The organism is Plantactinospora soyae, from assembly GCF_014874095.1.
Lineage (GTDB): Bacteria > Actinomycetota > Actinomycetes > Mycobacteriales > Micromonosporaceae > Plantactinospora > Plantactinospora soyae.
On record NZ_JADBEB010000001.1, the window covers coordinates 5857083 to 5914368 of the forward strand.

The following is a 57286-nucleotide window of genomic DNA, read 5'->3' on the forward strand; positions in this document are numbered from 1 at the left end:
TTAGTCGGCGGTTATGCGTGGAACCGGGCCAGCCCGCGGCGACGGGCTGGCCGGCCCCGGTGGCCGGCTCTATCGGGTACGGCGGTGGCTCAGGTCAACACGGCCGGTGGCGGGTGTCGGGACGGCTGGTCGTCATCGTCGATCGCCGGCAGGAGACGGGCGGCGGCGGCCTTGCGGATCGCGTCGATGCGGGAGACCGCGCCGAGCTTCGCGTAGATGTTCGTGAGGTGCCGCTTGACTGTTCCCTCCGCGATGAACAACCGATGGGCGATCTCCGTGTTGCTCAACGCCTCCGCGGCCAGGCAGAGGACTTCGTGCTCTCGGGCCGAGAGCGGGTTGGTTTCCGGCCGTGCCTGGTCGAGACCCTCGAAGGTCCCACGGGAGATTCGCAGCAGCACGCTCGACTGGTCCCGGCAGACCGAGCGGAGCGCGGCGACCAGCTCGTCGCAGGCGATCGTCTTCACCAGGTACGCCGCCGCGCCCCGCTTGAGCAGCTCGTGCACGAGGACCGACTCCTCGTGCATGGTGAGGATGACGATCCGGGTATGCGGATTGATCTGGGCGACCCTACGCAGTACGGCCCGTGGGCCGGGACCGGGCATCTCCACGTCGAGCAGGAGCAGGTCGGGGCGGAACTGCGCGGTCAGTGCGATCGCCTCGTCGCCAGTCGCCCCCTCGGCGAGTACGTCGAGTCCCGGTACGCCGCCGAGCAGTTCCCGGATTCCCTGTCGGAACAGTGTGTGGTCGTCTGCGATGACCAGCCGGATCGACCGCTCGTCGGGTTGGCTCACATCCATGCCTGTGCGGTCGGAACGGTGATGGTCACCGACGTGCCGAGATGGCCGTCGCTGCTGACGTCGACGACACCGCCGAGCAGCCCGGCCCGTTCGCTCATCGACAGGAGACCGCCACTGGCCGGGTCGGTCAGCGTCCGCTGTGGATCGAATCCGCGACCGTTGTCGACCACGGTGATCGTCACCGCGCCCGCGTCGACCGCGACATGGGCGCGAAGCTCGGTCATGTCGGCGTGCAGTACCGCGTTGCGGATCGCCTCCCGCGCGATGAGGTAGAGCTCCTCGCCGATTTCGGCCGGCAGCGTGGTGATGTCACCGGCCGAGGTCACCTCGTGCCGGACCGAACCGGGGACGGTACTGGTCAGATAACTGCGGACAGCCTCGGCGAGGGTGGCGTCACCGACCGTCTGGCGTAGCTGGGCCGAGAGGGAGCGGATGATGCCGACCGCTTCCCGCAGTGCCTCCTCGGCGTTGGCGAACCGGCTCGCCGAGCGCTCCGGATCGTCGGCGTAGCGTCGGGACAGTTCCAGGCTCTGTAGCGCGATTCCGATGCCGTGGGCAGCCCGGTCGTGCAACTCGCGGGCGACCCGCTGCCGCTCGTGCTGATGGGAGCTGCGCAGGTTCTTGAGAAGGAAGCTGACGTACGGGACGGCGGCCACGGCGACCCGGCGCATGATGGCCTGGTTCAGGGCGACGCCGATCGCGGCTCCGGTCGTACTGGGGGCATCGGCCGGGCAGAGCTCGTCCAGGATCACCGGAAGGGCCGCTTCGAACAGCAGGGTGGCGGCCTGCAACGAGGCGCTGGGGTGGATGCCCTGGGTCGGCCGGGCCGAATCGACCTCGACCGTCTCCTGCCAGTCCACCGGTGTCTGTTTCAGGAAGGCGTTCGAGGAATTGGCCACCTCGACCACGTCGTCGAGAACGTGCGATGCCTGGGTCAACAGCGTGACCCGCGCTCGCGCGTCGACGACGATCGGATTCCGGGTCCGCTCGAGTGCGGTCAGCAGGCTCTCGAGAATTCTGGTACGAGCCGCATCGGCTAGGTGGACCTGATCCGGTGGCTGTGTCGCCGCTTGATCCAGCATGGTTTATCTTCCCCCGTTGGTCAGCACAGAAGTTAGATATATCCACGATCGCCAATAAGATCATCGTAACGGCATCGCCATGGCAGTCAACTGGATCTTGAGCTGGATCGCCTTAGATAGCCGGCATACCCGGGTGTAACCGTGCGTGGAGCCCGGATGCTCAGGCGGTGACGGGATGCCCGTGTGTACGGTCCCGATCATCCCGAGCAGGAGTTGATCTCAACGACCGACCCGCCCGCGGTTATCCGAAAGACATGCCCTGAACGGCACATCCGCCACTACGACCTTCGGGGTAATGGGCGTCCCCGCTCGGTTGTGCTCCTTCCACGCCGACGAGGGTCCACCTTGTCGCGCATAAATGGTCGACATAGCGTCCACAGTCATCAAGCCAACCGAGTGGAGGGTGGATGTCTACCACCACGGCGATGATCTCCGTCCGTTGTCTCGGTCCGTTCACGGCGACCCTCGGGAAGAGGGAGATCGGGCCCTGGCGTGCCGGCAAGGCACGCGGGCTGTTCCAGTTCCTGTTGGTCAACCGGGGCCGGCCGGTGCCGCGGGACAAGCTGCACGATGTCCTCTGGCCTCAGGCGCCGTGGTCACCCGGCTCGAGCTCGCTCAAGGTCGCGGTCCACGGCGTCCGGCAGATCCTGGCCGGTACGGGCGCCGACTCGGCATCGACCGCCGAGATTCGTTTCGACGACCGTGGCTATCGGTTCCAGGCGGACGACATCTGGGTCGACGTCGAGGAGTTCGAGTCTGCGATGGACCTGGCCGCGGTCCGGGCCGCGGGCGGTGACCGCGACGGCGCACTACGGCTCTACCGGCGCGCAGCCGAACTGCACCAGGGCGACTTCCTGGAGGGTGAGGCCGCGGACTGGGTGGTCGAGCATCGCGGCTGGATCCAGGCGAAGGCGTTGCGGGGGCTGACCAGTCTCCGCGACGACGCGCACGCTCGGTCTGACCTGGCCGAGGTCATCCTCTGGTGCCGGCGGATCCTGCGCATCGATCCCTACCACGAGGCCACCTACCGGATGCTCATGCTGACCCATGGCCAACTCGGCGAGCTGGGTCAGGTCCGCAGTTGGCATGCCATCTGCGTGCGGCGGTTGCGCGAGGACCTGGCGGTCGAGCCACAACCCGAGACCGACCTCGTGCTCCGGCGGTTCCTGGGAGCCCGCCGTCGCGGCGCCCCAGCCGAAATCCAGCCGCTGGGGAACTGGAGGCACCGTGTCCGGGTCCCAGCTTGTTGACATCACCACGACCTCGGTCGGCCGCGCCACCCTGATCGACACGTACGAGAGCTTTTTCGCCCGGGTACGGTTCAGCGGGCGGTTTCGGGTGGTGGTGACGATCGACCCCGCGTACGGCGTGCAGGCCGACGAGCTGGCCCGGGTGATGGACTACCTGGCGGACCTGCCGGGCCGGCACCCGATCGTCGAGTCCGTCGACACGGAGCGCTTCACGCACCAGGTCGGCCTCTCCGCCGCGCTGCGGGTGCTGTTCGCGATGTCCACGACGGAGTTCGGCGTCCACCTCGAGGACGACTGGCGGTTCACCGACGACATCGACCTGGACGCGCTGATCGACGACCTGGACCGGTTCGACAGCACGGAGATCGTGCTGACCAACTCACACGTGGCCCGAGGTGGGACGTTCACCCGTACCGGTGAGGTCGAGCGGGTCGTCGGGTCGAAATCGGCCCTGCTCCGGCTGACCTCGGCGAGCTGGGCGGCCAACTACCTGCCGCTGTGTCCGCACCTGCACCGCGGGCGTCGTTGGATGCCAGCCGTCGCCCGGGCCCTCGCCCTCAGCGATGACGACGCCTGCCCGGACGAACGTGTCCGAGAACTCGTCGCGGCGGAACGCGCCGCTTCCGTCCACAACGTCTTGTGGACCGAGGCAGTGGTCGCACACGACATCGGCCGGGCCTGGCTGGCCGCCCGAGGCCGGTACCGGGCGATAACCCCGGAAAGTACTGCCACCGCCGCGACCTCGCTACCCCGGCTGGGCAGTGGTGAGGCGCTCGAGCTGACCCGGTCGGACCAGTGGCGACAGCGGGCCGAGGCGTTGATCCCGGGGATGACCCAGACCTACCTGAAACGCCCGCTGAACTTCTGTGAGGGTGAGTACCCGGTCTACCTGGAGCGGGGTTCCGGCGCCATCGTCCACGACGTCGACGGCAACGCGTACGTGGACTTCGTCTGCGCCCTCGGCGCGGCCACGCTCGGTCACAGCCACCCGGTCGTCACCAACACCATCCGGGAGCGGGTCGGCCGCGGGGTGCTGCCGTCACTTCCGTCTCCGTCCGAGGTGACCGCGGCCGAGCGAATGGTCGCCGCGATCCCCGGCGTGGAGATGGTCCGGTTTCTCAAGACCGGCGCGGACGCGTGCTCGGCGGCGATCCGACTGGCCCGGTATGTGACCGGACGGGACGACATCATCGGCGCCGGCTACCACGGTTGGCACGACCAGCTCATGTGTGTCGGGCCCGGGATACCGGAGGGCATCGCGCGGATGTGCACGCGGGTCGCCCTGGCCACCGAGGATGACGACGAACGACTCGTTTCCACAGTGGAGCGGTCCGGTAACCGGCTTGCGGCGGTCCTCCTCTCCACCCCCTACCATCGGCGGCTGACCCGGGAGTTCCTGCTGCGCCTGCGGGCCGCCTGCGACGCGACGGGGGCACTACTCGTACTCGACGAGGTCGTCACCGGGTTCCGACTCGCACCGGGCGGTCTGGGCCAGTTCCTCGACGTACCGGCCGATCTGCTCTGCTTCTCCAAGGGCATCGCGGCCGGCCTGCCGATCTCCGCCCTGGCCGGGCCGGCCCACCGGATGCGCCCCTTGGCCGACCTCGTCGTGTCGACCACGTTCGGCGGCGAGACCCTCTCCCTCGAGGTGTTGAAAGCCGTGCTCGGGGAGTACGCGGCCGGCGACTACTACCAGCGGATCGCGCGACTCGGACGTCGGCTCCGGGACGGATTCAACGGCTGTGCCGCCGAGCGCGGCCTGGATCCCGTGGTCGTCGGTTACGACCCGATGCCGTGCCTGCGATTCAGCCCCGATCCACCGACACATCAACGGGTTGCCGCCAGATTCGTCGGCGCGATGGCGCGCCGGGGCGTACTCCTGCGCCGCGACGTCAACTTCATCAACGCCGCGCACACCGAGGCCCAGGTGGACCATGCCGTCGAGGCGGCCGGGAAGGTCCTCGGGCAGATTGCGGTGACGTCGCGATGACGGGACCGACGCGTCCGGTCGTGGCGGCCCGACTCGGCTGGGAGGACGAGTACCGTCGAGGGCGCTGGGGCTACCTGGCCGACGCGGTCGAATCGGCCCGGTACGCGGCGATCGCGGCCCACATCGGGCCGACCGCCCTGGTGCTCGACGTCGGCTGCGGCGCCTCCGTTCTCTATGACGTGCTCGGCGGGCCGCGGCGTCCCGGCGCCTACCTGGGCGTCGACTGGTCGCTGGCCGCGCTGCGGTCGGGCGGCTGGGGCCCCGGTCACGGGGTCGTCTGCGGTGACGTCAACGACCCGCCGGTCCGCGGTCGCTCCGACGTGATCGTGCTGAGCGAGGTCCTCTACTACCTCGACCGGCCGATGGACGTGGTCGACCGGCTGCACGCATCCCTGACCGACCACGGCGTCCTGCTGATCACGCTGTACCGACCGACGGTCGACCGGCATCCCGAGTGGGCGCGGTACATCGACGCGTTGGCTGCGGGGCTGCTCGTCCGGTTCCCGGACATGCCTCCGGCCGAGGTTGTCCGGACCGGCCGGCGGACGTGGACTCTCCATGCGCTACCCGCCCCAGGCTCCGGCTGAGCAGCAGCTACTGGAGGAGCGAGATCATGGGACCGTTGCTCGAATCCACGTTGGACGACCACCTGCGGGAAAGACTCCGCCGGGATGGTTACGTGTACCTGCCCGGCCTGCGTACGGACGAGGAGACGGGTCCGCTCCTGGCCGACCTCCGGCGCGTACTGGCCGACGCCGGTTGGCTGGCCGATCCCGTCGAATGGCGGGTCGCTGCCGAGGCCGGGCTGACCGCCAACTCGTTCTGGACCGTCTACCCGGCCGTGCAGGCGCTGGAGAGCCTGCACCGGTTCGCCCACGGGACCCGGGTACGGCAGGTGGCCCGGGCGATTCTGGGCGGTGAGGTGTTCTGCCATCCGGCGAAGGTCGCCCGGCTGACCCCGCCGACCACCGTCGACCGGGCGTACAGTACCGATGCTCATCAGGACTTCGTGAAGCTGCATGTCGAGCCGGACGTGCTGACGGTCTGGACGGCCCTGACCCCGTGCTCGCCGGACCGTCAGGGCCTGCGGGTGCTGGCCGGCTCACACCGGCGCGGCTTCCTCGCGGTGGAACCGGAGCTGGGCCGGTCCCTGCCGGTCTACCTTCCGGTGGCGGCCGACGATCCACGGTGGTTGACCGCCGACTTCGCGGTCGGTGACGTGGTGGTGTTCCACAGCCTGACCGTCCACGGTGGCGGACCCAACCGGACGAGTGAACTCCGGTTGTCGACCGACGTCCGTTACCAGCGCCGGGACGCGCCGATGCGCCCCGAGCACGCTCAGCCGCACGGCTGGCCCGAGACACCCGGGTGGGAGAGCCTGACCGCAGGGTGGCGGGACCGGTCGTGGGTGACCGCGCCGCCAGACGTCGTACTGCGTCCGATGCCGGTCGGGGTGTCGTACGCGGAGTACCTGGCTGAGCTGTCCGTTCCGCGTTCTCGATTGCTCGGTCGATGACCGACAGCCGCGGGCTACCGCCAGCCCGTCCGGTGCCGGATCCAGTCGCGGCAGGTACGCGCCTGCGCCCGCTGCCAGGGCCGGGGGTCCCACAGGCCCGGTGGCGGTGGCAGATGTTCCTGTTCGGTGTAGAAGCCAGCGGCCGCGACCGCCGCCGCGGTCACGCCCTCCGAAGGTGCGTCGCGCATGCTGGGGGAGTGCGCGAGAACCCACTCGGGTTCGGGGCCGCCCATCGTCGTCACGGTCGGGGCGAAGTTGACCACGTCGAGCCAGCCGGGGCCGAGACTCGCCCACGGCCAGTCCACCAACATGACCTCCGCCCCGGCCAGCACGATGTTGTCAGCGCGGAGGTCGCCGTGCAGCAGGCCGTCCCCGTGGGTGAGGCTGGGCCAGGTCGCCTCGACCGCGGCCAACCGTTCGAGATTCCGGCGCGACCAGTCGTCGAGATCGGCCGGCGGTGCTTCGGCGAGTCGCTGCCAGGCCCGCAGCGCCGTCGCGTTGGCCACGGCAGCCTGCTCGAGGCCGTCGACCCGCGCCGGCGTGTTGCGCCGCTGGAATTCGGCCAGCGCGGTCAGCACCCGCAGTACGTCATCGTTCCGCCACGGCAGGCGCGGGGTCGTACCGCCGACATCGTCGGACATGAGCGCGACCCAGACCCCGTCGTCGTAGCCGCCCCACAGGGTCGGTACCGCCGGATCCGTGTGCAGACCGGCCGCCACCCGCAGTTCGCGCCGGTGCAGCTCGGCTGAGCGCTCGTTCACCCGTGAGGAGACCGCTTTGACGAACGCACGGCGACCACCGGACGTGCGAAGCCGGCAGACCGCACCCGGCGAGAAACCACCGGCCGTGGTCACCGCCTCGACGACCGGCCCACCAAGAAGTCCCTCAGCCCAGTGCCGGACCTCGTCCGGCAGATCCGCCCAGGCCGTCCGATGGCTCCCGTTCGACAGGAGCGAACTCAGGCCGGGCGCTCCGGTCACCTCACAGCTCGATCCTCGGGAAGATCGGACCCGCCTTGACCACCTTACGGCCGGCCAGTTCGGTCAGCGAGTCGAGGCTCGCGGCCGGGTCCTCGCCGACCGCGCCGAGCAGCCGACCGCTGCCGGCCGGAATGAACGGCCGCAGCAGGATCGCGATGCGTCGTACGACGTCGATGCCGCAGTACAGCACGGCGTCCAGCGTACGGGCCGCGTCCTCGTCACCGGCGTCGGCCGCCTTGGCCAGGTGCCAGGGTGCCCGCTCGCCGACGTAGGCGTTGCTGCGCCGGACCAACTCGCCGATCCGGGCCAGCGCCTCCCGATGGTCGAACCGGTCCATCGCGGCCACACTGTCGCGGACGGCGTCGGCTGTCCGGGACTCCAGTTCAACCTCGAGGTCGCCGGCCTCGCCTCGCGCCGGCACTGTCCCGCCCCGGTACCGTTCCACCATCGAGGTCAGCCGGCTGGCGAGATTGCCGATGCCGTTGGCGAGATCGTTGTTGTACCGGGCGACCAGGCGCTCCTCGGCAAAGTCGCCATCACCGAACGGGGAGAGCTCGGCCAGCAGGTAGTACCGGACGGCATCCTGCCCGAAGGCGGCGACCAGTTCCTCCGGGTCGACCGCGTTACCGAGAGACTTGCTCAGTTTCTGGCCGGCGTTGGTGATGTATCCGTGCACCATGACGTCGGTCGGCAGCGGCAGCTTGGCCGCGAGCAGCATGGCCGGCCAGTAGACGGCGTGGAATCGCAGCACACCCTTGCCCAGGACATGGATGCGCCGCTCGGCGTCGGCCCAGTAGCGGTGATAGCCCGGGTCGTCCTGGATCCAGTCGAACGTGTTGATGTAGTTGGTGAGCGCGTCGATCCAGACGTACATGACCTGGCTCGGATCCCCGGGAACCGGGATGCCCCAGCCGCGCGCCCGGGTCGCCGACCGGGAGATGCTGATGTCGGCCAGGCCGCTGCGGATGAAGCTGAGCGTTTCGTTGAGCCGGGTGTGCGGGTGGACCTGGAGTCGGCCCGACTCGATGGCCTCGGCGAGTTGGTCGCCGTAGCGGGACAGTCGGAAGAAGTAGTTGCGCTCGCTCACCAGCTCCGGCTCGACGAGGTGCTCCGGGCACTTCCCGTCGACGAGGTCGGACGGCTCGTAGAACTGCTCGCAGCCGACGCAGTACAGGCCAGCGTAATCCTTGGCGTAGATGTCGTCGTTGGCATCGAGCCGACGCCAGACCTCCGCCGCCCCGGCCAGGTGGTGCGGGTCGATGCTGGTGCGGATGAACGCGGTCGTTACGACGCCGAGCGAGGCCAACAGCTCCTCGAAGTAGCTCACGTTGCGGTCGACCAGGGCCTGCGTGGTCATGCCGGCCTTCTCGGCGGCCAGCACGTTCTTCAGGCTGTTCTCGTCCGAGCCGGTGAGGAAGTAGACCTCACGGCCCGTCATGGTCAGATGCCGGGAGATCGAGTCCGCCTGGACGTACTCGAACGCGTGCCCGAGATGCGGACGCGCGTTCACATAGGGGATCGTGGTGGAAACGTAAGCGGTGGCTGGCATGACCCCTCTTCGCGGCCGTTATCGGCATCGCACCTCGCGGCTAGCTGGCTGAGGGCGCGGTGTGCGGACTGCAGTCTACTCAATTCCGGCTCCTCGGTCGGACCCGGATCACACGCCACCATACCGTCACGAATCGTAGTGATCGATCGATGACTCGAGCCATGATACTTCCACCCGGACTCCGCCCCGGTGACGCGGTAGGGCTGATCAGCCCGTCCGGCCCGGTCCGTACGCCGGCTCGGCTCGCCCGGGCGGCCGACGCGCTGGCCGACCTCGGACTACGCCCCGTTATCGGGGAGATCGGCGCGACCGGCCGGACCGGGGCCGGCCCGGCCGAGCGAGCCGGTGAACTCAACGCGTTTCTCGGCGACGCCGATATCAGGGCGGTGATCGCCACCATCGGTGGCCACACAAGCAGCGAACTGCTACCCCTGCTCGACTATGACGCGCTGCTGGCCGATCCGAAGGTCATCATCGGCTACAGCGACATCACCGCCATCCTGCTCGGCGTCTATGCCCGGACCGGTCTGGTGACATTTCACGGCCCGACCGCACTGGCCGAGCTGGGCGAGTATCCACGGCCGTTGTCGGGCACCTCGGCGGGACTCGTCGCGGCGGTGCGGTGCGGCGATCCGGTCGGCGAGCTCCGGCCCGCGCGGGAGTGGACCGAGGAGTTCCTGGCCTGGGACCGCGACGACCACCGACCCCGGGTCACGAGGACATCGGACGGTTGGGCGTACCGGGGGAGCAGGGTCGTGACAGGTCGCCTGATCGGGGGCAACCTCGACACGATGGCCGCCCTGCTCGGCACGCCGTACTTCCCGGACCTCGCCGGAGCGGTCCTGTTCTGGGAGACGCTGACGACCGATCTAGGCGAGATCGACCGGCTCCTGCACCAGTTGGTCCGCAGTGGTGTCCTCGACGACGTGGTCGGCCTGCTCGTCGGTCGTACCTTCCGTGGCAACCCGGGCCTGGAGGCTGACGTTCGGCGCCTGGTGGCCGAGCGGTTCGCCGACCCGGACATTCCCGTTGTCACCGGCATGGACATCGGACACACCGACCCGATGCTCACGCTGCCGATCGGGGTACGGGCCCGGATCGACCCGGGCGCCCAGCAGGTGGAGATCCTCGATGCAGCCATCCGGTGACCTGCAGTCCGTGCTGTGTAGACACGGATTCGAGGAGATCCTGGCCGTGCCGGCCGTACCGGACGTACCCGGATCACCGGTCCGCTACGACCGGGCAGTCACGGTCGAGCCCGGCGGCCAGACCTGGTACGTCCGTGCCTTCGGCACCGGGTTCAGCATTCTGCCGCCGCAGTGGCTCCGCGGCGGATTGACCCGGGTCTACTCACTCGACGGCCCGCTGCTGCTCGCCCAGGCGGTCCTCGACACCGAGGCCGAGGCAGCGGGGCTCGGTCGGGCGATCGTCGCGGACCTGGCATCGATCGCGCCGCGGCTGGCTCACGAGGTGCGGCCCGATCGGCGGCGCTGGAGCCTCGTCGTCGCGGCCGAACTGGCCGTCGGGCCGGCCGTGGTCACCGGGTCGACGGGGACGGTGCCGGGGTGAGCGCGCCGTACCACAGGGCCCTCGTCGAGGCCGAACTGATCGCGGCCACCGCCTACCCGGGTGGCATCACGGTGTGGCGCTCACGTGGGCTCCGGCTGGTAGCGGCCCTGGTCGAACAGTTCCGGGCCGAGGTCGCCAGCGTCACCCCGGCGGTTCCGGTCCACCACGGGTTCCTGCAGAGCCTGGCCGACTACCGGCGGGTGTTCCCCACCTACACCAACGTGTTCACCGCCGGCGAGCACGTCCTGCGGGCGGACAACATGCACACCAACGTGGCGCACATCCGGGCGTCCGGCCAGGGACCGGTCGTCTCGGCGAACGGATTGATCCGTAGCCTGCGTGGCGGCCCGGCGCCGCTGTTCCGTGAACGGCACATCTGGCCGGCGATCCAGCTCAACGATGTCGTGCCCCGCTCGGTCGCGGTGAGCCGGCTCGCGCACTACGCGGGCGCGCTGGAACGGACCCTCGCCCGTGCCGGCCTGCCGGCGATCACCATCGAGACCGGGCCGATCGGCGGCTACGGACGGCTGACGTACCTGACGGTCGCCTCGTTGCCGGACGGCCGCCCCACCATCGTCGCGACCGCCTACGTCATGGCTGACCGGTACCGCGAGGCGCTCGCCGTACCGGGCGACGTCATCGATGTCGGCTTCACCGGCAAGGTCATCGCGCTCCTCGCCATGCACCATCGGGATCGGATCGGCCTGCAACTGCCGTCACGGTTGGCCCCGGTGCAGGTCGGGGTGGTGAGCAGTGGTCCGCTGGCGGCGCGATGGCTGGACTCGCTGGGTCGGGCCGGACTACGGGTCGAGGTCGTCAGCCTGCCCGTCGCCTCCGACACGGCGGGACGGCGGGCGCGTGCCGAGCGACGTCTGCTCCGGCTGGGCGTCCCGGTCGTGGTCGGTCTGCGAGAGAACCGGCCCGACGTACGGGTGACGACGCGACGCCCCTTGACCAGGGAGTGCGTGGATGACCTCCCCACCGCCGAGCGGCTCGCGCAGTTGCTGGAGGCGCACGATCGACGTCAGGCGGAACTGGCCGGGGAACGGTTCCGCCGGGGTCTGCGGGCGACCGGGCTGATCCGGGGAATCTGTCCGGCCTGCGCCGGCGAGCAGGGCGCCCGGGTGTACGGCTGGATCCGGCCCAGCCGACCGGTGGCCTGCACGACCTGCCAACGACCGGGCACGGAGGCGCTGGTCACTGACTCGGGCCGCTTCTACTGATTTGGAAAGGTGGATGCCCTGTGTCGATCCAACTCATCGTGCAGGCCGACGACTACGGCATGTGCGCATCGGTCACCGACGGCATCCTGGCCGCCCACCTGTCGGGGAGTGTGACCCAGGCTTCGATCATGGTGCCGGCCCCGGACGCCCGCCGGGCGATGTGGTTGGCCGGCCGGCAGGGCCTGCCGCTCGGCGTCCACCTCGTACTGGCCTGCGAGTGGGAGTACTGGCGCTACTACCCGTTGACGGCGGCGAGCAGCCTGCGGGTGGACGATGGCGCGTTTCCGCCCGGGATCGCGGAGCTGCGGCAGCAGGCCGACCCGGCGGAGGTCGTGGCCGAGTTGGAGGCACAGGTCGCCGCGGTCCGGCTCGCCGGAATCGAACCGACGCATGTCGAGTCCCATGTGCGCGTCTACGACCCGACGGTGCTGGCCCGGCTGGCCGCGCGGTGGGGCGTGTGGTGCCGTGACGAGCTGTCCCCACCGGTCGATCCGCCGCTGACCACCCTCTGGCACCTGTCCACCCGTCCGCCGTCGTCCAAGCTGGCCGACCTGCTGGCCCATGTCCGGTCCCTGCCGGACGGGCTGCACATGATCGTGGCGCATCCGGCGGTGGACGGTCCCGAGCTGCAGACCTTGTGCCGGCCGGATTCACGCCGATGGCGCTGGGCCCGCGAGGTCCGGGTGACCGATCTGATGGCTCTGACCGATCGGGCTTTCGCGACCACCTGCGCCGAGCAGGGCGTCGAGCTGGTCAGCCTGGCCACGCTGCGGGTTCCGTAACGCTCGGCCCGCCGCACCCGCTGGTGGATTTGACAGCGCTATAGCTACCGGTTATCTAATAGCGGTCTGTCGGTCCGAAGGGGTGTGCCCGGGTGCAGGATGTGGTGCTGGCCATGCTGGCGAAGGAGCCGGCGTACGGGTACGAGCTGCGCAGCCGGATGCGGGACGCCCTCGGTCCGGTCGGTGATGCGATGAACGCCGGGCAGATCTACGTGGTGCTGGCCCGGCTGGCGAAGGCCGGGCTGGTGACCTCGGAGCGGGTCGAGGGCCTGCCGGATCGGCCTGATCGGCGGGTCCACGCGCTGACGCCGGCCGGACAGCAGCGGGTCGCCGGCTGGCTGACCGAGGTGAGCTGGCCGAAGCCGGACCTCACGGAGTTCCACCTGAAGCTCGTGGCCGCCGCGGCCGGCCGGCTCGCCGATCCCGTGGCGCTGGTCGACGCGCAGCGGCGCGAGGTGCTGCGCCGGTTGCGCGACACCCAGCGCGCGGCGCTGGACCGGTCGGTGGATCCGGTGGCCGGGGTGCTGCTGGAGGGCGTGGTGCTGCGGCTGCGGGCCGACCTGGAGTGGCTGGAGGTGTGCGAGCGCATGTGGACCGAGCGTGATCGGACTGAACGGAAGGCGGAGGCGTGACCGGCTCGATGGCGTTGCAGGCGCGTGGGCTGACCAAGCGGTACGGCTGGAGCAACGCGCTGGTGCGCGCGGTCGACGAGGTCGATCTGGACGTGCCCGACGGGCAGGCGTTGGCGATCATGGGGCCCAGCGGCTGCGGCAAGTCCACCCTGCTGCAGCTGCTCGGCGGGCTGCAACGCCCCACCGACGGGGAGGTGTGGCTGGCCGGGCGCCGGATCGACGCGATGAGCGAACGGGCCCTGGCCCGGCTGCGGCGCGACAGCGTCGGGTTCGTCTTCCAGTCGTTCCACCTGATGGAGGAGCTCACCGCGGTGGAGAACGTCGAACTGGCCGCGCTGCTGGCCGGGCAGCCTCCCCGCAGGGCCCGCAGGCGGGCCCTGCACCTGCTCGACCGGATCGGGCTCGCCGACCGCGCCGCGCACCTACCGTCGGCGTTGTCCGGCGGCCAGCGTCAACGGGTCGCCATCGCCCGCGCGCTGAGCAACGAGCCGCTGGTCGTGCTGGCCGACGAACCCACCGGCAACCTGGACAGCGCCGCCACCCTGGACGTGCTGCGGCTGTTCGAAGAGCTGCGCACCACGGGACAGACGCTGGTGGTGGTCACCCACGACGCCCGCATCGCGGCGGTCGCCGACCGGGTGATCGCCATGCGCGACGGGGCCTTCGCCGACGACAGCATGCTCGCCGGCGCCGCCAGCGGTACCGTCTACGACGGGCGGCGCTGACGTGAACGGCCGCCTACTGCTCGTCTGCCGACTGCTGGTCCGGGACCTGCGCCGGCGCCGGACCGAGACCGTACTGCTGCTGGTCGCGATCACCGCCGCGACCGCGACGCTTACCCTCGGCCTCGCCCTCAACGAGCTTCTCAGCCGTCCGTACGAGCAGACCAGAGCCGCCACCGCGGGCCCGGACCTGGTGGTGGAGCCGGCACGCACCGGCCCGGAGGCGCTGGCCGCCCTCGCACCGCTGACGACGGCGCCCGGCGTCACCGGCCACAGCGGACCGTACCCCCTGCTGTTCAAGGCGCTGACCGCCCGCGACCTGAACGTCCGGGTCGTCGTCGAGGGCCGGGACGCCGCCCCGGCCGCGCTCGACCGTCCGGCGGTGACCGACGGCACCTGGGTACGCCCCGGCGGCGTGGTCGTCGAGCGTGCCTTCGCCGACGCCCTCGGCGTGCACAGGGGCGACACGGTCAGCATCGACGGCCATCCGCTGCGGGTGGCCGGGACCGCGGTCACCGCGGCCAGGCCCGCCTACCCGTACGCCGGGTGGCACCTACCGGGCAGCATCCTGAGCGAGGCCGGCGGCCTGGTCTGGGTCGACCGCAGCGACATCGCCACGCTCGCCGGCACCGCGCCACTGACGTTCACCCTGAACCTGAAACTGGCCGACCCGCAGGCCGGCATCTCGGTCGTCGACCCGTCGCACGGCGATCCCAGGTTCCGCGGCTGGCACTTCAACACCTGGCAGCAGATCGCGGAGGTCAACGGCCGGCTGAACCACAAGGCGCAGGAGGCCCTGCTGGTCGGCAGTTGGCTGCTGACCGTTCTCGCGCTGGCCGGCGTCGCCGGCATCGTCGCGGGTCGGGTCATCGGCCAGCGCCGCCGGGTGGGGCTACTCAAGGCCGCCGGCGCCGGGCCCGTCATGATCGCCGCCGTCCACCTCGCCGAGTACCTCGTGATCGGGCTCGCCGCCGCCGGCACCGGCCTGGCCGCCGGTTGGCTCGCCGCGCCACCGCTGTTCCGCCCGACCGCCGGACTCATCGGCTCCGTCGGCGTCCAACCACCGCTGCGCGTGGTGGCCGCCGCCACCACTCTCGCCCTCGGGATCGCCATCGCGGCGACCCTGGTACCGGTGGTACGCGCCGCCGCCACCGACACCATCCACATGCTGGCCGACGCCGCCGCGCCGCCGCGCCGCCGACGGTGGATCATCTGGCTGTCCCGCCGGCTGCCCACCGCCCTGCTGATCGGGGTACGCATCAACGCACGCCGGCCCCGTCGCGCCCGGCTCGTCACGGTGAACACCCTGGTCACCACAGCCATACTCGCCGCCGTACTGATGGCCAAGGCGCAGGATCACACCCCGGTACCACTCGGCTACTCGACGCTTCCCGACCGCCGCGACGAGCGAATCATCCAGGCGATCCTCCTCGTCGCCCTCGTGGCGTGCGTCCTCGCGCTGATCAACGCCATCGTGAGCACCTGGACCGCGGTCCTCGACGCCCGGCAACCGCTGGTCATCGCCCGCGCGCTCGGCGCGACGCCCGGACAGGCCGGTACGGGCCTGGCGGTGGCACAACTGCTACCCGCCGTACCCGGGATCGCCGCCGGAATCCCCATTGGCATCGGACTGTATCTGTTCTTCACCAACGGTGATCTTCGATACGCGCCCGTCTCCTGGATACTCGCCCTGGCCCTCGGAGTCCTGCTCGCCATCGCCGCGCTCACCGCCATCCCCGCCCTGGCCGCCGCACGCCACCCGGTCGGGGACACGCTCCAGTCGGTACCGACCTGACAGTCGTCGACGGCATGCGTCGGCCGTACCTCGGCACATGCTCCCGTCGATGCGGCGTGGGTCAGGCGGGGAAGCCGACGGAGTGGGTGTCCATGAATTCGCGGACGCCCTCGATGCCCATCTCGCGGCCCATTCCACTGTGGTTGAAGCCGCCGAACGGGGCGCGCTCGTCGAGGTGGGCGGCGCCGTGGGCGTTGACGAAGGTGTAGCCGGTCCGCAGCCGGGACGCGAGTGCCGCGGCGCGGTCGAGGTCCGCGGTCCAGACGGAGGAGCAGAGCCCTGACCACGTGTGGTTGGCGCGGGCCACGGCGTCGTCCTCGTCGTCGAACGGCAGGATCGGCAGGGTCGGACCGAACTGCTCCTCGACCACGACGCGGGCGTCGTCGGAGGGGTCGAGCACCAGGGACGGCCGGAGGAAGTTGCCCCGGGAGATGTCCGCCCCCGGGGCAGCCTGCCCGAACTCGCGGACCTCGGCGCCGGACTCGTGCGCCTGTGCGGTGAGCTCCCGTACGTACTCCAGTTGTCGCCGGCTGTGCAGCGGGCCCATGGTCACGCCCTCGTCGAGGCCGTGGCCCAACCGGGTCGCGGAGAGGAGCCCGGAGAGACCCTCGACCACCTCGTCGTAGCGCGACCGATGTACGTAGAGGCGCTTGGTCGCCATGCAGATCTGGCCGGTGGAGTCGAAGGTGCCCGCGAAGAGGCGTTGCATCGCGTCGGTACCGAGGTCGGCGTCGGCGAGCACGATCGCGGGGTCGTTGCCGCCCAGTTCCAGTGCCACCCGGGTCAGTGACTCGGCGGCCATGGACATGATCCGCTTGCCGCCGGTCGGACTGCCGGTGAAACAGACCTTCTTGACGCGATCGTCCTGGATCAGCGCCGCACCGATTTCGGCGTCGGCGCCGGTGACGACGTTCAGCACACCCGGGGGCAGTGACTGCGCCACCAGTCGCACGGTGCGTACGGTGGCCAGTGGCGCGGTGGGCGGCGGCTTCACCACGACGGTGTTACCGGCCAGCAGGGCCTGCGGCAGCGAGGCGGCCAGGATCGCCAGCGGCCAGTTGAACGGCACGATGATCGTCACCACGCCCAGGGGCAGGTACGAGACCTCGGTGCGGTACGGCGGAGCCGGCAGGTACGTCACGCGCTCGAGCTCGTCGGTCAGGCCCGTGGCCAGGTTGAAGCGGTGCGCGAACACGACGGAATCGATGAACGACTCCATCCGGATCTTGCCGTTCTCGCGGGTGAGTACCTCCGCCGTTGCCGGGCGGTCGGCCTCCAACGGGGCAAGTGCCGCTGTCAGCAGCGCGGCCCGCTCCTGTGGGCTACGGGCCGCCCACGCCGGGAACGCCCGATGGGCCGCGGCGACCGCGGACGTGGCCTGCTTGGCGCTGGCCGCTGCGGCGTGGCCCACCACCGACACGCCGTCGGCGGGGTCGATCACCTGCAGCGTGTCGTCGGCAGTGTGGGTCTCGCCGCCGATGAAGAGCTCGGTCCTGATCTCGGGCAGCTGGTCCAAGGACACCATCGTCTGTTCCTCCGAGGCTCGCAGGGGCCGCAGAACGGCTCGCACTCTGCGCGAGGCCACGATAGATCGAACGTCGGGCGATTCCCAGGGGCGTTGGACCTGACCTGCCCGGTGCGATCTGGAAGGTCGGGTAGAGACATCTGACGTAGCGGTGAGCTGCGGCGTTCTCCCGCGCGGTCCGGAGCGCAGGCTCGTCGCGCCGGCCTGCGGTGCGCGCCCGGCGGGCTTCGCCGGCCCGGACTTTTGTCGGGCGGGCGCCCTAGACTCCGGCGCCATGACGATGGTGAGTTTCGTCGACGAGACGACCTCGGGCGAGCGCAGTGCCGCGTGGCACCTGGAAATCTTCGAGGAGCGGCTACCGCTGCGGGAGGTGATCCGTCGGCGCGTCTTCCAGGAGGTCGCCGAGCACAACGCGAAGGGCGGCGACGTCTTCCGCGGTCTGGTGCAGCCGACCGACACCGAACGGACGCGGGGTGGGTTCAAGCTCAGGCAGCCCCGCCGGGTGGATCCGGCGGAGCAGGCCGACCGGGCCCTGGAAGCCTTCTCCCACAACGGGTACGTCGTACTCGTCGACGACCGGCAGGTCGAGGAGCTGGACACGGTGCTGGAGCTGAGCCGCGGGACGGAGATCACCTTCCTCAAGCTCGTACCGCTGGTGGGTGGCTGATGCCGACGCCGCTGGACGACCGTGCCAAGGCGATGGCGGAGCTGGCCCGACGCGGTGACATCGAGAGCCTCGCCGACGAGGTCGTGGCGTACGCCGCCGCCGACAACGATCGCGGGCGCCGGGGAAGCCGCGTGGCCAACGCCCTCCGGCTCGTCCCGGCCGGGCGCGGGCCCGAGCTGCTGATGGCGCTGCTGGAGCGTTGCTGCCTGGTCACCGACGCCGAGCAGCGTCAGGTCATCAACCAGCTGCTGGAGACCCTGGTCAAGCCGTACAGCACGACCGGGACACCCGACGCGGCCGAGGTCGCGCTCGCCTTCGCCGCCCGGCACACCGCCTACTTCGGCGGCGCGGAGCAGCGGCACATGGCCGAGCTTCTGCTCGAGGCCGGTCGGCCGGTCCCGCTGGAGGTCGTCGCGATGATGCGCCGCGCCGTCGCGCACGGCTACTGGGGCTCGGTCGCGGCCCTCAAGCCGTTCCTGGCCAGGCTCGACGCACCGGCGCTGAACCCGGGCGAGGCGTGGGCCGACCGCGCCCTGACCGACGTCGGGTCGCTCGATCCGGCCGAGACCACCCGGTGGCACGCGCTGTTCCGGCACGCGGCGACCGCGACGAGCGCCAAGCCGTCGCAGAAGTGGGAGACGGCCGGTCGCGGGCTGCTCGACGGGCTGACCGAGCCCGGTGACCGGCTGCGGAGCTGGCTCACGCTGGTCGGTCGGCCTCGTACGGTCCGGCTCAACCGCACCCAGTGGGAGCAGGACATCAACGAGTCCCTGGACCCGTACAACGCGACGCCGCTGCGCGGGCTCGTCTGGTTGGCGTCGTTCCTCCCCGAGCATCCGGAGACGCCACGGGTGCTCGGCGCGCTCGTGGAGACGTCCCTGCGCAAGGTCGCCGGGATCGGCCCGCGCAGCCCCAAGATCGCCAACGCCGGGGTGTACGCGTTGTCGCGGATTCCGTCCGAGAATGCCCTCGCCCAGATCGCCCGGCTCGCCGCGCGGGTCACCTTCAAGGGCACGCTGAAGGAGCTGAACGCTGCCCTCGACGCCCGGGCGGCGGCGCTGGGCCTGTCCCGGGACGAGGTCGAGGAACTCGCCGTCCCGGCGTACGGGCTGACCGAGGCGGGCCGGCGCGTCGAGCACTTCGGCGCCGCCTCGGCGACCCTGGACGCCACCTCCGGAACGGTCACGGTCACCTGGCAGAACAGTGCCGGAAAGGTCGTCAAGTCGGTACCCGCCTCGGTGCGGTCCGAGCACCCGGAGCAGCTCGCCGAGTTCAAGGCCGCCGTCAAGGACGTCGAGAAGATGCTCTCGGCCCAGGCGGAACGCCTCGACCGCCAGTTCCTCGGCCAGCGGGTCTGGCAGTTCGAGGCGTGGCGTAGCCGCTATCTCGACCATCCCCTGGTCGGTACGCTGGCTCGCCGGCTGATCTGGCTGGTTGACGACGTGCCCTGCGCGTATGGGGACGGCGTCCTGCGTACCCACGAGGACAAGGAGATCGCGGCCGGCGAGAGCGTACGGCTGTGGCACCCGATCGGCCGTGAGGTGGCCGAGGTGCTCGCGTGGCGCGGGTGGCTGGAGGACCGGCGGGTGACCCAGCCGTTCAAGCAGGCGCACCGTGAGCTCTACCTGCTGACCGCGGCGGAGGAGAACACCCGGCTCTACTCCAACCGGTATGCCGCGCACATCCTGCGCCAGCACCAGTTCCACGCCCTGGCCGCGGCCCGGGGCTGGCGCAACAGGCTGCGGCTGATGGTCGACGACGAGTACGAGCCGGCCACCCGCGAGCTGCCGCAGTGGGGGCTGCGGGCGGAGTTCTGGATTGAGGGAATCGGCGACGACTGGGGGGCCGACACCACCGAGTCGGGGGCGTACCTGCGGCTCGCCACCGACCAGGTCCGGTTCTATCCGATCAACGCGCCCGAGCACTACGCGCACGCCGGTGGCGGCGGCTACGAGCAGTGGGTGCACCAGGAGGCGGAGCCGACCGAGCCGGTGCCGCTGGCCGAGGTGCCGCCGCTGGTGCTCAGCGAGGTGCTCCGCGACGTGGACCTGTTCGTCGGCGTGGCCAGCGTCGGCAACGACCCGACGTGGCAGGACGGCGGTCCCGATGGACGGTTCCGCGAGTACTGGGCCTCCTACAGCTTCGGCGAGTTGAGCGGTACCGCGCAGACCCGCCGGGAGATGCTCGAACGCCTCGTTCCCCGGCTGGCCATCGCGGAGCGGGCGACGGTCGATGGTCGGTTCCTCGTGGTCCGGGGCGACCTGCGCACTTACAAGATCCATCTCGGTTCGGGCAACATCCTGATGAGCCCGAACGACCAGTACCTCTGCATCGTGCCGAAGCAGTCGACCGGCTCCTCGACCGGCAATGTCTTCCTTCCGTTCGACGGCGACCGGGTGCTCGCCGTCATTCTCAGCAAGGCACTGATGCTGGCCAAGGACACCCAGATCACCGATCCCACGATCACCCAGCAGCTACGGCGCTGACCGTCAACGCACCGGCCCGGGGTGGCGGTCACGCCGCCACCCACCGCCTCGATCTCCGGCTCCCACCTCAACCCGACAGGCCCGGCCCGGCCGCCCACCCGGCTCCCGGAACAACAGCCCCGGGCCCCGCCGCGACATCGGCGGAACGGGAAGCTGACCCAGGCGGGCCAGGCGGCCGAACCTCGTCTGCGCTACGTCACACCGTTCCGGCCCGACACGGTCCGTCTGCCCACACCAGGCCAGAACCGGCCGACGCGAGCGGCGTACCCGGCATAGGCAACGCCGTGCGTGCGGGTCAGGTACGGCTCTTCGACCGCGCGGACCTGTACCTGAATCGACACGACGAGGAGCACGACGGCGGCAACCGCGACCGGGGTGGGCACCATCATGGCCAGGCCGAGGGTCGTCGCGGTCATCGCGGTGAAGATCGGATTGCGGGCCAGGGCGAACGCGCCCCCGGTGACGAGTGCGGTGCGCTCGCCCGGATCGACGCCGACCCGCCAGGAGGCGCCCATCTGCAACTGGGCGGCAAGGGTGGCGAGGACCCCGGCGACGGCCAGTAGCAATCCGACCAGCTGAATCCAGCCGTGATCGACAAGCGTGATCGGCGCCAGTCCGGCGAGTCCGGCGAGCGGACCGGCCAGGCCGAGCAGCAGGGCGGCGACGAAGAGAAGCCTCGCCCACCAGCCGATCGATCCGACCGGGCCGGCGTCCAGGCGCAGTCCCGTGTCGCCGGTGGCGCGCCACTGTGCGAAGCTGCGGCACCCGAACGCCAGACCGAGACCCAGCAGGTAGAGAACGAGGGCCGGCACGCTCATGAGCGTGTCTCGCCCGTGCTGCAACAGCCGTCCGAGCAGCCAGCAGTGCCGACTGACGCGGGGCGTAGCGCGGCGGTGGGGGAGCAACACGCGTCGCCGCGCCATGCCTCGCGCCCCTCCTTGACCGCGACAGCGGCGATGACCAGCGCGGCGACCGGATCGGCCCACCCCCATCCGAACAGCGAATTCACCGCGAGGCCGACAAGCAGCACTGCGGACAGATAGGTACAGAGCAGGGTCTGCTTGGAGTCGGCCACGGCCGACGCCGACCCGAGTTCACGGCCGGCGCGCCGCTGTGCGATCGACAGCACCGGCATCACCAGCAACGACACGGCGGCGAGGACAAGGCCGACGCTGGAGTGCTCGGCCCGGTCTCCAACAAGCAGCGCCCTCGTCGACTCGATGGCAACGTAGCCGGCGAGCGCGAAGAAGGAGATCGCGATGATCCGCAAGGCGGTGCGTTCCCGGCGCTCGGGGTCGCTGCTGGCGAACTGCCACGCGATCGCCGCCGCCGAGGACACCTCGATAACCGAGTCGAGGCCAAAGCCGATCAAGGCGGTCGACGAGGCGAGGGTCCCGGCGGTGATCGCCACGACCGCCTCGATGATGTTGTAGGTGATCGTCGCGGCGACGAACAGCCGCACCCGTCGGGTGAGTACCGCCCGCCGCGCCGGCGGTGGCCCAACCGACACCATCGGAAGATGGGCGGTCACCAGCAGCCACCGTCCTTGGCTGCGGCGACCGCGATGCCTTCGCCAGGGTTGGCACCGATGCTGAACCAGGCGTAGTGGGCGGATGACCTGATGTCGGGCGGGATGGTCGCAGTCATCCGCAGCTCTCCGTACAGCCGGGGGCGGGAGTGCCGTAGTTCGGGCACAGCGCGACCTGGTGGCCGGTCGCGGCGAGGAACCCTTCGGCGGCGGTGAGCAGGTCGAGTAGCTCGGGCCGAGCCAGGGCGTAGAACATCTGCCGGCCCTGCGGTCGGCCGGAGATCAGGCCGCAGCCGCGTAGGCACGCCAGGTGTGCGGACACCGTGGACTGGGCCAGCCCCAGCTCCGCGGTGAGGTCCACGACGCGGGCTTCGCCGTCGGCGAGCCGACGCAGGATCGCCAGTCGGGTGGGGTCTGCCAGCCCACGGAACAGCGCCGCCGCGGGTAGCAGGTCTTCGCCGGGCCGGACGGGTACGGCATCACTTATCATCGCCACTCGGCGATGATAGCGAAATCTCCCGATCATCGGAAGTCGACGTGCCCTGTCCGGCGGGCCCACCGCTCCGACCGGCGCCGACAGTGGCAGCGGGTCCCGGGACAAGACGGGGGCGAGCCCGAGCCGGCGTCGAACTCTGGGGATCGAAAGCCGGCTCGGGCTACGCTGCCTGCGGATATTCGTCGATCAGTCTGCCGAGGACCGGGCGTCGTTGGATCTTCCGAGCGGCTCGGTTGACGACCGGCGCTCCGGATCGGAACTACGTCACCGGTCCGGCATCGCTAGCTCAGTGCCAGACGCGGAACTCCACCGTCTGCATGACGGGGTCGATGTAGTCGATGGCGTAGATGACGATGTACTGGGCGTTATTGGGCACGTTGCGGGCCAACACCGTCCGGTGTCGGCCACAGGCGGTTACCGGTTCGGTGTAGACGAGGGAGCCGTCGACGAGTGGCCAGAAGCCGAGCAGGAAGGTCTGGCAGCGGTCGGTCGGATTGGCGGGATCCTGGACGTGGGAGACGCTGATCGTCGTGCAGCTGGAGTTCGGCGTCGTCAGCTCCTCGCTGCCGATCCGGCCGCCCGCGTAGAAGCCGGTCTCGGGTCGGATCGACACGCACCGGTCGGCGGTCCTGCCGGCGTGACTCGTGGTCGACTGGCCGGCGTTGGCCGGCGGCGCTCCCGTGGTCGCCAGCGCTCCGGCGAGCAACATGGCGGCGGCGACGCGTACGGCTCCGCGGCGCTGACGGCTGCGGGAGGTTGATGGTTGACGCATGAGGGACTCCGCTTCCTCGGTACCTGGATGAGCTGTCAACCCGTTGGTCCTACGACCAACGCCATCGGTTCGCCCATGTCGGGGAGATGACAGTTCACCCACGGAGCCGTTCCACTCGTCGGGCCGGTCGCCGAGCCGCTTCCGCGCCCGGCCGGGCGTCCTGCGGCCGACAGCCGGCCGGAGCCGGCCCGACCGGTTGGTGATCACCCTTGCCCACCTCCGACCCCGGTGTGGCCGAGGTTCGTCGAGGATCAGGGCGGCGATCCGGTACGGCGTCCAAACGGCGTACCGGCACCGCGGGGCGACCTGGGCGGGTCGCTCTGCGATGCCGGTACGAGTGCAGCTGGTCGCCCCGGTTGGGCGTGCGGGCCGGTCAGCCGGTGGTGCAGGAGCGGATCTGTGCGCGGGCGCTGCTGTTTCCGTTGAACATGGTGGTGAGGCCGAAGGTGCTGCCGCTGCCGTTCGACCGCATGGTCAGCACGGTGCCGCTGCTGTCCAGGCTGGCCGTGCCGTTCCAGGTGGTGGTGATCCTCTGCGGTGCGGTTACCGCCACGACCACGCTCCAGTTGCTGGCGCCGCTGACCGTCACCGAGGTGTTGTACCTGTCACCCCAGACGTTGGGGGTCGTCGCCGTCGCGGTGCAGTTGCCGCCGCTCGGCGGGGGAGTGGTGGTGCCGCCGGTCGGCGGGGTGCTGCCGTCGGGTGCGACCGCGCGACCGGTGGACGACGAGATCATGCCGGGGCACAGGTTGCGGCTGGTGAGGTTGGACATGATCTGCGGGATCGCGTCGCGGGTGTTCTGGAGTCCGTCGTGCATCAGGATTACCTGGCCGGCCTGGAGGCGGCCGGCGTTGGACACGATCTGGCTGACGCTGGCGCCGTTCCAATCCTGGGAGTCCACATCCCAGGTGACCTGCCGCATGCCCAGCGACGAGGCGACGGACTGGAGGGTGGCGTTGGTCTCCCCGTACGGCGGCCGGAACAGTTGCGGCCGGCTGCCGGTGGCCGACTGGATCGCCGAGCTCGTCTGGGACAGGTCGGACTGCATCTGAGACTGGCTCATCGAGGTCATGTGCGAGTGGTTCCAGCTGTGATTGGCGACCCACATGCCGGCAGAGACCTGCGCCTGCGCCGCCGAGCGGTTGTTCTGGACGTTCTGCCCGACGTTGAACATGGTGGCCCGAACGCCGTTGTTGCGCAGTACGGACAGCAGCGCGCTGGTGCTGCCGGTCGGTCCGTCGTCGAAGGTCAGTCCGACGTAACCGTTGCAGGCGGCGGCGCTGGACGGGGTCGCGTTGACCGCGATGGCGGTACCACCCGTCGCCACGGCGATGGCGAGGACGACCAGCCGGGCGGTACGGCCGAATCGGCGTGGGGTGCTCGGGGGGCGAGGGGTGCCGAAGGTGCCGAACATACCGAGGTCCTCCTTGGAAATGCGTGGCCGACCGCGCGGGGCGGAACGCGGGCGGTGCCAGTTGTCCGGTCCGGACATGTGGGGGTGAGCGGCGAGGCCGACGGACAGCCCGACCATGTCGGATCGCATCGACCCCAATGGATCAAAGTATTACAGCGATGATTCCGGGACGTCAACAACTTCCGGAAGTGTTCCGGATCGGCCAGCACCGCCAGGAGGACGATCAGTGGTTCTGACATGTAGCTCCGCTGCTGGCGCCCGGTGCGGCTGGTGGAATCTGGATCTCTCCCTGGTTGGCCGGACCTGAAGTTTTCCGGAAGCTCTCCGGAAGGGCGTGCACCGCGCTTGGGCCACCTCCTGCTGGATTCGGCGAGCGCCGCCGCGGCGTCCGGCCCGCCCGTCGGCCGTCGGGGCAGGGCCGGCGGTAAGTCGCCGATCGGCCAGTCGGTGCTGGAGCCGTGCGTGGTGTCGGTGGCCGGGGCGCGGGGCCTCGGCGCCGCCTCGCACGGCTGGACCCGTTGTGCCATGCGTAGGGTCGTGGGCGCCGAGACCTTTACTGAGAGACTCTCTTCGATTGCTTGACACGTCTGGTGTGATCGCTAACACTTGTCCGCGAAGGAGCCTTTTCGGACCCAAGAGGGTTTGATGAACGTCATTGCAAGCGGTACCTGCTGATGCCTGGGGACTCCCGCTCGTGACAGCAGGCCACCATGGCGGCTGAAACTCCGCGTGCCCGATGTTCCGGTCAGAGCGACGGTCCGGAGAGGAGGTGGTGGGTCCTTTGGGGCCGAGAATGCCCCACCGCAGACCTGAGCCTCCAGAAAGGCCAAGCGCGGTCAGGTGACGACCGCGCAAGGCCAGTCAGCCGACGAAGTATCAGATCATGCGGACGCTCTTGATTCCACGAGACAGCCAACCGTTCGCCTCTGCCGTGGCGCGTGGGCGACGCCGTTGAAGGAGAACACCGCAATGATCGTACTTCGCCTCAGGCAGATAGCTCTCTCCGTGCTTGTCATCGGCGTCATAGCTTCGCCCAGCGCGGTCCACGCCGCCCCGGCTGCCACGCGGACGGCCGAGAATCAGGTCACGGCGGCGGCGACGATCACCTGGACTCTTGCCCGGGCACAGAACCCCACTGCCGACCAACAGGACGCGTATGCGCGCATCACGTCGGCGATGAACGCTGCCGTCGCGCGGTACAACGCACTGAGCGACCTGGGCAAGTCGATCACCGTGCACTATGTACCTGGCGTCCCGACAGCCGACGGCAATATCAACGGCAGCATTCGGTTCGGTAGCAACCGCAGTTATATGAATGAGCGGACCGCGTTGCACGAGACGGCCCATACACTGGGCGTCGGTCTGAGTGGCGGTTGGCGTACCCTCGGCGGCAGCGGTAGCTGGACCGGCGCCCAGGCGACAGCCCTCGTACGACAATACGATGGCGCGAACGCGGTCCTTCGTACTGGTGGGGGACACTTCTGGCCCTACGGCCTCAACTACGACAACGAGTTCAGCCAGACTAACGCCGACCGCCACGTGTGGATCGTCGTGGCGATGAAGCGCGACGGACTATGAGCTTCGCGTCCAACGTCTGAATCGGGCAATTTTCCCGCTCTATCGGGGGAAGGACATTGGAACGGAATGAACGACGACGGCCGGGCTTGGCTCAGCCCAGCGCGTCCATCACGGCGGTGACATAGGCATCCAGCCGCTCCTCCACGGCTGGGGTCGTTCACGGGTGCTTCCGTCCCGCGTGCCGATGGTCAGTCTCCGCATTTCGGCAGTGATACCGCCGTGCAGCGCCTCGGTCCTGACGATCCGCTCGCCGGCCTCCAGGTGCCGGCTCACCCAGGCCAGTGTCAACGCCCGGACGGCCGCCGCCTCACCGTGGTTGGTCACCGGTCGAACCGTTCGCGGGCATGTTGAACGTCGGGCATGGTGACGGAAGCCCACCGCAGAAGCGCGTCGATGAGGTCCTGAAGCGTCTTGCCGAGCGCGGAGATGCGGTACTCGACGGCAATTGGTCGGCTGTTCACGATGTCGCGTTCGATCATCCCGTTGCGCTCGAGGCGGCGCAGGGTAGCCGTCAGCGACTTCTGCGTCACGACAGGGATGGCGCGGCGGAGTTCGTTGAAGCGCCGTGGCCGCTCGCACAGCTTGTCGAGCACCTGCAGGGACCACTTGTCGAGCACCTGGTCGAGCAGCTCACGGTGCTCAGCGCTGAGCTGGGCCTGAGCCGGAACGGAAGCCGAGGTTTCTTCCACGCTACCTAGTCTCGTTGAAGTTTCCTTCAGATACAAGGTAGACCTTAGATACCTAGTAGAACGAGCGGAGGAGCCTCCATGACAGTCGAGCTACTCACCCCCGACGGCATGTTCCAGCCGGTCCCGTACCACCACGTGTCGGTCAGCACGGGCACCCGACACGTCCACGTCGCGGGCCAGATCGCACGGGACGCCGACGGGAACCCCGTTGCCACCGGCGACCTCGCCGGCCAGCTCGCCCACGCCATGCGCAACACCGCGAGGGGACTCGCGGGCGCCGGCGCCACCTTCTCCGACGTGGTGCGCCTGCGGTTCTTCGTCACGAACTGGAGCCCCGAGAAGTACGACGACTTCGTCGCCGGTATCGAAGAGGTCGCCGACGAACTCGGACTGCCCCGGCCACTGCCGCCGCTGTCCGCGATCGGTGTCGACTATCTCTTCGAACCCGATGTGCTCGTCGAGGTCGAGGCGTACGCCATTCTCGATTGACCGTCCGGCGTGCCGAGTGACCTCTCTGCCGCGCTGCCCACTCGGGCACCTCCTCGTCCTGCACGTGCGGGATCACCCGCTCCGGCGCCTCGACCCGGCGCCGGGGTGCCCAGATCTTGCAGGGTACCGGGCGTACTCTATAGGGTACGCCCGGTACCTTAGGAGCGAGGAAAGAGAGCCGTCCAATGCGCGTCTTCGGCATGAACTACGACACCGGTTTCGTGAGTGCGGGGTCCACGACCCACGAGCCGTTCGACCACGAGACCGTGCGGCGCGACCTGCGCGTCATCCGCGACGAGCTGCACTGCGACGCGGTGCGCATCACCGGCGGGATCCAGGACCGGCTCGAGCTGACCGCGAGGCTCGCCGCCGAGGTCGGGCTCGAGGTGTGGTACTGCCCGTTCACCAACGGCCTCGACCGCGACGGGCTGATGGCGTTCGTGCTCGACGGCGCGGAGCGGGCCGAGCGGCTGCGGCGGAGCGGGGCATCGGTCGTGTACCTCACCGGCTCCGAGATCGCGATGTTCACCGACGGCTTCCTGCCCGGCCGCGACCTGGCCGAGCGCATGGCGCTGTTCACCGACCCGATGCGGATGCGGGAGGCGGTTCCGGCCGCGCGCGCGGCGGTGCACGACTTCCTCGTCGAGGCGGTGCCCAAGGTGCGGGAGCGGTTCGGCGGGCCGGTCGGCTACGCCTCGATCCCGCTGGAGGCCGTGGACTGGGCGCCGTTCGACATCATCGCCAGCGACGCCGGGTACCGCGACGCGACCAACGCGGCGGCGTTCCCGCAGACCCTGGCGGCTGCGGTGGGGCAGGGCAAGCCGTATGCCGCGACCGAGTTCGGCTGCTGCACGTTCCGTGGCGCGGCCGACAACGCGGGCAGCGCGGAGCCGGTGGCGTACGACGAACACGGCCGCGCCGCGAAGCTCACCGCGGAGTTGGAGCGCGACGAGGAGGGCCAGGCCCGCTACATCGTGGACCTGCTGCGCGACTACGAGGCCGGTGGGGTGGAGGCGGCGTTCGTGTACACCTTCGCGAACCGGCACCTGCCGACCACCGACGACCCCGAGCGCGACTTCGACCTGGCCGCACGCGGGATCGTGCGGGTGCTGCCGGACGGCTCGTGGACGCCGAAGGCCGCCTTCCACGCCCTTGCCGCGTACGGCCACTCGCGCGCGCAACGCCGGTCAGCCGCCTGACCCGGCGCTAATTCCAGGAGGACGTACCCGGGATCAGCGGGTGATGTCCCCGGCCGCGCCGCCTTCGCAGTCGGGCCCGGTCCGTTCCATGGCGATCGCGAGGGTCGCCAGCTTCTCCAGCGCGCTGTTGAGGTGGACGATCTCCGTCTCGGTGAGGGCGGCGAGGAAAGCGGTGTTCCGGGCCCGCGCCGCGGCGATCAGCCCCCGGTACGTCCGCCGGCCGGCCGGTGTCAGGGAGATCGGTGAACTGTTGCCGGGTCCGCTGGAGCGGACGACAAAACCGCGGTCGACGAGCTTCGTGACGATACGGCTCATTTGAGCGGGGTCGATGCCGGCGAGTCGGGCAATGCGATTCGTGGTGCTCGCCACGCCGCCGCCGAGCAGTGCCAGGGCCCGCCATTCACCCAGGCTGACGTCGAATTCCCGACGGAAGAGCAGCGCCGCGCTGCGCTCGAATGCATTGACCACCCGGTGCAGTCGAAATGAGAGCAGCTCGGTTATCACCATATCCGTCGCTAGCGTCTCCCCGCCTGCGGTCGCTTCCACCATGCGGGCAAGTTTGCCACGCCGGATTCGGACCGCCCCGGGCCGGCCGTGCCCCGGCGCCGGCCCCGGCGGTGGCCCCGGGTCGATGGTGCGCGGTACCGAGGCGGGTAGCCGTGTCGATGTCCCGCCGATCGGACCTGCTTCGCGCCGCCGCCGTGGCCGACCCGCCGACGACCGACGTCGCACGAGACTGTTGACAATCACAACACCCGGTACACATACTCTGCGATCATCACCACCGGCCCTGGCCCCGTTCGTCCTGGCTGCGGGCGGTCGGCCCTCGGAACGGAGAACCCATGCAGACTCTGCGGTACGAGTCGATCCGCTACCTGTTGCGGCCGGCGAGCATCGCCGTCGTCGGCGCGTCGGACCGTCCGGACCGGATCGGGGGCCGCCCGCTGCGCATCCTCGCCGAGCGTGGCTACCGCGGGTCGATCTACCCGGTCAACCCCAAGTACGAATCGGTGCAGGGCATGCGCTGCTATCCGGACATCGCCTCGCTGCCGGCGGATGTCGAGCTGTTCGTCATCTGCATTCCCGCCGAGGCGGCGGTGGCCGCGCTGGAGGAGGCGGCCGAGCGTGGGGCGCGGGCGGCGGTGGTGTTCGGCGGCGGATTCGCCGAGAGCGGCGCCGACGGAAAGGCGCTACAGGATCGGCTGTCGCAGATCGCCGAATCGGCCGGAATCGCGCTCGCCGGACCGAACAGCCTGGGGCTCGCGTCGTTCGCACACCGCTCCTTCGCGACGTTCGCGACGACCCTCGAAACCATGCCGGCGATCGAGGCGGGCGGGGTGGCTCTCGTCTCGCAGAGCGGTGGCACCGCCTTCAACCTGCTGACCGAGGCGTACTGGGCGGGCGGGCGCTTCTCGCACGTCATCGCCACCGGCAACGAGGCGGGTGTGACCTTCCCCGACTACCTCCGCTACCTCGCCACCGATCCCGCCACCTCGGCCGTGATCGGGTACGTCGAGGGCGTGGCGAGCGGTGAACAGCTGGCGGTCGCGCTCGGCGAGTTGCAGTCCGCCGGCAAGCCGGTCTTCCTGCTGAAGTCCGGCGCGTCCGAGCGGGGAAGCAGATCGGTGGCCTCGCACACCGCGCAGTTCTCCGGTGTGGACAGTGCTTTCGACGCCGTCTTCGACCGGTTCGGCGCGGTCCGGCTGCGGGGCATGGACGACGCGGTCGACGTCGCCCGCGCCCTGACCATCGACACCCCGGTCGACGGGCTGGCGGTGGCGACCAACTCCGGCGGCGCCGCGGCGTACCTGTCGGACGCGTGCGACCGGTTCGGCGTACCGCTGACGGATTTGACCGACGACACGATGCGGGCACTGCGGGCGGCGCTGCCGGCGTTCGCCGGGCTGACCAATCCGATCGACTTCACCGCCCAGGTGATCAACGACGTCGACCTGATGGCGAACACCCTGCGGATCCTCGACCGCGACCCCTCGGTCGACACGTTGCTGGTCTTCCTCGGCAGCATGGAGTACCTCGGCGAGGACCTGATCGACATCCTCGTCCGGACGCGTGCCGAGCTGCGCAATCCCCTCGTGCTGTCCTGGCTCGGCGTGAGTGACCGGATCCGCCTCGCCGCCGCCCAGGCCGGCCTGGTGGTCGGCGCCGACCCGGCCCGGGCACTGCGCGGGATGGGACTCGTCCGGGCCGCTCGACGCGGCCAGCGGCAGGCGCCGGGCAGGTCCGGATCGACGACGGCGGTCGACCTCGGCGGGACGGTCGGCGACGATCTGCCCCGGTTCGGGAACGGCCAGCGGCAGGGCCTCGACGAGGCGCGGGCGATGGAGCTGCTGGACCGGCTGGGTGTCCGCACGCCGCGACGGGTCGAGGTCACCACCGGGCCGGGCGCGCTGGCGGCGGCCGAGAAGGTCGGCTACCCCTGCGTACTCAAGCTCGTCGAGCCCTTCCTGGCGCATCGCGCGCGGCAGGGCGCGGTCGAGGTCGGGCTCGACGGCCCGGACCGGCTCGCCGCGGCGTACGAGCGGATGACCGGGCAGTTCGGGATGACGAAGGCGCTGGTCGTCGAGCAGGTACCGGCCGGACCGGAGCTGATCGTCGGGGTACTCGCCGACGCGACCTTCGGCAGTCGCGCCGTACTCGGCAGCGGTGGGATCTGGGCGAACGAGATCGACGACGTACGCACCCTGGTACCGCCGTACGACCCGGCGTACGTCGAGCACGAGTTGCGGCGGCTCAAGCTCGCGGCGCAGTTCGAGGGGCAGGCGGCGGTCGACGTACCGGGGCTGGCCAAGGATCTCGGCGCCGTGCTGGCCAGGCTGGACGCCGTCGTCCGGGACGAGGCGGTCGGGATCGGGGAGATCGAGTGCAATCCGATCCGGGTGGTCGACGGCGGGACAGTGGTGCTCGACGCGCTGGCCTTCACCACCGGTGAGGCCGGCCGATGAGCGGTACGGCATCCGAGCCGGCGCTGCACCGCCCCGGTTTCGGCATCTCCACGAACGTCGGGCACGCGAACGCCCAGCGGATCGAACTGCGCCGCTACGACCTGGTCGACGACCTGATCGGGCACACCTCGTACACCGAGACGCTGCTGCTCACCGTGACCGGTCGGCGGCCCTCCGCCGCGCAGGTCGGAGCGGTGGACGCCGTGCTGGTCAGCCTGGTCGACCACGGGATGCAGCCGAGCGCCCTGGCCGCCCGCCTGACCTACTCGGCGGCGCCGGACGCGCTCCAGGGCGCGCTGGCCGCCGGTGTGCTGGGTGCGGGCAGCTCGCTGCTCGGCTCGATGGAGCAGGCCGGCAAGCTGTTGGCCGACATCGGAGCCGAGGTACGCGCCGGCACCGGTCCCCGGGGCGCCGCCGAGCGCGCGGTCAACCGGATCCTCGACGACGGCCGGCGGGTGCCCGGGTTCGGGCACGGGCTGCACCGCGACGGTGATCCTCGGGCGATCCGCCTGCTGGAGGTCGCGAGCGAGCTGGGCGTCGCGGTCGAGGAGACCGGTTGGCTCGCCGCGGTCGGCGCCGCGATCGAGGAACGGACCGGTCGTCGACTCGTCGTGAACGCCACCGGCGCGGCCGCGACGATCCTGCTCGGCGTCGGCATCCCCTGGCACCTGCACCGGGGACTGGCGATCATCAGCCGCACCGCCGGGCTGCTCGCGCACATCGGCGAGGAACTCGACCAGCCGATCGCCCCACAGGTACGCAACGCGCTGCGCGAGGCCAGCTGGCTGACCGAGGAGCACGGCCCGACGGGAGGACCCGATGCATGACCCGTCGGCGATCGTCGGCAACAGCACCGGCTGGGCGCCGTTCGTCTGCGAGCGCTGGCGGGCCGAGCGGGTCCGGGAGGTGTCCGGGCTCGTCCAGCACCCCTACCTGCCGGTGGACGGCCGGGCCGAGCTGGTTCCGCCGTCCTTCCTGAGCGCGCAGTACGTGGACGCCTTCGACCTGGGCATCCCGGACGCGCCCGCCCGGCTCAACGGCGGGAACGCGTGCCGCTGGCTGGCGGACGTACGGGTCGGCGAGGCGCTCGAACGCAACTCGACGGTGGTCGACGTCGAGGTCAAGCGTGGCCGGACCGGCCGGCTGGAGCTCTACACCATCGAGACGGTGTACCGCCGGACCGCCGACTCCCGGGCGGAGGTGGCGAAGCTCCGGTACACCGCGATCCGGCGGTTCCCGCAGTCACCGACAGCCCCGTCAGCTTCACCCGGTCCGCGGCCGACCGGGAATGGCCGGCCGACCGGGGCGGAGCTGCCCGAGGGCGCGACCCGGGTCTTCACCGCCACCGTGTCTCCCCGGGACGTCGTCCGGTACGCGGTCGCCACCGAGGACCTCTACGAGGCGCACTACGACGAGTCCGCCGCACGGGCCAGTGGTCTGCCCGGGACCATCGTGCACGGGCTGTTGAAGCTGGCCTGGCTGGCCCGGGGCGCACTGGAGTACGGCGGCACCGGCAGCGTGCTGCGGGAGCTGTCGGCCTCGTACCGGGGAATGGACCTGGTCAAGGACGACTTCACGGTCTGGGTCGCGCCCGAACCGGCCGGAACCGGGGCCACCGGAACAAGGTTGCACCTGTTCGGGCAGTCCCGGGGTGGCGCGATCTCCACCGTCGGCACCGCCGTTGTCGAACCGGTGCCGACCTCGTCGATATCCAGCGCGGCCGGGGCGAGCCCGGACCGCGCGCGTACCCAGACTCGATTTCAGACGCAGGAAGAGGAGTGAGTGTCGTGGGTCAACCCGCCACCGCAGAATTCGACGCCGACCTGCTGCCCGGCGAGCCCGGTCGGACCCTGCTCGTCGCCGGGAAGTGGACGACGGCCGAGACGACGTTCGACGTACTCGACCCGGCGACGCTCGAGGTCGTCGGGCGGGCCGCCGACGCGGGGGAGTCGGAGGCCCGAGCCGCGGTCGAGGCGGCGGTGGCCGCGTACGACGGCTGGCGCGCCGAGGCCGCCGAGGCACGGGCCACACGGCTGCGGGCCGCCGTGGACGCCATCCGCGCCCACGCCGAGGGACTCGCCCGGCTGCTGTCGGTCGAGAACGGCAAGCCGTACGCCGAGGCGTACGGCGAGATCCTCCGGGGCGCCGCCATGCTCGAGTGGGGTGTCGAGGAGGGCCGTCGCGCGTACGGTCGGATCACCCCGTCCTCGGCCAACGGACGCGGCCTCGTCCTCACCTCCCCGGTCGGTCCGGCGCTGCTGATCACTCCGTGGAACTTCCCGGCGAGCATGCTTCTGCGCAAGATCGGGCTGTCGCTCGCCGCCGGTTCGCCGGTGGTGGCCAAGCCGGCGGAGCAGACCCCGCTCGTCGCGGTCGCCGTGACCAGGCTGATCAACGAGCAGCTTCCGCCCGGCGTGCTGAACGTGCTCACCACCTCGCGGCCCGCCGAGGTCGTCAACGCGGTGATGGACGATCCCCGGATCCGCAAGGTGAGCTTCACCGGCTCCACCGAGGTGGGGCTGAGCCTGGCCCGCCGGCCGGGCGCCGTGCTGCGGCGCGTCTCGCTGGAGATGGGCGGCCACTCGCCGGCCATCGTCTTTCCCGACGCCGACCTGCACAGCACGGTCGACAACCTCATGTTCGCGAAGTTCCCCAACGCGGGCCAGAGCTGCATCTCGGTCAACCGGCTGTTCGTGCACCGCTCCCTGGTGGCCGAACTGACCGGCCGGCTCGCCGAGCGGATCGCCGCGCTGCGCCTCGGGCGCGGGCTCACCGCCGGGGTGACGACCGGGCCGCTGATCGACTTCGCCGGCCTCGCCAAGGTGGAACGGCACGTCGCGGACGCGGTCGCGAAGGGGGCGACCGTGCTCGTCGGCGGCAACCGTTGGACGCCGGACGACCCTCGGCTCAGGGGCGCCTTCCACGAGCCGACCCTGCTGACCGACGTGCACGAGGGGATGGAGATCGCCTCCGAGGAGACCTTCGGGCCGGTGCTTCCCGTCTACCCGTTCGACGATGGCGAGGACGTGATCGCCCGCGCGAACGACACCACGTACGGCCTCGCCGCGTACGTGTTCGGCGCGGACTTCAACCGGCTCTGGGACGCGATGGAACGTCTCGAGTTCGGCGTCATCGGAGTCAACGACGCCTTCCCCAACCGCCCGGAGCTGCCGTTTGGGGGCTTCAAGAACAGCGGCCAGGGCCGCGAGGGCGGCACCGAGGGCATCGAGGACTACGTCGAGACGAAGGCCATCGCGATCCGGCGATGACGACGTCCGGCTCCTGGGGATGAGCGCCGGCACCGCGCAACGGTGCCGCACGGAACTGCGACATTCCACCAACCGCCCGGGTCCGGGCGTACAGGTCCGCCACCAACGGCCGGCCGGAATAGGAGACCTGATGTTCCACAGCAGGCGACCCGCACGATGGATTCCCGCGACAACACGTACCACCCTGGCCCTCGTGCTCGCCGTCACCGCCCTGTCGGCCTGCACCCTCGACTCCGGCAGCGTCACCGCCTCCGGCGAGGCGTCGGAGTCCGGCGAGGTCCTCGTCGGCGTCGCGCTGCCGTTCTCCGGCGCGGTGTCGCGGACCGGCAACCTGTACCGCAAGGGCATCGAGCTGCGCCTGAAGCAGGCCGAGGAGGCGGGCGAACTCGGCGACATCTCCGTGAAGGTCGACTACCAGGACGACGCGAACAATCCCAGTGAGGCCGTACCGCTGGTGACCCGCTTCGCCCAGGCCGGCGCGGTCGCCATGTTCGGTGCCCACTCGTCCCCGGTCGCGCTGGCCCAGGCGAACGCCGTCCAGGCGGCCGGACTGCCCGAGTTCGTGTTCGGGGCGAGCAACTCGATCAAGAATCCGTTCCAGTACCAGGTGAACGCCCGGGACTCGGAACAGATCAGGAACGTCATCAACTTCGCCGCCCGGAACAACTTCCGCCGGGTCGGCCTGTTCACCGACACCGGGGCGTACGGCACGTCGGCCAAGCAGCAGCTCGACGCCATTCTCGGCGAATCCGACCTGGAGATCGTCGGCTCCGAGACGTTCGAGCCGACCGCCTCGAACCTCGCCCCCCAACTCGTCTCGCTGCGGCGCAAGAACCCCGACTTCGTCGCGATGTTCAGCTTCGGCACCCCGTACGCGGCCGTGGTCAAGGGGAAGGCGGAGATCGGATGGAACGTGCCGATCGTCGGCAACGTGGCCGCCGGTGACATCGCCGTCGGTGAGATCGCCGGCAAGGACGCCGACGGGCTCTACTTCATGACGCCGCTGGGCGACGACACCCCGGCCAGCCGCGCGCTCGCCGAGTCCTGGGCGAAGGCGTACCCGGAGGATCCGCTGACCTTCGAGGGTGCCACCTCGTACGACGCGATGACGGTGCTGATCCGCGCGCTCTCCGAGGGCGGCACCAGCCGACAGGCGGTACAGGAGTGGCTGTCGAAGGCCACCGCGATCGAGGGTCTCGCCTGCGGCAAGTCGCCGTGGAACCTGACCGAACGCGCGCCGATCAAGGCGGACGACCTGGCGTTCCGGCTCTGGAAGACAGGAGAGACGGTCGCTGTCTGACCGCACCCGGAGATGACTGAGCTACTTTATTTCACGATCATCGGGCTCTGCATCGGCGGCGGCTACGCGCTGGTGGCACTCGGCATCTCGACGCTGTTCAACGGTACCGGCGTCCTCAACTTCGCGCAGGGCGACATCGTCATGGTCGCGGCGCTGTTCGTGGCCGTCCGCACCACCGGGGGCGGCGGGTACCTCGCCGGGTTCCTGGAGGCGACCGCGGTCGTCCTGGTGGCCAGCGTGCTGCTGGGACTGCTCTTCGTCCGGCCGGCGATCGCCCGGCGACGGGACATCGACCTGATCATCGTCGGTACGATCGGCGTCTCGACGGTGCTCGCGAACCTCGCGAACAACGTGCTGGGCTCCGAGACGTACCGGCTGACGAGTCCGGTCACCGCGCAGGCGATCAGACTGGAGTCGTTCAGCATCTCGTTCGACTACATCGCGATCCTGCTGGCCGCCGGGCTGCTGATGGCCGCCTTCTTCGTCTTCTACAAGAGGACCGACATCGGGTTGCAGATGCGGGCGATGTCCGCCGACGTGGACGCCGCGCGGCTGTCGGGCGTACAGATCGCCCGGCTGACGGTGGTCGGCTGGGTGTTCGCGGGCATCGTCGGGGTGTTCGCGGGCGTACTGCTGGGCACCGTGCTCCTGGTCAGCGCCAGCATGGGCGTGGCGTTGACCATCAGCGGGTTCGCCGCCGCGATGATCGGTGGCCTGCGGCACCCGTATGGCGCCGTCGTTGGCGGCGTGATCATCGGTCTCGCCGAAAACTACGCGGCGGGGTACCTCAACACCGCCACCCGGCAGGCGATCGCGCCGCTGATCATCATGGCCGTGCTGCTGGTGTTGCCGCAGGGCATCCTGGCCGGTCGCGGCATCAAGGCAAGGGTGGTCTGATGGCGACGGCACGCGGTGCTTCCCCGGCAACCCGGCAGGGCGTCCACCTCGTCGAGGCGGCGGCCATCGCCGCCGGGGCGATCGCGCTCGCCGCGGTGCTGGGACCGCACGAGGCCCAGATCGCGGCGATGACGGCGATATTCGCGCTGGCCGGCGTCGGGCTGAACATCCTCGTCGGGTACACCGGACTGGTCTCGCTCGGCCACGTCGTCTTCTTCGCCATCGGCGCGTACGGCTGGGCGAGGCTGACCGAGTCCAGCTCGGTCGGATTGGCGCTGCTGCTGCCGATCCTCGTCTCCCTGCTGGTCGCGGGAGTCATCGTGCTGGTCACGCTGCGGGTCGTCGGCTACTACTTCGGCATCACGACTCTGGCCATCGGTCTCCTCTCGGTCGTCGTGGTGCAGAACGCGACCCCGATCACCGGCGGGTACGCCGGAATCAGCGGGATCCAACAGATCGCCGTGCCGGGATTCGTCGGACCGGGGCAGGTACTGGTGATGGCCGGCCTGGTCCTCGCCGTGGCGTACTACCTGCAGAGCAGCCTGCGGGAGTCACCACTCGGGGCCGCGATGCTCGCGACCCGGTTCGACGTCCCCGCGTCCCAGTCGCTCGGCGTCTCGGTGGCCCGGGTACGGCTGCTCGCCTTCATGATCAGCTCGGTGCCGGTCACCATCGCGGGAGCCTTCCTCGCCCAACTCGTCCACTACATCGGGCCGGACCAGATGTCGATGGAGACCTCCATCCGGCTGATCGCCATCGCCATCATCGGCGGCCGGGGTTGGCGCTGGGCGCCGGTGCTCGGTGCGGTGGTCGTGGTGACCCTGCCCGAACTGCTCCGGCCACTCGCCGAGTACCGGCTGGTGTTCTACGGTGTGGCCCTCGCCTTCGTCGCGCTGTTCATGCCGCGCGGGCTCAACCAGATCGTGACCTGGGCCGGCGGGCGGATCCATGCGCTGAGAGGAAGCACCGGATGAGCACCGTTCGACTCTCCGTACGCGACATGACCGTGCAGTTCGGCGGCGTCGTCGCGGTCGCACAGCTCAGTCTCGACGTGACCGGCGGCGAGATCGTGGCGCTGATCGGGCCGAACGGCGCGGGCAAGAGCACCGCGATCAACGGGCTCTCCGGGTTCGTACCGGTCCGGGTGGCGACGATGTCCCTACAGTTCGACGACGTCGTCGTCGACCTCACCCCGCTGTCGCCCCAGCAGCGTAGCCGGCTCGGCATCGTGCGCACCTTCCAGACGCCGCGGCTGATTCCGGAGCTGACGGTGTGGCAGAACGTGGCGATGGGCTCGGTGGCCGGCGACGTACGCCGCCGGTGGTTCGAGGTCTTCGGCGGACCGGCGCTGTCGCGGGGGGCGCGGGACCGGCGCGACCGCGCGGTCACCGCACTCGCGGCGCTCGGGCTCGACGGACTCGCCCAGGACAATCCGGGCGAACTCAGTCTGGGGGAGCAGCGCCTGGTCGAGATCGCCCGGTCGATGGTGTCCGGCGCCCGGGTGCTGCTGCTCGACGAGCCGTTCGCCGGGCTGTCGTCGGTCGAGCAGCAGCGGCTGGCGGCCGAGATCGACAAACTGAGGTCGGCCTCGGTCGCCGCGCTGCTGGTGGAGCACAACCTCGAACTGGTCCGGTCGCTGGCCGACACCGTGGTGGCGTTGGACCAGGGGGCGGAGTTCGCCCGGGGGGACGCGGCCACGGTCCTGGACTCGCACGAGGTCCGCGAACGGTATCTGGGTGAGGTGGCGTGATGAGTGACGATTCGACCCGGCTGCCGGCGGCACTGGAGTTGACCGGGTTCTCCGCCTACCACGGTTCCGTGGCCGCGGCGAATGACGTCTCGTTCCGGGTCGAGCGGGGCAGCGCGGTGGGTGTGCTGGGCCCGAACGGCGCGGGCAAGTCGACGCTGCTGCTGGCCGCGGCCGGCTTCGTCCGGACCACGGGCGGGCTGTCGATCGCCGGGCAGGTCGCCGACCGGCTGTCCCCGGCCCGGCGACGCCGGCTCGGCCTGGCGATGGTGCCGCAGGAGCGGGCCGCCGTGCTGGAGCTGTCGGTCGCCGAGAACCTGCGCCTGTCCTGGCTCACCGGCCGGCGGGCCACCCCGTACGAACAGGCGCGGGAGTCGGTGCTGGAGATCTTCCCGGCACTGGCCGGCCGGCTCGGCGATCCGGCGGGAAACCTCTCCGGCGGTCAACGCCAGATGCTCGCCGTGTCCCGTGGCCTCATGGCGACCTGCGACGTGCTCCTGCTCGACGAACCCACGGCCGGCCTGTCGCCGAAACTGATCTCCGAGCTGGTGCAGGCGATCCGCACCCTGAACGAGCGCGGCATCACCGTCCTCCTCGTCGAACAGAACTTCTCGGTCGTCGAGCGGACCTGCTCGTACATCCACGTGTTGAACGGCGGGCGGATCGTCTGGCACGGGCCGACCACCGGGATCGACCGGGACAGCATCGGCGACCTGTACTCGGGAGCCCGTCGGACGCGGCCGCCGGCTCCCAGGGCGCCGGATCCGGTGGGGGAACCCCGCGTACGGACGACGGTGGACCGGGCCGTGCCGGCCGGGTCCGGGGAACCGGAGGGGACCTGATGGAGACGGTGTTCTTACCGCCGAGCGGCTCGACCGCCGAGTTCATCTCGCCGGCCACGGTCGTCAGCGGCCGGGGCAGTGCCGGGCTGGTCGCCCGGGTGCTGTCGTCCCGGCTGCGCCTGCCGGGCGGCGCCTCGGTGTTCGTCGCGGTCGACGACGCCGTCGCGGGCGCCGGACTACTCGCGCCGATGCTCGACGCGCTGGGTGCGGCGTACCGGGTGACGGTCGTCGGCGGGTTCGGCGCGGAACCGGACGACGACCGCATCGACCGGGCGGCGGCGCGCGCCCGGGAGGTCCGGGCGGATGTCGTCGTGGCGGCCGGCGGCGGGTCCGTGATGGACGCCGCCAAGATGATCGCGCTGCTGCTGGAGAACGCCGGCGGCGCCGCCGACTGGCTCGGCCCGGTCGCACCGCCCGGCGGCGTCGCCCCGCTCGTCATGGTGCCCACGACCTGCGGCACAGGCTCCGAGGCGACCCGGGCGGCGATGGTGACGGTGGCCGGGGCGAAACGCATCTCGGCCACCGCCGGGTACGTCGGCACGGCGGTCGTGCTCGACCCGGCCCTGCTCGACGGGCTGCCCGGACGGATCGTCGCGATCACCGGAATGGACGCGCTGTCACATGCCGCCGAGTCGCTGATGTCCACCGACCGCTCGCCGATGAGCGTGCACCATGCCAGGACGGCGATCGCCCTGCTGGTCGGCAACCTCGAGGCGGCCTGCCGTGGTGACATCGAGGCCCGCGCCGCCTGCCTCTGGGCGTCGCACCTGTCGGGCCAGGCGCTCAACGCGGGTGTGCTGCTGGGGCACTCGCTCGCCTACTGCGTCGCGCACGAGCGGTCCGTACCGCACGGCGTGTCGTCGGGGCTGGCGCTGCCGTACTGCATCGCCTTCAATGCGAGCGGGCTGGAGCCGGACTGCGCCCGGACCCTGGCCCGGGCCCTCACCTCGGGACGCGGCGACGACCTCGTGGAGGCGGCGAACGGGGTACAGGCACTGCTCGGTCGGCTGGAACTTCCGACCACGCTCGCGGAGCTGGGCATCGGCGAGGACGCCGACGAGCGGATCGCCCAGCGGTGCGCCACGGAGTACCCCCGCGCCAACAACCCGACGCCGATGACCGTCGACGCCCTGCGACGGCTCGTGCCGTCGATGCGTACCGGCAATCTCGAGTCGGCGTTCGAGGCGGCGGTGACCAGCAGGCCAGCCACCTCAAGCTGATCGCGATCCGGGTCGGTCGACGCGGGTGAGGAGCCGGTCGAACAGGTCGCGGTGACCGAGTGCTACCGGGTAGCCGCGGCCTGGACGATCAGGGCCAGTTGGACCCGGTTGTTGCAGGCGGTCTTGCCGAGAATGGTGCTGATGTAGCCCTTCACGGTGGGGACGGTGAGGCTGAGAGCGGCGGCGATCTCGGCGTTCGACTTGCCGTCACCGACGGCCGTGGCGACCTGGACCTCCCGGGCGCTGAGAGATCGGAGGCGTTCCCGTGCGGCCAGCCGGTCGGTGTCGTGGCCGGTGCCGTCGGCGACCATGGTGATGAGGCGTCGGGCGATCTCCGGCGACAGCAGGCTGTTCCCTTGGCGGGCCGCCCGGATGGCGCGGACGATGTCCTCCGGCGGGGCGTGTTTGAGCAGGAAGCCGACGGCTCCGGCCCGGAGCGCCTTGACCACCAGCTCGTGCTCGTCGAACGTGGTCAGGACGATCACCGCGGGACCGTTCCCGCGATCGTGTAGTCGCTGGGTCGCGGTGATCCCGTCGACCTTCTTCATCCGCAGGTCCATCAGGACGACCTGGGGGTGGTGTGCGTCGACGACGGCCGGCACGTCGGCGCCATCCGATGCTTCCGCCACCACTCGGATCCCCTGGACTCCGTCGAGCATCGCCCGTAGCCCCATCCGCACCAGCGCGTCGTCGTCGACCAGGACGACGCGTGTCGTCTCGGCTAGGTCCCCCACGGAAGCCTCGCGGTGACGACGAACTGGTCCTCGACCCGTCCCGAGTCGAAGGTGCCGCCCAGGAGCGAAACCCGCTCGCCGAGCCCGCTCAACCCGGTTCCGCTGCCGGGGATGACCGACGCCCGGCCCGGCCCCGGGTCGAGGAACGTACTGACTGTCACGGCGATCTCCCCCGCCTCGTAGGATCGGACCACGATACGGACCGGCGACCCGGGTGCGTGCTTGCGGGCGTTGGTCAGGCCCTCCTGGACGATCCGGTACGCGGTCGCCGCCGCGGCGGCATTCCTTGACGCGCCGCCGCCGGTACCGTCGACGCGCTGGTCCACCTCCACCTCCGTGCCGCTGAGCCGGGACTCGTCGATGAGGGCGGACAGGTCGTCCAGCCCGACGCGGGGCTCGAGCAGGCCTGCCTCGCTGGTCGATCCGTCGCGCAGGATTCCGATGACGTCCTGGAGGTCACCCAGCGCATCGTGGCTGGTCTGCCGGATTATGGCGGCCATGCTGCGGGTCTGGGCCGGCGACAGGTCGGCTCGGAACTCGAGCGCACCCGCGTGAACGCTCAGCAGGGACAGGCGATGGGCTAGCGCGTCGTGCATCTCCCGGGCTATCCGGCGACGTTCCTGGTCCCGAATCGTCGCCGCGAGCAGCTCCTGGCCGACCTCGAGATCGTGTGCACGTTCCAGGACCTCCCGCAGGTAGTTGCGCTGGGCACGGATCATCAGGCCCCAGCCGACCACGGCCAGGTTCATCAGGCTGCCCATGATGATCTGGGTGCGGTAGCTGAAACCAGCCGACCCGGGATACATCAATGGAAAGCAGCACGTCGCGATCAGCTCGGCCGCGGTCAGCGCGGCGATCGCCGGAGCGCGCACCCGGATCGCCGCGGTGAAGAGTGCGACCAGCGACGCGCCCGCGGCGAACGCGGACACGGCCGAGGCGGCGACGGCAAATGCCGCTACTGCGGTGGGGAAGTTCTTGCGGCCGGCCAACGCCGCGCACGCGGCCGTACCGAGCAGCACGTCGAGGACCAGGCCGGCGGGGCTGTGCGCGTCGATGGTCGGGACCAGTATGAACAGGCCGAAGCCGACCGCGACGACGACGAGGACGACGTCGACCAGTACCTGGCGGCTGATGGTCCTCGACCGCTGCCCGGCGGCGGGGGCGGAGGAGTAGATCAGCGCATGCCAACGGCGACGCGGTCGTCGCGTCGGGTGTGCGGCTGCGGGGTGCGTCATGTTGATGCACCTTAACGAGGTGGAAGTGCTCCGCCGCACCGTCCTTGGTCGCTCGCCCACACCCTTCTTTGGTCGGGCAGGTTCGCCCTTCCCGGGGTGGTGTTGCGATCGGTCCGCCGCGCCGACGCTTGGGGTGACCCGCCCGTAGACCGATCGGATGGACACCTTGACCAGCTCGGATCCCACACGTCATGCCAGGCAGGACCCCTTACGGGTGGTGGGTCTCACGAAGACCTACGGACCGTCGAGCAACGAGGTGACCGCTCTCGCCGGCGTGACGACCTCGTTCGCCGCCGGAACGTTCACCGCCGTCATGGGCCCCTCGGGTTCGGGCAAGACCACTCTTCTTCAGTGCGCCTCCGGTCTTGACCGACCCACCACGGGCACGGTTTATGTCGATGGGCGCGAGTTCGTGCAGGGTAGCGAGGCGGCGATCACCCGCTTCCGGCGTACCCGGATCGGGTTCGTCTTCCAGCAGTACAACCTCCTGCCGACGCTGACGGCGTTGCAGAACGTCACCCTGCCGATGCGGCTCGCGGGCAGGAAGGTCTCTCGCAAGCAGTGCCTCGCCCTCCTCGACCAGGTCGGGCTGGCTGGCTACGCCGACCGTCGGCCCACCGAACTCTCCGGCGGTCAGCAGCAACGCGTCGCGATCGCCCGGGGGTTGGCGTCCAGGCCGTCGATCGTGTTCGCCGACGAACCCACCGGTGCGCTCGACGGCACCAGCGCGGCCGCGGTCCTCGCGCTCCTGCGCCAGGCCGTCGACGAGCACCACCAGACGATAGTGATGGTGACCCACGACCCCATCGCCGCCGCCTTCGCCGACTCGGTCGTCTTCCTCACCGACGGGCGGATCGTCGGCACCATGAAAGATCCCAGCGCGGCCGCGGTGTCCGAGCAGATGCTGCGGCTCGATCTCGCCCGTCGAAATGGCGGACAGCGATGACGCTGCTCGGGCTCGCGTTCAACTCGCTGCGGTTCCGCCGGGGCAGCTTCGCCGCGACGTTCATCAACGTGTTCCTCGGCGCGGTCGTGTTGATGTCCTTCGCCTCGCTGTTCGACACCGCCGGTGGGGTCGGCGTCTCCTCGGCCGACGCATCGTCGCTGACGACGATCGCCGCCGCCGTCGGCGGATGGGGCCTCGTCATCGTGGGTTTCGGCGTCGCCTCGACGATGAACCTGTCGGTCCGGCAACGCCAGGCCGAACTCGCGCTGCTCAAGGCCACCGGCGCCATGCCGTCCCAGATCGGACGCATTATCGTCGGTGAGGGGGCGGCCATCTCGATCATGGCTGCCCTCCTGGGCATCGTCCCAGCCTGGCTGATCGGACGGGTGGTGCTCGACGCACTGACCTCCACCGACCAGATCGCCGACGACGTCTCCTACCGCTTCGGGCCCCTCGCCCTGATCGCGGGACTGTCGACGACCCTGCTCGCCACCGCCGGCGCGACCACGATCAGCGCCCGCGCGGCAGGACGGGTCACCGCCCGGGAGGCGTTGAGCCAGGCCGCCACCGACGGCCGATCGATCGGCCGGGGCCGGATCATCGCGGGCGGTCTTCTGCTCGTCGTCGGCATCTCCTGCGCCCTGACGACCGCCACCGTACTGAAGGACGAGGGCTTCACCACCCTGAGCGTCGCCGGCCAGGCCTGCATCGCCTCCGCGATCGGCCTGGCACTCCTGTCTCCCTTGGTGCTGCGTGGACTGATCCGGTCCGTCGAGCTGGTGACCCGGCCGCTCACCGGGGCGGCGGGATATCTGGCGACGACGGCCATCCGCCAACGCACCGGACAAGCCACGGCCATCACCATGCCGGTGATCATCCTGACCGGCCTGGCCGCCGGAACCCTGTACATCCAGAAGATCCAGAATGCGGCCAACGCCGCTGACGGCATCACCGTCAGTGCCGACGACAAGGGAGTCGAGACTCTCAACTTCATCATCGTGGGCATGATCGCGCTCTTCGCCGCCATAGTGCTGATCAACAACTGCGTCGCGAGCCTGCTGGCCCGACGGCAGGAGTTCGGCCTGACCCGCAAGCTCGGCGCGACCCCGGGGCAGATCCTGCGCGCCGTCGCATTCGAGACGATGTTCGCCGCCGCCTCCGGACTCGCCCTGGGCACCATCTCCGCCGCGATCGGCATCGCGGGTTTCCAGTACGGGCGCACCGGCTCGTTGCGTCTCGACCTCGACGCCGTTCCCTACCTCGCGATCGTCGGCACCGTCGTCGTCCTGGCCATCACCGCGAGCCTGACGGCCGCCCGCAGGTCACTGGCCGCCCCGATGATCGATGCGGCAGGTGTCGCGCGCACCTGACCGCGACGAGACCGCCGGTGGGCGGGGTCGCGGGGGAGAGCCGCAGGTCACGCGACCGGTCTGGCAGCGGGCCCCGGCCAGGATCCGGCAGGAACAACCCGGCACGACAACCGTACGACCAGCACCCGTAGTGATGGACATCAGTCCACGTCAACCAGAACAGGGAGTCCTGAGATGACCAGTTACAGCCGACGGTACGTACTGCGCTCGGCGGCCGCGGCGGGAGCCGCTGCCGCCGGGTACGGCGGACTGCTGCTCTCCGGCGCAACCGGCGGGCCGGCCCTGGCTGCCACCTCCGGCGGCCGGCCCGGAAGGTACCCGTTCCTCGAGGGCGCCTTCGCCCCGGTCCGCAAGGAGGTGACGGCGTTCGACCTGCCCGTCACCGGCCGGATTCCTCGCGAACTGAACGGGCGGTATCTGCGGATCGGCCCCAACGTCCTCGGGCTGGAGGACCCTCGGGCGCATCACTGGATGCACGGCGAGGGGATGGTGCACGGCGTCCGGCTCCGGGACGGACGCGCCGAGTGGTACCGCAACCGCTGGGTCCGGTCGGCCGTGGTCGCCGGCAAACTGGGCGAGCCGTACCCCGGTCCGGTGCCGGAGCAGGACTACGCCTGCAACACGCACGTGATCGCGCACAACGGCCGGATCCTGACGCTGCAGGAGAGCGGGCCGCTGCCGTACGAGCTTGACGGCGACCTGAACACCGTCGGCCCGTACGACTTCGGCGGGACGTTGGACAACACCTTCACCGCGCACACCAAACTCGACGCCGAGGCTGGTGAGCTGCACGCCGTCACCTACAGCCCGATGTGGGAGTACGTCCGACATCTCGTCGTGGACCAGACGGGCCGGGTCATCCGGACGACGCAGATTCCGATGACCGCCAGCCCGTTCATGCACGACTTCGCGCTCACCAAGCGGTACGTGGTGCTCTTCGACGTGCCGGTCACGTTCGATCCCGAGGCGGCAGCGGCCGGGGCGCCGGTGCCGTACACCTGGAACGACCGGCACCCCGCGCGGGTCGGGGTGCTGCCGCGGGCCGGCGGCCAGATCCGCTGGTTCGAGGTTGCGCCGATCCTGTACTCCCACACCCTCAACGCCTACGACGACGGGGACTCGGTGGTAGTGGACCTCACCACGATGCCGGCCCCCTTCTACCCGGGTGGTCGGGGCTCCGGCGGTCCGGGCTCCGCCGGTACGCCGTCGCTGGACCGTTGGACGATCGACCTGGCGCGCGGCCGGGTCCGCACGAGCCGGCTGGACGACCGCCCGCAGGAGTTCCCCCGGGTGAACGAGGCGCTGGTGTCCCGGCGGCACCGGTACGGATACTCGGCGGCGGCTGCCGAGATGTTCCAGGCCTTCGAGACGGTGGACGGTGTCCCACCGGACCGGGCGTTCAGCAACGCGCTGATCAAGCACGACCTGGTCCGGGGCACGTCGGAGGTGCACCGCCTACCCCGGCACGCCGCCGCCAGCGAGGCCGTGTTCGTCCCGGCCACCGACTCCGGCCGCGACGCGGCGGCGTCGGACCACTCGGCGGCCGAGGACGACGGTTACGCGGTCGCCTACGTGCACAATCCGGAGCGCAACGCGTCGGACCTGGTGATTCTGGCCGCCCAGGACTTCACCGGCAAGCCGCTCGCCCGGGTCCACCTGCCGGCGCGGGTACCGCTCGGCTTCCACGGCAGCTGGGTCCCCGACGCCTGACGGGCGGCTCTGTCCGAAGTCGACGAAGAACCTTTCCGGTCCGCCGCATCTCGACGGCGGCGGGCGGGACGTGGCACGGGCCGGTGGAGGCCGGCCCGTGCCACGCCGACCTCTCCGCGCGACCCTTACCGGGGCTGGGCGAATGCCGTTCGCGGGCGTGCGTGGGGGATGAGTGCGAGCAGCTGGATCGCGGCGAGTCCGTACTGTGCGGCGTTGTTGGTGGAGACGAACACCGCTTCGTCGATGGGCATCAGGACCCGTGTGCCGTCGATCCGGGTGAGCTGCCATCGGGCCTCGCGCTGCAATGGGTTGCGGTTGAGCTGGTCGTTCTCGTCCAGGGTGAACTTGCGCCAGGCGAGTTCGGCCAGGCCCGGGTCGCCCGTTCGGGCCGCGGCGTACGCGGTGAGCCGGCTGTGCGCCTGGACGAGTGAGATGCCCTGGAGCGGTTGCCCGACCTCGGACTCCTGCTGCTCCGGCGGTGCCAGATAGAGCCGGCAGTAGTCCAGCCAGGCCCGTTCGAACTCCGGCAGGCCGAGATCGAGGTCGATGAGCTCGGTGATGATCTCCGGAAGGCCGAAGACGGCGGAGAGGTGCGAGACGCTGATGTCGTCGAGCGTGGTGTCGAAGCGGCCGGTCGACAGGTCGATCCGCGCCTGACCCGTGAGGAAGCCATGCGGCAGCCCGCCGATGTCCGCCATGGTGCCGAGCAACCGGTCACGCGCCCGGGTGTCGCCATGGCGTTCCCACCGGGTGAGCCAGGCGGCGGCCAGGGCGCCCCAGTCGGTACCGAGACTGACCGACAGGGCGTGCGGGTCGGGCACGTACGCGTCCGTGCGAATCTTGCGGAGCGGGTCGATGACGAGGAACGTCTCCTCCGCCGTGGCGAGCTCGTCGAGCAGGTCACCGGTGCGTTCGTCGGCGGTCAGGTAGTAGTAGAACCGCCGGTAGGCCGCGTTGGAGATGCGCAGCTGCTTGCAACTGCATCCCCAGTGCTGCACGTTGTGCCGCGAGCCGAGGCCCTTCCAGCGGCCGAGGTGGTAGACGTCGACCTCGCCGGTGTGCCGGGTCATCGCCTCGGCGAAGCGGAAGACGTCGGCCCGGCCGGTGCGCAGGTACTGGTACCACAACCAGAGGTCGGGGGAGAGCTCCGAGTTGTCCCAGGCGTACCCGCCGACGTCGTAACGCCAGGTGTGCCGGTCGGGGTCGTACGCGTGCATGACGTCCCCGTAGTCCCAGAACCCGTACCAGCGACGCTGTTCGCGTTGGCGTACGTAGTGGTCGAAGAGGAAGTCGAGACGTTCCTCGATGTCCTGGTGCCGAGGGTCGGGAACGCTCCAGCTGCCGAAGACGTTCGCCGCCGCCAGCCCTTCCGGGGCGGCGGCCAGCAGTCCGGGGGAGCTGAGCATCGCGGCGTGCTCGGCAAGCTCGTCGTTCGACGGTGTCGCGTCGTGAACGTGCAGACTCAGCTCGTGCGTCCGCGCTATCCCGTGCGGCGTTCCGTAGCCGGGTTCGTAGTCCTCGTAGGTGATCTCGAGACCCTCGAGCTGCTCGGCGAAGGTGTCCTGGCCCAGGCCATCGTGCCAGTACCGCAGATCCATCGCCGGAGCGCTCGGCGACCACATCCACACCGTCGCCGTCGCGACGTCGGTCGCCGCCCCGCGGATGTCGAGCCGGGTCGGATGCAGCTTCCAGAAGTCCCGCAGGCCGAACCCGAGACCGCCCCCGGTCGCACCGCCGAGGTATCCGTATCCGGCTGACCGGGTACCGGACGGGATGCTGACCCAGGCGTGGCCGGACGCCGTCCGCTTGCGCAGCAGGAAGCCGTCGGCGCTGGTCTGGTCGAGCGTGTAGTCGTTCCAGGTGGGAACGAGATGCAGCCGGCTTGCTACCCCGTCGTCGCGGATCTCGCCGACGGGACGGCCGGCGACCTGTGCCCGTCGTACCGCCGCGCCCGGGTCGCGGCGCAGGCCGGTCAGGCCACGGACCGCCTCGGTGAGGAAGCCCTCCGGTCCGGCGAGCCGGACATGCCGGTCGTGCGGCTCGTCCCGCATCACCACGTCGGCGCTCAGCCCGAGCCCGGCCAGGAAGTCCCGATCGGGATCGCCGTCCCAGACGAAGGTGTGCACGACGCGTACGTCGGGCGCGCCGGCGTAGAAGTACAACCGGACCCGGAAGGGCAGCCAGTCGCCGTGCCGCCCGTCCAGCCGTACGACGGCCCGCACGGGCCCGTCCTGCTCGACCGTGATCTGTTCGACCTCGCCGCTGGCCTGATGGCGGTCGCGTGAACCGTCGTCGTCGGGCAGGTGCTGCCGCAGGCTGACCAGTCGCACCGCCCGGACGATCTGCCGACCGTCGTACTCGATCGAGGCGACGAGGTGCGGGCGGCGCAGCGTCCAGGTCACCGGTCCGGTGCTGACCCGGAGATCGTTCTCCGATCCCGTCACGGTGACGGGCTCGGCCGGGAGGCTCGGCTCCTGGCCCGCCACCACCTCGTACGACGCGGCTGGGTCGTGCTGCGGGCCGATCGCGTGGGCCGACCACTTGACCGAGCCGTCCGGCCAGCTGGCGGTGATCCAGCTCTGTAGCGGTGTGCCGTCGGCCAGCGCGAACGGTGTAGCTGTGTCGACCGTGCCACGGGCCCAGGGAAGTCCCCAGGTGATGCCCTGCCTTCTGGGCCCGTCCAGCCACCGTACCGTCATTCCTTCACCGATCCGATCAGGACGCCCTTCGCGAAGTGCTTCTGCAGGAACGGGTACACCAGGAGGATCGGCGCCGTCGCGAGCACGATGACGGCGAACTTCAGGCCCTGTAGCGGAAACAGTGCCGAACCCTGCTGGTTCAACACGTTTTCCGAGTCCGAGTTCGGCGCGGTGAGCTGGCGGACCAGCACCTGCAGTGTCCACTTGTTTTCGTCGTTGATGTAGAGCAGCGGCGACATGTAGTCGTTGCAGATGGCGACCGCGTAGAACAGGGCGAACGTCGCGATGACGGGCTTGGACAGCGGCAGCACGATCCGCCAGAAGACCGCGAGCTCGTTGCAGCCGTCGATCCGCGCCGCCTCCTCGAGCGCCTCCGGCAGCTCCTGGAAGAAGGCCTTGACGATGAGCAGGTAGAAGGGATTGATGGCCAACGGCAGGATCAGCGCCCAGTAGCTGTCGAGCAGGCTGAGCTCGCGCACCACCAGGTAGGTCGGGATCATTCCGCCGGTGAAGACCAGGGTGAAGAGGACCAGGTTGATGATCAGGGTGCGGCCGGGCAGGTGCCGCTTCGCCAGCGGGTACGCCATGGTGAGGGTGAGCGTCACCTGGATCGCCGTGCCGACGAGGGTGACCCCGATGGTGGTGAGCATCGCGCGGATGAACACGTCGGTGGCGAACATGTAGTCGTACGCGTCCGTCACGAACTTCTCCGGCCACAGGAAGAACGGCCGCGAGTCGATCTCGGCCTCGCTGGCGAACGATCCGGCGAGGACGTAGAGCAGCGGAAGAACGGTGATGGCCGCGAGCGACACCAGGACGACGATGTTCAGGGCGTCGAATACCCGGCTGCCGAACGAGTCGTAGTGTCGGATCGACGGCCTGCGGCGCCTGGTGACATTCGTGAGAACCATAATTGCGCCTCCTCAGTACAGGCCACGCTGGCCGAGGCGCTTTGCCAGCCAGTTCGAGCCGACGATCAGGAACACCCCGACCACGCCCTTGAAGAGGCCGACGGCGGTGGAGTAGCTGAAGGCACCCTGGGTGATACCGATGTAGTACACGTACGTGTCGAAGACCTCCGACGTCGAGCGGTTCAGGGACGTTGTCATCAGCCAGATCTGCTCGAACCCGGAGTCCATCAGATTGCCCGACGTCAGGATGGCCATCACCACGATCGCCGGCCGGATGGCCGGGACGGTGATGTGCCAGAGCTGGCGCCACCGCCCGGCGCCGTCGACGCGGGCCGCCTCGTAGAGCTGCGTGTCCACGTTCGCCAGGGCGGCCAGATAGATGATCGTTCCCCAGCCGGTCTGCTTCCAGAGCAGCTGCAGGATGATGATCGGTCGGAACCACTCCTCCTGGGCCACGTAGTCCACCCGCTGCCCGCCAACGACGTCGTGGATGAAGCCGGCCAGCACGCCGAAGTCCGCCGAGAAGAGCAGATACGTCAGCGACGCCACGATCGTCCAGGACAGGAAGTGCGGGATGTAGATCAGTGACTGGACCGAGCGCTTCACGATCCGGACCCGCAACTCGTTGAGCAGCAGCGCGACCACGATCGGTGCCGGAAAGACGAAGACCACGGTGAGCAGGGCCAGGATCAGCGTGTTGGCCATCAGACGGCCGAAGTCCGGGCCGGTGAACAGCTCCTCGAAGTGCTCGAGGCCGACCCACGGACTACCCGAGTAGCCCAGGAACGGCACGTAGTCCTTGAAGGCGATATGTAGGCCGTACATCGGCCAGTACTTGAAGACCAGGAAGTACAGGACGCCCGGCAGCAGCATCAGGTAGAGCCAGCGGTTTCGCAGCAGCAGGGCGAGGCGACGACCCGGCGTCTTCGGAGCGGCACGCGGAACGCGTCCCCGGGTACTCTTCGGCGGGTCCGGCGCCCTGTCGGCGACGAGATCGGTGGCCACGGCGGCCTCCCGTCCGGGGTGAGCGGGGTCCGGCCCGGGGACCGGACCCTTCGAGACCGTCACTTGGGAAGCTTGGAGACCAGGTCGTTGACCTCCTGTGCCACCTGGGTGCCGCCGCTGTCGTACCAGCGCTTGACCTGGGCCCGTAGCTGTTCCTCGCTGATCGCGCCGGAGAGGAACTTGATCCGGGCGTCGGGGATGATCAGGTCCAGCGTCTGACCCTTCTCGACGGCCGTCGGCGCGACGACCGGAAGCGCCGGGTTGTGCACCGCCGTTTTCAGGTCCTCCTGCATCAGCGTCTCCCGCTGGTCGAACAGCTTCTGCTCGATGTCGTTGGAGTACTTGAACGGGTACTGGCCGAGGCCGACGCTGGCCCGGGTACCCAGCTGGATGAAGGCCTTGTCGACGTCGTTCTGGATGACCTTGACCTGGGCGTCGTCCTGGTTGATCAGTACGGCCTTTCCGTCCTCAAGCCGGAAGTTGCGGCCTTCGATGCCGTTGGTCAGCAGGGACGAGCCCTCCTGGGACTGCAACTTGTCCAGCGTCTGCAGCACCTGTTCCAACTGCTCGTCGGTCCGGATCCGCTGCTTGGAGATGGCCAGGACATCGAGGTATCCGGTGAACGGGAGGGAGAACTTCTGGCCGTCGGACCGCTTCATGTTGCCGACCATGGAGACCTTGTCGAAGTCCTTCGGGTCCTTCTGCCTGAACCGGCCGGCCAGGTCGGTGCCGCGGACGTTGACATCGATGATCATGCCGCCCTTGCCCTGGACGAACGGGTCGTTCCAGCTGCCGGCGTCGAGCGTGGCGAAGTCCGGGTTGACCAGGCCCTCGTCGACCCACTTCTTCATGAACCGGTTGGCCTGGTAGAACTCCTCGGTGTCGAAGCCCGGCACGAGCTTGCCGCCGCGCTGACCCCAGCCGTTGGGCGCGCCGAACCAGGTCTCCATCGTGTCGTACGGGCTGCTGCTGGCGTAGTTGCCGGGCCACTTCGGGATGACCAGCCCGTACGTGTCCTTTTTGCCGTTGCCGTCCGGGTCCTGCTCGGTGAACGCCTTGGCGATCCGGTACAGGTCGTCGACCGTCTGCGGCTCCGGCAGACCGACCTTCGCCAGCCAGTCCTTGCGGTACACCACGGCCGACCGCAGCAGTGGCCGGGTGCGGTAGATGCCGTAGGTCTTGCCGTTGACCATGACGTTGCGCGCGGTCTGTGCGTTCGCGGGCTTGAGGTTCGGGTAACTGTCCAGCTTGCCGGTCAGGTCCCAGAAGGCACCGGCGTCGGCGGCCCGGATGAACGACGGGCTCTTCTCGTTCGTGACCACCAGGTCGGGAATGCTGTTGGAGGCGAGCGTGACGTTGAGCTTGTCGTTGTAGTCCGCGTTGGGCACCCAGGTGATGTCGAGCTTCTTGCCGATCAACTTCTGGACGGCCTGTTGCAGCTCACCGCCCGGATCGGGCGCGGTGCCGAACAGCTTGGTCATCACGGTGATCGTGTCGAGCGAGGCCTGCTTCTCGTCGCCGCCGCAGGCGGTGACGGTCAGGGCGGTGGTCAGGCCGAGTGCGGCGGCCAACAACCGCCGTGACCGGGACACCATCTTCATGAGAGTCCTTTCGCGTGTAGGCGCGCCTCGTTCTCTGCGAAGAAGCGCAGACATAGCCAGGTGTCCAGCTGGATCCACCCGCCGACGGCGACCACGAGCGCCAGAAGCGGGTACGTCGCGGTCGCGTACACGATCGCGGTGAAGACGAACAGCAGCAGGACGGAGGCGGCCGGGCGAGTGAGGGCGAACAGCGAGGCCTTGGCGAAGCTGCTGGACGTCCGCAGGTCGTAGTGCACGGACATGGGAAGCAGATACGCCCCGATCACCACCAGGGCGACGATCGCCGCGATGGTGACCAGCCGGAAGTGCGTGGCTGCCGATCCGAGTGCGGTGAAATAAAAGTAGTTCACGACAAGAAGGACGGTCGTCGCGGCCAGGGGGAGGACCAGGAGAGATCCGCGTCCGAACTCTCGCCGGTAGACGGTGACGAATGCCCGCCAGGGATGAAATGTTTCACCCAGTGCCCGCCGCCGGGCAAGTGTGTAGGCCGCCAGGGTGGCCGGACCGATCCCCAGGACCACGCCGCCGACGAGCGTGAAAACCAGCCAGAGCAGGTTGAGCCTGGCCGCCCAGAAGACCTCGTCGGCCGCCTCATAGAGCCTTGTCGCCCAGCCAGTCGTGCTCGGTGCGGGTGGTCGGTCGGATGGCGCAAACCTGGGGGTCGGAAATCGTTGCTGCACGCTGGCCTGCCTCGTGGCGAGCGGTTACCGATGTAAATGTGTGAGCGACCGTAGCTTTGAATCGCTTCAATGTCAACGCTGGGAAAGGCTTTACCTCACGGCCTGTCGCGGACCGCCTTCCGGCGCAGCGTGGCTGCCCACCGCACCCCGTGGCGCGGCGTCGCGGCGACGTTCACACCGCGCGGCTCGCGAGCAGACCTCAGTGCTCGGTCACCCGGAGGTTGGCGTATTCGCCGATCATCGGCGCCATCTGCCGGAAACCGATCTTGCCGCCGGGGAGCGGGTTGTCATCCTGCCATCGGAACGACACCAGGTCCGCCACCTCGAAGGTGACGGTGCCACCGCGGAGGCGCAGGCGCAGCGGGTACGGACCCTGCGCGTCGAGCACCGCAGGTAGCGGATCGGGCCCCTGCGCGACCAGATGGAAGCCGTAGCTCTTTCGGAGGTTGCAGGTGTGGAGCTTGCGTTCCGACGGCCACCTCCGGCGGAAGTACGACACGTGGTACGCGTCCAGGTCGCCGTGGTGGTACTGCTCGTACCGCCCGGTGCGAGCGGTCAGCTCGAAGAGATCTTCGCCCTGCCGGCCACGGGCGTGGAAGAAGAGGATGCAGAGGCCGGGCTCCCGGATCGGCCAGAAGTCCCACTCGATCGTGACGTCGGCACCGAAGTCCTGCGGACACCACAGCACGACGTTGGCGTCCTGATCGTCCTCTGCCGGCCGCAGGCTCTCCAGCCGCAGCCGCCCTCGCGGGAACGACACGGCGCCGTCGCCCTCCAATCGAAACGCCTCCAGGTCCTCCGGCGAACTCAACGGGTTGACGTAGGGCATCGACCTGGCTCCTTCCGAGCGGTGTCCGGCTGACCGGCAACGGTTCAGAACGGCGCCCGCAGATGCAGGCGGCGGCCGTCCGGCCCGGTCAGGTCGAGCCGGTCACCGTCGAGGTCGAAGGCCACCTCGCCGCGAAGGACGCCGAAGATGGCGATCTCCAGCATGATGTCCTCCTGCTGACAGGCGCGCTTCGTGGTGCCCAGGCCGTCGACCGCGACGGTGGAGTCGGCCACCACGGCCCGGCCGCTGAGCCAGTTGCAGGAGAGCGTGCCGTACAACTCGTCGTCCTGGAACACCAGGTGTGCGGGTACCCGGGCGGGGACCGGCGTGCTGCCCGGCTGCGAACTCGACTCCAGGAGCCAGTACGTCTCCGTCAGCGGCCGGTCGGACTCGGGTCGGCCGGCCATCCGAATCTCCGTGCCGTCGACCCGGAGCAGCAACTCGTCGTCGTGCCGGGTCCACGCCGGACCGGCGCCGAGGAACTCGGCCAGCCAGCTGTCCTGGGCCCGTTGCTCGGCGCCGTACGAGGCGTCCGCGGTGTGCAGGTCGGTCACGACCAGGTGGGTGCCCTCCACGCTGACCTGGGCGGCGATCAGGTTTCCGCCGGCATGCGCGTGCAGGCCGCCGCCGGCGATCCGCAGTCGGATCACCGTACCGGGTAGCAGCGGGCGGGGCTGGCCGTCCTGGGTCACCGCCACCGACTCGAACGCACGGTCCTCGAGACAGTCGGCGGCGCCCGGCACCACTGCGGCGGTGCCGGCCGCCACGACACCCATGACAAAGATACTCGTCAATGTGTTCATGCCTTAATGATGCCCACGTCAGCTGCGCGTGCACCAGCGGTACCCGACCGAGAAGGACGCGATAGAGGGAGGTGGGCCGGGGTGATGAACGGTTCGGTGCCGAATCGATGAACGGCGGCGCTTAGCGTGGCGCCGATGTCACCTACCAAGTGGAGGCAATCGTGCGTCGAACCGTACGGCGAAGCTCGGTCTTCGCAGTCACGCTGCTCATGGCGGTGGTCGGCATGGTGACGCTGACCGGATCCGCCGCGTCCGCCAGACCGCTCAACAATCGGGTCACCCAGACGGCCTTCATCTGGAACTGTCCCACCGGAACACCCGGATGTTCGGCGGTACAGACCCGGGTCGGGGATGTGCGGACGGCCGACCCGATGACGGACGTGTGCCGGGTCACGATCGCCGGGGTAGCCAAGAATCTGATCTACAACCGGACGGCTCGGGCCGGCGCCTCACTGCGAACCGGGTTCCTCTACCGGTCGAACCTCCAGTCGCCCAACCTCCAGCAGGACTCGTGCGTCAGCGGAGGTTCGTTCAACAACGTGCCGGGGAACACGCCACAGCGGTTGTGCCCACATCCGAACTGCGGCGGCGTCGCCACGGCCACCAGCGGACAGCAGTTGCGGGAGTTCTGCTCGGTCGACGACGAGATCGGCAACATCTGGCACCTCACGGTCGCGCTCAGTACCACGACCGGTCCGCTCACCGCGGGCTTCATCAACCGGGACGATCTCAACAACGCCACCAACCTCCAGTTCGACTGTCACAACCTGATCTAGGACGGCATTCGGGGTGATCGATGCACCTGCGGCTACGATGAGCGTCGCCGGAGGTTCCTCAGGTCACCGCGGAGGCGTAGGTGGAGTTCCGTGTCCTGGGCTCGCTCGAGGTGTCGGCGAACGACGGCCCGGTACGCCTGACCGGCCAGCGCCAGCGCACCCTGCTCGCGATGCTGCTGGTCAACGCGGACCGGGCCGTTCCGCTCGACATCCTGATCGACGCGGTGTGGGGGGAGCACCCGCCGACGACCGCGAAACGCCAGGTCCAGAACAGCATCTCCGCGCTCCGCCGGCTGCTGGACACCGGATCACCCGGTCCGGGCCAGGCGCCGACGATCGCCGCCGAGGGCAACGCGTACCGGCTCCGGCTCGGCACCGCCGAACTCGACGCGCGGGTCTTCCAGACCCGGGTCGAGACGGCACAGCGGCACAGTGCCGCCGGCCAGGTCGGCGAGGCCACGGCCGAGCTGCGGACGGCGCTGCGGCTGTGGCGCGGTCCCGCCCTCGCCAACCTGGGCGGCGGAGTGTTCGCGGCGGCGGCGCGCCTGGACGAACAGTGGCGCGCGGCCGTCGAGGAGTGCCTGACGCTGGAGCTCAGGCTCGGCCGGCACGCCGAGCTGATCAGCGAACTGACCGAGCTGGTCGCGACGTATCCGCTCCGTGAGCGGCTGGTGGGACAGCTGATGGTGGCGCTGCACCGATCAGGCCGGCAGGCCGACGCGCTCGATGCGTACCGCCGGCTCCGGGAAGGGCTCGCCGACGGACTGGGCCTCGAACCCAGCGCCATGCTGCGGGAGCTGCACACCGCGATCCTGCGGGACGAGGACGACGGCGCGGTGTCGGGCACGCCGGCCGACCTCGCCCGGACCACGCGGGCGGTCCCGGCCCAGCTCCCCACCGACACAGCCGGCTTCACCGGCCGGGCAAACCACCTCAAGGAGCTGGACCAACTACTGTCCGGCGATGCCACCGCCGTGGTGATCTCCGCGATCGCCGGCACGGCGGGGGTGGGGAAGACG

52 protein-coding genes (1 of these 52 running past the window's edge) are annotated in these 57286 nt (G+C 69.9%); 31 read left to right on the plus strand and 21 right to left on the minus strand.

Annotated features, from left to right (window positions below):
* Positions 1 to 89: 89 nt before the first annotated feature.
* The gene (locus H4W31_RS25550; RefSeq protein ID WP_192768978.1) at positions 90 to 797 is read right to left on the minus strand and encodes a response regulator; all 708 of its coding nucleotides are present in this window, start codon (positions 795 to 797) and stop codon (positions 90 to 92) included.
* Entirely contained in the window at positions 788 to 1879 is a 1092-nt protein-coding gene (locus H4W31_RS25555; protein WP_192768979.1) for a sensor histidine kinase, read from the minus strand. Before H4W31_RS25555 ends, H4W31_RS25550 begins: the two co-directional genes overlap by 10 nt.
* Before the next feature lie 407 nt (positions 1880 to 2286).
* Here H4W31_RS25555 and H4W31_RS25560 point away from each other — a divergent pair, with 407 nt between their 5' ends.
* The 4 genes from H4W31_RS25560 to H4W31_RS25575 are packed head-to-tail and all read left to right on the plus strand — an operon-like array spanning position 2287 to position 6635.
* Positions 2287 to 3129: an AfsR/SARP family transcriptional regulator gene (locus H4W31_RS25560; RefSeq protein ID WP_192768980.1), complete on the plus strand. Its 843-nt coding sequence runs from the start codon at positions 2287 to 2289 to the stop codon at positions 3127 to 3129.
* A complete protein-coding gene (locus tag H4W31_RS44385; protein WP_318783399.1) occupies positions 3107 to 5119 on the plus strand; it encodes an aminotransferase class III-fold pyridoxal phosphate-dependent enzyme in 2013 nt (670 codons plus the stop codon). Before H4W31_RS25560 ends, H4W31_RS44385 begins: the two co-directional genes overlap by 23 nt.
* Positions 5116 to 5706, plus strand: coding sequence for a class I SAM-dependent methyltransferase (locus H4W31_RS25570; RefSeq protein ID WP_192768981.1), 591 nt, complete (start codon positions 5116 to 5118; stop codon positions 5704 to 5706). The genes H4W31_RS44385 and H4W31_RS25570 overlap by 4 nt, the downstream gene beginning before the upstream one ends.
* Positions 5707 to 5732: 26 nt before the next feature.
* Positions 5733 to 6635, plus strand: a complete 903-nt coding sequence (locus H4W31_RS25575) for a phytanoyl-CoA dioxygenase family protein (RefSeq protein ID WP_192768982.1) — start codon at positions 5733 to 5735, stop codon at positions 6633 to 6635.
* 14 nt (positions 6636 to 6649) lie between these two features.
* On the opposite strand, the gene H4W31_RS25580 is transcribed toward H4W31_RS25575, so the two are convergent.
* Positions 6650 to 7615 (minus strand): aminoglycoside phosphotransferase family protein, encoded by a 966-nt coding sequence (locus H4W31_RS25580; RefSeq protein ID WP_192768983.1) that lies wholly within the window; start codon positions 7613 to 7615, stop codon positions 6650 to 6652.
* Between the two features lies 1 nt (position 7616).
* Positions 7617 to 9164, minus strand: coding sequence for a methionine--tRNA ligase (gene metG, locus H4W31_RS25585; protein ID WP_192768984.1), 1548 nt, complete (start codon positions 9162 to 9164; stop codon positions 7617 to 7619).
* 149 nt (positions 9165 to 9313) lie between these two features.
* On the opposite strand from metG, the gene H4W31_RS25590 reads away from it, so the two are divergent.
* From H4W31_RS25590 to H4W31_RS25620, 7 genes are all read left to right on the plus strand, one after another.
* Positions 9314 to 10312, plus strand: coding sequence for a S66 peptidase family protein (locus tag H4W31_RS25590; protein WP_192768985.1), 999 nt, complete (start codon positions 9314 to 9316; stop codon positions 10310 to 10312).
* Complete coding sequence (locus tag H4W31_RS25595; RefSeq protein ID WP_192768986.1) at positions 10296 to 10733, plus strand: hypothetical protein; 438 nt, start codon at positions 10296 to 10298, stop codon at positions 10731 to 10733. Before H4W31_RS25590 ends, H4W31_RS25595 begins: the two co-directional genes overlap by 17 nt.
* Entirely contained in the window at positions 10730 to 11956 is a 1227-nt protein-coding gene (locus H4W31_RS25600) for a hypothetical protein (RefSeq protein WP_192768987.1), read from the plus strand. Before H4W31_RS25595 ends, H4W31_RS25600 begins: the two co-directional genes overlap by 4 nt.
* Positions 11957 to 11976: 20 nt before the next feature.
* Entirely contained in the window at positions 11977 to 12738 is a 762-nt protein-coding gene (locus tag H4W31_RS25605) for a carbohydrate deacetylase (protein ID WP_192768988.1), read from the plus strand.
* 92 nt (positions 12739 to 12830) lie between these two features.
* The gene (locus tag H4W31_RS25610; RefSeq protein ID WP_192768989.1) at positions 12831 to 13370 is read left to right on the plus strand and encodes a PadR family transcriptional regulator; all 540 of its coding nucleotides are present in this window, start codon (positions 12831 to 12833) and stop codon (positions 13368 to 13370) included.
* Complete coding sequence (locus H4W31_RS25615; protein ID WP_318783400.1) at positions 13367 to 14095, plus strand: ABC transporter ATP-binding protein; 729 nt, start codon at positions 13367 to 13369, stop codon at positions 14093 to 14095. The genes H4W31_RS25610 and H4W31_RS25615 overlap by 4 nt, the downstream gene beginning before the upstream one ends.
* 1 nt (position 14096) lies before the next feature.
* Positions 14097 to 15887 (plus strand): FtsX-like permease family protein, encoded by a 1791-nt coding sequence (locus tag H4W31_RS25620; RefSeq protein WP_192768990.1) that lies wholly within the window; start codon positions 14097 to 14099, stop codon positions 15885 to 15887.
* Between the two features lie 61 nt (positions 15888 to 15948).
* Here the strand turns inward: H4W31_RS25620 and H4W31_RS25625 are convergent, their stop codons facing one another.
* Positions 15949 to 17412, minus strand: a complete 1464-nt coding sequence (locus H4W31_RS25625; protein ID WP_192768991.1) for an aldehyde dehydrogenase family protein — start codon at positions 17410 to 17412, stop codon at positions 15949 to 15951.
* A gap of 274 nt (positions 17413 to 17686) precedes the next feature.
* Here H4W31_RS25625 and H4W31_RS25630 point away from each other — a divergent pair, with 274 nt between their 5' ends.
* Positions 17687 to 18079 (plus strand): hypothetical protein, encoded by a 393-nt coding sequence (locus tag H4W31_RS25630; RefSeq protein ID WP_192768992.1) that lies wholly within the window; start codon positions 17687 to 17689, stop codon positions 18077 to 18079.
* The gene (locus tag H4W31_RS25635) at positions 18079 to 20565 is read left to right on the plus strand and encodes a DUF4132 domain-containing protein (protein WP_192768993.1); all 2487 of its coding nucleotides are present in this window, start codon (positions 18079 to 18081) and stop codon (positions 20563 to 20565) included. The genes H4W31_RS25630 and H4W31_RS25635 overlap by 1 nt, the downstream gene beginning before the upstream one ends.
* Before the next feature lie 191 nt (positions 20566 to 20756).
* Here H4W31_RS25635 and H4W31_RS25640 read toward each other — a convergent pair whose 3' ends face one another.
* From H4W31_RS25640 to H4W31_RS25660, 5 genes are all read right to left on the minus strand, one after another.
* Positions 20757 to 21383 (minus strand): methyltransferase family protein, encoded by a 627-nt coding sequence (locus tag H4W31_RS25640; RefSeq protein ID WP_192768994.1) that lies wholly within the window; start codon positions 21381 to 21383, stop codon positions 20757 to 20759.
* A complete protein-coding gene (locus tag H4W31_RS25645) occupies positions 21380 to 22078 on the minus strand; it encodes a cation transporter (RefSeq protein WP_192772376.1) in 699 nt (232 codons plus the stop codon). Before H4W31_RS25645 ends, H4W31_RS25640 begins: the two co-directional genes overlap by 4 nt.
* 130 nt (positions 22079 to 22208) lie before the next feature.
* The gene (locus tag H4W31_RS25650) at positions 22209 to 22583 is read right to left on the minus strand and encodes an ArsR/SmtB family transcription factor (protein WP_192772377.1); all 375 of its coding nucleotides are present in this window, start codon (positions 22581 to 22583) and stop codon (positions 22209 to 22211) included.
* 292 nt (positions 22584 to 22875) lie between these two features.
* Positions 22876 to 23361: a hypothetical protein gene (locus H4W31_RS25655; protein ID WP_192768995.1), complete on the minus strand. Its 486-nt coding sequence runs from the start codon at positions 23359 to 23361 to the stop codon at positions 22876 to 22878.
* Positions 23362 to 23734: 373 nt separating this feature from the next.
* Positions 23735 to 24775 carry a polysaccharide deacetylase family protein gene (locus tag H4W31_RS25660; protein WP_192768996.1) on the minus strand — a complete coding sequence of 347 codons (1041 nt, stop codon included), beginning with the start codon at positions 24773 to 24775 and terminating at the stop codon, positions 23735 to 23737.
* A gap of 969 nt (positions 24776 to 25744) precedes the next feature.
* On the opposite strand from H4W31_RS25660, the gene H4W31_RS25665 reads away from it, so the two are divergent.
* Entirely contained in the window at positions 25745 to 26353 is a 609-nt protein-coding gene (locus H4W31_RS25665) for a hypothetical protein (RefSeq protein WP_192768997.1), read from the plus strand.
* A gap of 320 nt (positions 26354 to 26673) precedes the next feature.
* Here H4W31_RS25665 and H4W31_RS25670 read toward each other — a convergent pair whose 3' ends face one another.
* Entirely contained in the window at positions 26674 to 27042 is a 369-nt protein-coding gene (locus H4W31_RS25670) for a winged helix-turn-helix transcriptional regulator (RefSeq protein WP_192768998.1), read from the minus strand.
* A 78-nt stretch (positions 27043 to 27120) separates the two neighbouring features.
* Here H4W31_RS25670 and H4W31_RS25675 point away from each other — a divergent pair, with 78 nt between their 5' ends.
* Together H4W31_RS25675 and H4W31_RS25680 are read left to right on the plus strand one after the other, a co-directional pair.
* Positions 27121 to 27531: a Rid family hydrolase gene (locus H4W31_RS25675; protein WP_192768999.1), complete on the plus strand. Its 411-nt coding sequence runs from the start codon at positions 27121 to 27123 to the stop codon at positions 27529 to 27531.
* Positions 27532 to 27716: 185 nt separating this feature from the next.
* The gene (locus tag H4W31_RS25680; protein WP_192769000.1) at positions 27717 to 28730 is read left to right on the plus strand and encodes a hypothetical protein; all 1014 of its coding nucleotides are present in this window, start codon (positions 27717 to 27719) and stop codon (positions 28728 to 28730) included.
* Positions 28731 to 28763: 33 nt separating this feature from the next.
* Here H4W31_RS25680 and H4W31_RS25685 read toward each other — a convergent pair whose 3' ends face one another.
* Positions 28764 to 29279, minus strand: a complete 516-nt coding sequence (locus H4W31_RS25685) for a MarR family winged helix-turn-helix transcriptional regulator (RefSeq protein WP_192769001.1) — start codon at positions 29277 to 29279, stop codon at positions 28764 to 28766.
* 293 nt (positions 29280 to 29572) lie between these two features.
* On the opposite strand from H4W31_RS25685, the gene H4W31_RS25690 reads away from it, so the two are divergent.
* The 10 genes from H4W31_RS25690 (at position 29573) to H4W31_RS25735 (ending at position 40968) form a co-directional block, all read left to right on the plus strand.
* A complete protein-coding gene (locus H4W31_RS25690; protein WP_192769002.1) occupies positions 29573 to 31693 on the plus strand; it encodes an acetate--CoA ligase family protein in 2121 nt (706 codons plus the stop codon).
* A complete protein-coding gene (locus H4W31_RS25695) occupies positions 31690 to 32520 on the plus strand; it encodes a citryl-CoA lyase (protein ID WP_192769003.1) in 831 nt (276 codons plus the stop codon). The genes H4W31_RS25690 and H4W31_RS25695 overlap by 4 nt, the downstream gene beginning before the upstream one ends.
* Positions 32513 to 33475, plus strand: coding sequence for an FAS1-like dehydratase domain-containing protein (locus H4W31_RS25700; protein WP_192769004.1), 963 nt, complete (start codon positions 32513 to 32515; stop codon positions 33473 to 33475). Before H4W31_RS25695 ends, H4W31_RS25700 begins: the two co-directional genes overlap by 8 nt.
* Positions 33476 to 33480: 5 nt before the next feature.
* Positions 33481 to 34962 carry an NAD-dependent succinate-semialdehyde dehydrogenase gene (locus H4W31_RS25705; RefSeq protein WP_318783401.1) on the plus strand — a complete coding sequence of 494 codons (1482 nt, stop codon included), beginning with the start codon at positions 33481 to 33483 and terminating at the stop codon, positions 34960 to 34962.
* 130 nt (positions 34963 to 35092) lie between these two features.
* On the plus strand, positions 35093 to 36262 hold the full coding sequence (locus H4W31_RS25710) for an ABC transporter substrate-binding protein (protein WP_192769005.1): 1170 nt from the start codon (positions 35093 to 35095) through the stop codon (positions 36260 to 36262).
* Positions 36263 to 36274: 12 nt separating this feature from the next.
* Entirely contained in the window at positions 36275 to 37159 is an 885-nt protein-coding gene (locus tag H4W31_RS25715) for a branched-chain amino acid ABC transporter permease (RefSeq protein ID WP_192769006.1), read from the plus strand.
* Positions 37159 to 38133, plus strand: coding sequence for a branched-chain amino acid ABC transporter permease (locus H4W31_RS25720; RefSeq protein ID WP_192769007.1), 975 nt, complete (start codon positions 37159 to 37161; stop codon positions 38131 to 38133). Before H4W31_RS25715 ends, H4W31_RS25720 begins: the two co-directional genes overlap by 1 nt.
* Positions 38130 to 38909 carry an ABC transporter ATP-binding protein gene (locus H4W31_RS25725; protein WP_192769008.1) on the plus strand — a complete coding sequence of 260 codons (780 nt, stop codon included), beginning with the start codon at positions 38130 to 38132 and terminating at the stop codon, positions 38907 to 38909. Before H4W31_RS25720 ends, H4W31_RS25725 begins: the two co-directional genes overlap by 4 nt.
* The gene (locus tag H4W31_RS25730) at positions 38909 to 39748 is read left to right on the plus strand and encodes an ABC transporter ATP-binding protein (RefSeq protein WP_192769009.1); all 840 of its coding nucleotides are present in this window, start codon (positions 38909 to 38911) and stop codon (positions 39746 to 39748) included. The genes H4W31_RS25725 and H4W31_RS25730 overlap by 1 nt, the downstream gene beginning before the upstream one ends.
* Positions 39748 to 40968: an iron-containing alcohol dehydrogenase family protein gene (locus tag H4W31_RS25735; RefSeq protein WP_192769010.1), complete on the plus strand. Its 1221-nt coding sequence runs from the start codon at positions 39748 to 39750 to the stop codon at positions 40966 to 40968. The genes H4W31_RS25730 and H4W31_RS25735 overlap by 1 nt, the downstream gene beginning before the upstream one ends.
* Before the next feature lie 62 nt (positions 40969 to 41030).
* On the opposite strand, the gene H4W31_RS25740 is transcribed toward H4W31_RS25735, so the two are convergent.
* Together H4W31_RS25740 and H4W31_RS25745 are read right to left on the minus strand one after the other, a co-directional pair.
* Positions 41031 to 41702: a response regulator transcription factor gene (locus H4W31_RS25740; RefSeq protein ID WP_192769011.1), complete on the minus strand. Its 672-nt coding sequence runs from the start codon at positions 41700 to 41702 to the stop codon at positions 41031 to 41033.
* On the minus strand, positions 41690 to 42937 hold the full coding sequence (locus tag H4W31_RS25745; RefSeq protein WP_192769012.1) for a sensor histidine kinase: 1248 nt from the start codon (positions 42935 to 42937) through the stop codon (positions 41690 to 41692). The genes H4W31_RS25740 and H4W31_RS25745 overlap by 13 nt, the downstream gene beginning before the upstream one ends.
* A 217-nt stretch (positions 42938 to 43154) precedes the next feature.
* On the opposite strand from H4W31_RS25745, the gene H4W31_RS25750 reads away from it, so the two are divergent.
* From H4W31_RS25750 to H4W31_RS25760, 3 genes are all read left to right on the plus strand, one after another.
* Positions 43155 to 43883, plus strand: a complete 729-nt coding sequence (locus H4W31_RS25750) for an ABC transporter ATP-binding protein (RefSeq protein WP_318783402.1) — start codon at positions 43155 to 43157, stop codon at positions 43881 to 43883.
* Positions 43880 to 45253 carry an ABC transporter permease gene (locus H4W31_RS25755; protein ID WP_192769014.1) on the plus strand — a complete coding sequence of 458 codons (1374 nt, stop codon included), beginning with the start codon at positions 43880 to 43882 and terminating at the stop codon, positions 45251 to 45253. Before H4W31_RS25750 ends, H4W31_RS25755 begins: the two co-directional genes overlap by 4 nt.
* A 174-nt stretch (positions 45254 to 45427) precedes the next feature.
* On the plus strand, positions 45428 to 46963 hold the full coding sequence (locus tag H4W31_RS25760; RefSeq protein WP_192769015.1) for a carotenoid oxygenase family protein: 1536 nt from the start codon (positions 45428 to 45430) through the stop codon (positions 46961 to 46963).
* Positions 46964 to 47088: 125 nt separating this feature from the next.
* Here H4W31_RS25760 and H4W31_RS25765 read toward each other — a convergent pair whose 3' ends face one another.
* From H4W31_RS25765 to H4W31_RS25795, 7 genes are all read right to left on the minus strand, one after another.
* Positions 47089 to 49662 carry an exo-rhamnogalacturonan lyase family protein gene (locus H4W31_RS25765; RefSeq protein ID WP_192769016.1) on the minus strand — a complete coding sequence of 858 codons (2574 nt, stop codon included), beginning with the start codon at positions 49660 to 49662 and terminating at the stop codon, positions 47089 to 47091.
* Positions 49659 to 50573, minus strand: coding sequence for a carbohydrate ABC transporter permease (locus H4W31_RS25770; protein ID WP_192769017.1), 915 nt, complete (start codon positions 50571 to 50573; stop codon positions 49659 to 49661). Before H4W31_RS25770 ends, H4W31_RS25765 begins: the two co-directional genes overlap by 4 nt.
* 12 nt (positions 50574 to 50585) lie before the next feature.
* Complete coding sequence (locus H4W31_RS25775) at positions 50586 to 51578, minus strand: ABC transporter permease (protein ID WP_318783403.1); 993 nt, start codon at positions 51576 to 51578, stop codon at positions 50586 to 50588.
* Positions 51579 to 51637: 59 nt separating this feature from the next.
* Positions 51638 to 53179 carry an extracellular solute-binding protein gene (locus H4W31_RS25780; protein WP_225945673.1) on the minus strand — a complete coding sequence of 514 codons (1542 nt, stop codon included), beginning with the start codon at positions 53177 to 53179 and terminating at the stop codon, positions 51638 to 51640.
* A complete protein-coding gene (locus H4W31_RS25785; protein WP_318783404.1) occupies positions 53176 to 53859 on the minus strand; it encodes a YesL family protein in 684 nt (227 codons plus the stop codon). Before H4W31_RS25785 ends, H4W31_RS25780 begins: the two co-directional genes overlap by 4 nt.
* 199 nt (positions 53860 to 54058) lie before the next feature.
* On the minus strand, positions 54059 to 54688 hold the full coding sequence (locus H4W31_RS25790; RefSeq protein WP_192769018.1) for a DUF1961 family protein: 630 nt from the start codon (positions 54686 to 54688) through the stop codon (positions 54059 to 54061).
* A 44-nt stretch (positions 54689 to 54732) separates the two neighbouring features.
* The gene (locus H4W31_RS25795) at positions 54733 to 55491 is read right to left on the minus strand and encodes an META domain-containing protein (protein ID WP_192769019.1); all 759 of its coding nucleotides are present in this window, start codon (positions 55489 to 55491) and stop codon (positions 54733 to 54735) included.
* 161 nt (positions 55492 to 55652) lie between these two features.
* Between H4W31_RS25795 and H4W31_RS25800 the strand changes: the two genes are divergently transcribed.
* Together H4W31_RS25800 and H4W31_RS43085 are read left to right on the plus strand one after the other, a co-directional pair.
* Positions 55653 to 56267: a hypothetical protein gene (locus tag H4W31_RS25800; protein WP_192769020.1), complete on the plus strand. Its 615-nt coding sequence runs from the start codon at positions 55653 to 55655 to the stop codon at positions 56265 to 56267.
* Positions 56268 to 56347: 80 nt separating this feature from the next.
* Positions 56348 to 57286: the 5' portion of an AfsR/SARP family transcriptional regulator gene (locus tag H4W31_RS43085; RefSeq protein WP_318783405.1), read on the plus strand. It continues 204 nt past the right edge of the window; 939 of the gene's 1143 nt are visible here — the first part of the coding sequence; it begins with the start codon at positions 56348 to 56350; its stop codon lies beyond the right edge, outside the window.

Bases quoted from the DNA above. Each gene is read 5' to 3' on its own strand.
- H4W31_RS25570 (WP_192768981.1), top strand. From the start codon at position 5,116: ATGACGGGACCGACGCGTCCGGTCGTGGCGGCCCGACTCGGCTGGGAG.
- H4W31_RS25735 (WP_192769010.1), top strand. From the start codon at position 39,748: ATGGAGACGGTGTTCTTACCGCCGAGCGGCTCGACCGCCGAGTTCATC.
- H4W31_RS25710 (WP_192769005.1), top strand. From the start codon at position 35,093: ATGTTCCACAGCAGGCGACCCGCACGATGGATTCCCGCGACAACACGT.
- H4W31_RS25690 (WP_192769002.1), top strand. From the start codon at position 29,573: ATGCAGACTCTGCGGTACGAGTCGATCCGCTACCTGTTGCGGCCGGCG.
- H4W31_RS25695 (WP_192769003.1), top strand. From the start codon at position 31,690: ATGAGCGGTACGGCATCCGAGCCGGCGCTGCACCGCCCCGGTTTCGGC.
- H4W31_RS25765 (WP_192769016.1), bottom strand. From the start codon at position 49,662: ATGACGGTACGGTGGCTGGACGGGCCCAGAAGGCAGGGCATCACCTGG.
- H4W31_RS25720 (WP_192769007.1), top strand. From the start codon at position 37,159: ATGGCGACGGCACGCGGTGCTTCCCCGGCAACCCGGCAGGGCGTCCAC.
- H4W31_RS25790 (WP_192769018.1), bottom strand. From the start codon at position 54,688: ATGCCCTACGTCAACCCGTTGAGTTCGCCGGAGGACCTGGAGGCGTTT.
- H4W31_RS25715 (WP_192769006.1), top strand. From the start codon at position 36,275: ATGACTGAGCTACTTTATTTCACGATCATCGGGCTCTGCATCGGCGGC.
- H4W31_RS25650 (WP_192772377.1), bottom strand. From the start codon at position 22,583: ATGATAAGTGATGCCGTACCCGTCCGGCCCGGCGAAGACCTGCTACCC.
- H4W31_RS25780 (WP_225945673.1), bottom strand. From the start codon at position 53,179: ATGAAGATGGTGTCCCGGTCACGGCGGTTGTTGGCCGCCGCACTCGGC.
- H4W31_RS25560 (WP_192768980.1), top strand. From the start codon at position 2,287: ATGTCTACCACCACGGCGATGATCTCCGTCCGTTGTCTCGGTCCGTTC.
- H4W31_RS25685 (WP_192769001.1), bottom strand. From the start codon at position 29,279: ATGGTGGAAGCGACCGCAGGCGGGGAGACGCTAGCGACGGATATGGTG.
- H4W31_RS25760 (WP_192769015.1), top strand. From the start codon at position 45,428: ATGACCAGTTACAGCCGACGGTACGTACTGCGCTCGGCGGCCGCGGCG.
- H4W31_RS25595 (WP_192768986.1), top strand. From the start codon at position 10,296: ATGCAGCCATCCGGTGACCTGCAGTCCGTGCTGTGTAGACACGGATTC.
- H4W31_RS25770 (WP_192769017.1), bottom strand. From the start codon at position 50,573: ATGGTTCTCACGAATGTCACCAGGCGCCGCAGGCCGTCGATCCGACAC.
- H4W31_RS25640 (WP_192768994.1), bottom strand. From the start codon at position 21,383: ATGAGCGTGCCGGCCCTCGTTCTCTACCTGCTGGGTCTCGGTCTGGCG.
- H4W31_RS25755 (WP_192769014.1), top strand. From the start codon at position 43,880: ATGACGCTGCTCGGGCTCGCGTTCAACTCGCTGCGGTTCCGCCGGGGC.
- H4W31_RS25795 (WP_192769019.1), bottom strand. From the start codon at position 55,491: ATGAACACATTGACGAGTATCTTTGTCATGGGTGTCGTGGCGGCCGGC.
- H4W31_RS25680 (WP_192769000.1), top strand. From the start codon at position 27,717: ATGCGCGTCTTCGGCATGAACTACGACACCGGTTTCGTGAGTGCGGGG.
- H4W31_RS25655 (WP_192768995.1), bottom strand. From the start codon at position 23,361: ATGCGTCAACCATCAACCTCCCGCAGCCGTCAGCGCCGCGGAGCCGTA.
- H4W31_RS25660 (WP_192768996.1), bottom strand. From the start codon at position 24,775: ATGTTCGGCACCTTCGGCACCCCTCGCCCCCCGAGCACCCCACGCCGA.
- H4W31_RS25635 (WP_192768993.1), top strand. From the start codon at position 18,079: ATGCCGACGCCGCTGGACGACCGTGCCAAGGCGATGGCGGAGCTGGCC.
- metG (WP_192768984.1), bottom strand. From the start codon at position 9,164: ATGCCAGCCACCGCTTACGTTTCCACCACGATCCCCTATGTGAACGCG.
- H4W31_RS25625 (WP_192768991.1), bottom strand. From the start codon at position 17,412: ATGGTGTCCTTGGACCAGCTGCCCGAGATCAGGACCGAGCTCTTCATC.
- H4W31_RS25590 (WP_192768985.1), top strand. From the start codon at position 9,314: ATGACTCGAGCCATGATACTTCCACCCGGACTCCGCCCCGGTGACGCG.
- H4W31_RS25700 (WP_192769004.1), top strand. From the start codon at position 32,513: ATGCATGACCCGTCGGCGATCGTCGGCAACAGCACCGGCTGGGCGCCG.
- H4W31_RS25665 (WP_192768997.1), top strand. From the start codon at position 25,745: ATGATCGTACTTCGCCTCAGGCAGATAGCTCTCTCCGTGCTTGTCATC.
- H4W31_RS25575 (WP_192768982.1), top strand. From the start codon at position 5,733: ATGGGACCGTTGCTCGAATCCACGTTGGACGACCACCTGCGGGAAAGA.
- H4W31_RS25645 (WP_192772376.1), bottom strand. From the start codon at position 22,078: ATGGTGTCGGTTGGGCCACCGCCGGCGCGGCGGGCGGTACTCACCCGA.
- H4W31_RS25730 (WP_192769009.1), top strand. From the start codon at position 38,909: ATGAGTGACGATTCGACCCGGCTGCCGGCGGCACTGGAGTTGACCGGG.
- H4W31_RS25555 (WP_192768979.1), bottom strand. From the start codon at position 1,879: ATGCTGGATCAAGCGGCGACACAGCCACCGGATCAGGTCCACCTAGCC.
- H4W31_RS25725 (WP_192769008.1), top strand. From the start codon at position 38,130: ATGAGCACCGTTCGACTCTCCGTACGCGACATGACCGTGCAGTTCGGC.
- H4W31_RS25675 (WP_192768999.1), top strand. From the start codon at position 27,121: ATGACAGTCGAGCTACTCACCCCCGACGGCATGTTCCAGCCGGTCCCG.
- H4W31_RS25630 (WP_192768992.1), top strand. From the start codon at position 17,687: ATGACGATGGTGAGTTTCGTCGACGAGACGACCTCGGGCGAGCGCAGT.
- H4W31_RS25745 (WP_192769012.1), bottom strand. From the start codon at position 42,937: ATGACGCACCCCGCAGCCGCACACCCGACGCGACGACCGCGTCGCCGT.
- H4W31_RS25550 (WP_192768978.1), bottom strand. From the start codon at position 797: ATGGATGTGAGCCAACCCGACGAGCGGTCGATCCGGCTGGTCATCGCA.